This is a genomic window from Thioalkalivibrio sp. ALM2T, from assembly GCF_000381505.1.
Lineage (GTDB): Bacteria > Pseudomonadota > Gammaproteobacteria > Ectothiorhodospirales > Ectothiorhodospiraceae > Thioalkalivibrio > Thioalkalivibrio versutus.
On the sequence record NZ_KB906556.1, the window covers coordinates 344,189 to 388,512 of the forward strand.

The 44,324-nt window shown below is 65.7% G+C and carries 45 protein-coding genes, 4 tRNA genes and 1 other RNA gene (1 of these 50 cut by a window edge); 35 read left to right on the plus strand and 15 right to left on the minus strand.

The genetic code is table 11. The features are described 5' to 3' along the window. From F816_RS0101555 to hpnC, 7 genes are all read left to right on the plus strand, one after another. Positions 1-1,044, plus strand: the end of a protein-coding gene (locus F816_RS0101555) for an EAL domain-containing protein (RefSeq protein WP_019593245.1). It extends 1,749 nt beyond the left edge of the window; 1,044 of the gene's 2,793 nt are visible here — the last part of the coding sequence; its start codon lies beyond the left edge, outside the window; it ends in the stop codon at positions 1,042-1,044. A 108-nt stretch (positions 1,045-1,152) separates the two neighbouring features. Continuing rightward, a complete protein-coding gene (gene wrbA, locus F816_RS0101560) occupies positions 1,153-1,812 on the plus strand; it encodes an NAD(P)H:quinone oxidoreductase (RefSeq protein WP_019593246.1) in 660 nt (219 codons plus the stop codon). 93 nt (positions 1,813-1,905) lie between these two features. After that, entirely contained in the window at positions 1,906-2,298 is a 393-nt protein-coding gene (locus tag F816_RS0101565) for a DoxX family protein (protein ID WP_019593247.1), read from the plus strand. 82 nt (positions 2,299-2,380) lie between these two features. Continuing rightward, positions 2,381-3,715, plus strand: coding sequence for a TRZ/ATZ family hydrolase (locus tag F816_RS0101570; RefSeq protein WP_019593248.1), 1,335 nt, complete (start codon positions 2,381-2,383; stop codon positions 3,713-3,715). Positions 3,716-3,999: 284 nt separating this feature from the next. After that, complete coding sequence (ubiG, locus tag F816_RS0101575; RefSeq protein WP_019593249.1) at positions 4,000-4,746, plus strand: bifunctional 2-polyprenyl-6-hydroxyphenol methylase/3-demethylubiquinol 3-O-methyltransferase UbiG; 747 nt, start codon at positions 4,000-4,002, stop codon at positions 4,744-4,746. Then, positions 4,743-5,432 carry a phosphoglycolate phosphatase gene (gene gph, locus F816_RS0101580; RefSeq protein ID WP_019593250.1) on the plus strand — a complete coding sequence of 230 codons (690 nt, stop codon included), beginning with the start codon at positions 4,743-4,745 and terminating at the stop codon, positions 5,430-5,432. Before ubiG ends, gph begins: the two co-directional genes overlap by 4 nt. Before the next feature lie 49 nt (positions 5,433-5,481). Further along, complete coding sequence (gene hpnC / locus F816_RS0101585; protein WP_019593251.1) at positions 5,482-6,345, plus strand: squalene synthase HpnC; 864 nt, start codon at positions 5,482-5,484, stop codon at positions 6,343-6,345. Between the two features lie 48 nt (positions 6,346-6,393). Here the strand turns inward: hpnC and F816_RS0101590 are convergent, their stop codons facing one another. Beyond that, complete coding sequence (locus F816_RS0101590; protein ID WP_018145559.1) at positions 6,394-6,591, minus strand: DUF2283 domain-containing protein; 198 nt, start codon at positions 6,589-6,591, stop codon at positions 6,394-6,396. A 301-nt stretch (positions 6,592-6,892) separates the two neighbouring features. Beyond that, complete coding sequence (gene hemN, locus F816_RS0101595; protein WP_019593252.1) at positions 6,893-8,281, minus strand: oxygen-independent coproporphyrinogen III oxidase; 1,389 nt, start codon at positions 8,279-8,281, stop codon at positions 6,893-6,895. A gap of 177 nt (positions 8,282-8,458) precedes the next feature. Between hemN and hpnD the strand changes: the two genes are divergently transcribed. From hpnD to F816_RS0101610, 3 genes are read left to right on the plus strand one after another with little or no spacing between them, the layout of a single operon-like run. Further along, positions 8,459-9,319 (plus strand): presqualene diphosphate synthase HpnD, encoded by an 861-nt coding sequence (gene hpnD / locus F816_RS0101600; RefSeq protein WP_018169881.1) that lies wholly within the window; start codon positions 8,459-8,461, stop codon positions 9,317-9,319. A gap of 4 nt (positions 9,320-9,323) precedes the next feature. Next, positions 9,324-10,670: a hydroxysqualene dehydroxylase HpnE gene (gene hpnE, locus F816_RS0101605; RefSeq protein ID WP_019593253.1), complete on the plus strand. Its 1,347-nt coding sequence runs from the start codon at positions 9,324-9,326 to the stop codon at positions 10,668-10,670. Next, positions 10,667-11,455, plus strand: a complete 789-nt coding sequence (locus tag F816_RS0101610; RefSeq protein ID WP_019593254.1) for an SDR family NAD(P)-dependent oxidoreductase — start codon at positions 10,667-10,669, stop codon at positions 11,453-11,455. Before hpnE ends, F816_RS0101610 begins: the two co-directional genes overlap by 4 nt. 12 nt (positions 11,456-11,467) lie before the next feature. Here F816_RS0101610 and F816_RS0101615 read toward each other — a convergent pair whose 3' ends face one another. The 4 genes from F816_RS0101615 to F816_RS0101630 form a co-directional block, all read right to left on the minus strand. Beyond that, the gene (locus tag F816_RS0101615; RefSeq protein WP_019593255.1) at positions 11,468-13,777 is read right to left on the minus strand and encodes a YgiQ family radical SAM protein; all 2,310 of its coding nucleotides are present in this window, start codon (positions 13,775-13,777) and stop codon (positions 11,468-11,470) included. A 139-nt stretch (positions 13,778-13,916) separates the two neighbouring features. Then, positions 13,917-14,315 carry a globin gene (locus tag F816_RS0101620; RefSeq protein WP_019593256.1) on the minus strand — a complete coding sequence of 133 codons (399 nt, stop codon included), beginning with the start codon at positions 14,313-14,315 and terminating at the stop codon, positions 13,917-13,919. A gap of 113 nt (positions 14,316-14,428) precedes the next feature. Continuing rightward, positions 14,429-14,716: a globin gene (locus F816_RS13960; RefSeq protein ID WP_155998478.1), complete on the minus strand. Its 288-nt coding sequence runs from the start codon at positions 14,714-14,716 to the stop codon at positions 14,429-14,431. Between the two features lie 274 nt (positions 14,717-14,990). Continuing rightward, a complete protein-coding gene (locus F816_RS0101630) occupies positions 14,991-16,553 on the minus strand; it encodes a glutamate synthase-related protein (protein ID WP_019593258.1) in 1,563 nt (520 codons plus the stop codon). 120 nt (positions 16,554-16,673) lie between these two features. On the opposite strand from F816_RS0101630, the gene pdxH reads away from it, so the two are divergent. Both pdxH and F816_RS0101640 read left to right on the plus strand, forming a co-directional pair. Further along, the gene (gene pdxH, locus F816_RS0101635; protein WP_019593259.1) at positions 16,674-17,318 is read left to right on the plus strand and encodes a pyridoxamine 5'-phosphate oxidase; all 645 of its coding nucleotides are present in this window, start codon (positions 16,674-16,676) and stop codon (positions 17,316-17,318) included. Positions 17,319-17,423: 105 nt separating this feature from the next. Beyond that, positions 17,424-17,513, plus strand: a tRNA-Ser gene (locus F816_RS0101640). A 467-nt stretch (positions 17,514-17,980) separates the two neighbouring features. On the opposite strand, the gene F816_RS0101645 is transcribed toward F816_RS0101640, so the two are convergent. Continuing rightward, positions 17,981-18,055: transfer RNA gene (locus F816_RS0101645), tRNA-Val, on the minus strand. Between the two features lie 145 nt (positions 18,056-18,200). Here F816_RS0101645 and F816_RS14815 point away from each other — a divergent pair. From F816_RS14815 to F816_RS0101675, 8 genes are all read left to right on the plus strand, one after another. Then, positions 18,201-18,360 (plus strand) — tRNA-Ser (locus F816_RS14815). 68 nt (positions 18,361-18,428) lie between these two features. After that, positions 18,429-18,518, plus strand: a tRNA-Ser gene (locus F816_RS0101650). A 49-nt stretch (positions 18,519-18,567) separates the two neighbouring features. Further along, positions 18,568-18,698, plus strand: a non-coding RNA gene (locus F816_RS14275) — RtT sRNA. 304 nt (positions 18,699-19,002) lie between these two features. Further along, a complete protein-coding gene (locus tag F816_RS0101655; protein ID WP_019593260.1) occupies positions 19,003-21,075 on the plus strand; it encodes a SulP family inorganic anion transporter in 2,073 nt (690 codons plus the stop codon). Positions 21,076-21,197: 122 nt separating this feature from the next. After that, positions 21,198-21,887, plus strand: a complete 690-nt coding sequence (locus tag F816_RS0101660) for a Bax inhibitor-1/YccA family protein (protein WP_018145549.1) — start codon at positions 21,198-21,200, stop codon at positions 21,885-21,887. Positions 21,888-21,985: 98 nt separating this feature from the next. Further along, positions 21,986-22,957, plus strand: coding sequence for a D-2-hydroxyacid dehydrogenase (locus F816_RS0101665; RefSeq protein WP_019593261.1), 972 nt, complete (start codon positions 21,986-21,988; stop codon positions 22,955-22,957). Between the two features lie 5 nt (positions 22,958-22,962). Beyond that, entirely contained in the window at positions 22,963-23,181 is a 219-nt protein-coding gene (locus F816_RS0101670; RefSeq protein WP_019593262.1) for a SlyX family protein, read from the plus strand. Between the two features lie 5 nt (positions 23,182-23,186). After that, on the plus strand, positions 23,187-23,957 hold the full coding sequence (locus F816_RS0101675; RefSeq protein WP_019593263.1) for a class I SAM-dependent methyltransferase: 771 nt from the start codon (positions 23,187-23,189) through the stop codon (positions 23,955-23,957). Positions 23,958-24,086: 129 nt separating this feature from the next. Here the strand turns inward: F816_RS0101675 and F816_RS0101680 are convergent, their stop codons facing one another. Next, the gene (locus F816_RS0101680; RefSeq protein WP_019593264.1) at positions 24,087-24,647 is read right to left on the minus strand and encodes a hypothetical protein; all 561 of its coding nucleotides are present in this window, start codon (positions 24,645-24,647) and stop codon (positions 24,087-24,089) included. 370 nt (positions 24,648-25,017) lie between these two features. Between F816_RS0101680 and F816_RS0101685 the strand changes: the two genes are divergently transcribed. From F816_RS0101685 to cyaY, 3 genes are read left to right on the plus strand one after another with little or no spacing between them, the layout of a single operon-like run. After that, positions 25,018-25,353 carry a hypothetical protein gene (locus tag F816_RS0101685; protein ID WP_018145544.1) on the plus strand — a complete coding sequence of 112 codons (336 nt, stop codon included), beginning with the start codon at positions 25,018-25,020 and terminating at the stop codon, positions 25,351-25,353. Beyond that, the gene (locus tag F816_RS0101690) at positions 25,353-25,739 is read left to right on the plus strand and encodes a DUF423 domain-containing protein (protein WP_019593265.1); all 387 of its coding nucleotides are present in this window, start codon (positions 25,353-25,355) and stop codon (positions 25,737-25,739) included. Before F816_RS0101685 ends, F816_RS0101690 begins: the two co-directional genes overlap by 1 nt. A 53-nt stretch (positions 25,740-25,792) precedes the next feature. After that, a complete protein-coding gene (cyaY, locus tag F816_RS0101695; protein WP_019593266.1) occupies positions 25,793-26,116 on the plus strand; it encodes an iron donor protein CyaY in 324 nt (107 codons plus the stop codon). A 21-nt stretch (positions 26,117-26,137) separates the two neighbouring features. On the opposite strand, the gene F816_RS0101700 is transcribed toward cyaY, so the two are convergent. From F816_RS0101700 to crcB, 4 genes are all read right to left on the minus strand, one after another. Then, on the minus strand, positions 26,138-26,560 hold the full coding sequence (locus F816_RS0101700; protein ID WP_018169893.1) for a hypothetical protein: 423 nt from the start codon (positions 26,558-26,560) through the stop codon (positions 26,138-26,140). Positions 26,561-26,589: 29 nt separating this feature from the next. Beyond that, positions 26,590-27,594 (minus strand): thioredoxin fold domain-containing protein, encoded by a 1,005-nt coding sequence (locus F816_RS0101705; protein WP_019593267.1) that lies wholly within the window; start codon positions 27,592-27,594, stop codon positions 26,590-26,592. Positions 27,595-27,682: 88 nt separating this feature from the next. Then, positions 27,683-28,969, minus strand: a complete 1,287-nt coding sequence (gene serS, locus F816_RS0101710) for a serine--tRNA ligase (RefSeq protein WP_019593268.1) — start codon at positions 28,967-28,969, stop codon at positions 27,683-27,685. Between the two features lie 85 nt (positions 28,970-29,054). Next, a complete protein-coding gene (crcB, locus tag F816_RS0101715; RefSeq protein WP_019593269.1) occupies positions 29,055-29,465 on the minus strand; it encodes a fluoride efflux transporter CrcB in 411 nt (136 codons plus the stop codon). 81 nt (positions 29,466-29,546) lie between these two features. Here crcB and F816_RS0101720 point away from each other — a divergent pair, with 81 nt between their 5' ends. The 8 genes from F816_RS0101720 (at position 29,547) to F816_RS0101755 (ending at position 36,751) form a co-directional block, all read left to right on the plus strand. Beyond that, complete coding sequence (locus F816_RS0101720; RefSeq protein ID WP_019593270.1) at positions 29,547-31,043, plus strand: FAD-linked oxidase C-terminal domain-containing protein; 1,497 nt, start codon at positions 29,547-29,549, stop codon at positions 31,041-31,043. A 35-nt stretch (positions 31,044-31,078) separates the two neighbouring features. Next, complete coding sequence (locus tag F816_RS0101725; RefSeq protein ID WP_019593271.1) at positions 31,079-32,029, plus strand: GGDEF domain-containing protein; 951 nt, start codon at positions 31,079-31,081, stop codon at positions 32,027-32,029. A 55-nt stretch (positions 32,030-32,084) separates the two neighbouring features. Continuing rightward, positions 32,085-33,056: a sensor domain-containing diguanylate cyclase gene (locus tag F816_RS0101730; protein WP_019593272.1), complete on the plus strand. Its 972-nt coding sequence runs from the start codon at positions 32,085-32,087 to the stop codon at positions 33,054-33,056. 138 nt (positions 33,057-33,194) lie between these two features. Next, positions 33,195-34,499, plus strand: coding sequence for a citrate synthase (locus F816_RS0101735; RefSeq protein WP_019593273.1), 1,305 nt, complete (start codon positions 33,195-33,197; stop codon positions 34,497-34,499). 311 nt (positions 34,500-34,810) lie between these two features. Further along, complete coding sequence (locus F816_RS0101740; protein WP_018145533.1) at positions 34,811-35,014, plus strand: DUF2892 domain-containing protein; 204 nt, start codon at positions 34,811-34,813, stop codon at positions 35,012-35,014. A gap of 114 nt (positions 35,015-35,128) precedes the next feature. Then, on the plus strand, positions 35,129-35,332 hold the full coding sequence (locus tag F816_RS0101745; protein WP_018145532.1) for a DUF2892 domain-containing protein: 204 nt from the start codon (positions 35,129-35,131) through the stop codon (positions 35,330-35,332). 131 nt (positions 35,333-35,463) lie between these two features. Further along, complete coding sequence (locus F816_RS0101750; protein ID WP_019593274.1) at positions 35,464-36,120, plus strand: phosphoribosyltransferase; 657 nt, start codon at positions 35,464-35,466, stop codon at positions 36,118-36,120. After that, positions 36,104-36,751, plus strand: coding sequence for a dienelactone hydrolase family protein (locus F816_RS0101755; RefSeq protein WP_019593275.1), 648 nt, complete (start codon positions 36,104-36,106; stop codon positions 36,749-36,751). Before F816_RS0101750 ends, F816_RS0101755 begins: the two co-directional genes overlap by 17 nt. Here the strand turns inward: F816_RS0101755 and F816_RS0101760 are convergent. Then, positions 36,741-37,796 carry an NAD(P)-dependent alcohol dehydrogenase gene (locus F816_RS0101760; protein WP_019593276.1) on the minus strand — a complete coding sequence of 352 codons (1,056 nt, stop codon included), beginning with the start codon at positions 37,794-37,796 and terminating at the stop codon, positions 36,741-36,743. The two genes, F816_RS0101755 and F816_RS0101760, sit on opposite strands and share 11 nt — an antisense overlap. Before the next feature lie 154 nt (positions 37,797-37,950). Here F816_RS0101760 and F816_RS0101765 point away from each other — a divergent pair, with 154 nt between their 5' ends. Then, a complete protein-coding gene (locus F816_RS0101765) occupies positions 37,951-38,721 on the plus strand; it encodes a hypothetical protein (protein WP_019593277.1) in 771 nt (256 codons plus the stop codon). A 205-nt stretch (positions 38,722-38,926) separates the two neighbouring features. Continuing rightward, entirely contained in the window at positions 38,927-39,427 is a 501-nt protein-coding gene (locus tag F816_RS0101770; RefSeq protein WP_019593278.1) for a heme-binding protein, read from the plus strand. A gap of 68 nt (positions 39,428-39,495) precedes the next feature. Here F816_RS0101770 and F816_RS0101775 read toward each other — a convergent pair whose 3' ends face one another. After that, positions 39,496-40,128: a MarC family protein gene (locus tag F816_RS0101775; RefSeq protein WP_019593279.1), complete on the minus strand. Its 633-nt coding sequence runs from the start codon at positions 40,126-40,128 to the stop codon at positions 39,496-39,498. A gap of 144 nt (positions 40,129-40,272) precedes the next feature. Here F816_RS0101775 and F816_RS0101780 point away from each other — a divergent pair, with 144 nt between their 5' ends. Next, entirely contained in the window at positions 40,273-42,372 is a 2,100-nt protein-coding gene (locus F816_RS0101780; RefSeq protein ID WP_019593280.1) for a TonB-dependent siderophore receptor, read from the plus strand. 44 nt (positions 42,373-42,416) lie between these two features. Beyond that, the gene (locus F816_RS0101785; protein ID WP_019593281.1) at positions 42,417-43,496 is read left to right on the plus strand and encodes a lipoate--protein ligase; all 1,080 of its coding nucleotides are present in this window, start codon (positions 42,417-42,419) and stop codon (positions 43,494-43,496) included. A gap of 105 nt (positions 43,497-43,601) precedes the next feature. On the opposite strand, the gene F816_RS0101790 is transcribed toward F816_RS0101785, so the two are convergent. After that, entirely contained in the window at positions 43,602-43,955 is a 354-nt protein-coding gene (locus F816_RS0101790; protein ID WP_019593282.1) for a metalloregulator ArsR/SmtB family transcription factor, read from the minus strand. Positions 43,956-44,324: the final 369 nt, after the last annotated feature.

Consider the following 44,324-nt stretch of genomic DNA (forward strand, 5'->3'; position numbering starts at 1 on the left):
CAGGCACGCGCGGCGACCCAGGCCGAGGCCGTGGGTCGCAAGCTCATCGAGATTCTGCGCGATCCTTTCAAGCTGGCGGGACAGAGGCGGCACGTAACGCCCAGTATCGGTGCCACGCTGTTCAGCGGCCGCAATCTGAGCGTGGAGGAGATCCTCAAGCAGGCGGACCTCGCCATGTACCGGGCCAAGAACGCCGGGCGCAACACCGTGCGCTTCTACGACCCCGAGCTGCACCGCGCGGTCGAGGCCCGATTCGAGCTGGAGAGCGAGCTGCGCCACGCCCTGGATCAGGATGCCTTCAGCGTGCACTACCAGCCACAGGTGGACACGTCGGGCGCGGTCATCGGGGCCGAGATCCTGCTGCGCTGGAACCACGCCAGCCGCGGGATGATCTCGCCCGCCGAGTTCATCCCCGTGGCAGAACAGACCGGTCTGATTGTCCCGATTGGCCGCAAGGTGCTGCGCGCGGCCTGTGAGCAGCTGGCTGCCTGGAAACACCAGCCCACCTTTCGGGACCTCACCCTGTCGGTCAACGTCAGCGCGCGCCAATTCCGGCACAAGTACTTCGTGCGCGATCTCGCCCAGACGCTCGAGGCTACCGGCGCCCCGGGGCACCGCCTGAAGCTGGAGCTGACCGAGAGCATGCTGCTCGAAAACGTGGAGACCGTCATTGCCCACATCGAGGAACTGCGGACCTTCGGCATCGAGTTCTCTCTGGACGACTTCGGGACTGGCTACTCCTCTCTCGCCTACCTCAAGCGACTGCCCCTCGCTCAGCTGAAGATCGATCAATCCTTCGTACGTGACGTCCTGGATGATCCCAACGATGCCGCGATCGCCCAGATGGTGGTCAACCTGGCTCACACCCTCGACCTGGACGTCATCGCCGAAGGTGTGGAGAACGACCAGCAACGGGCCTTCCTGTTCGGCCTCGGCTGTCGCCACTTTCAGGGCTACCTGTATGGCCATCCCGACACGCTGGCAGAACTTGAGGCCCTGGTACTGCGCCAGAGCGGCAACGGAAACCCCGCAACCCACCTCTAACCGTTCGTATTATTCGAATACTTGGAGGCGTTTTTCGCCATTTTCATTCGTATAAATCGGATCTAAGGTGGCAGGAACTGCAACCTAGCCAACCGGAGGCGACTCGCCATGAGCACCAAGATCCTGATCCTGTACTACTCCACCTGGGGCCACATCGAACAGATGGCCGAAGCTGTGGCCCGCGGCGCCCGCGAGGTACCGGATACCGAAGTCACGATCAAGCGCGTCCCCGAACTGATGCCGGATGACGTGGCGCGCAATGCCGGCGCCAAGCTCGACCAGGCCGCCCCCATCGCCAGGCCCGAAGAACTGGCGGACTACGACGCGATCATCATCGGCACCCCCACCCGCTTCGGCCGGATGGCCGCGCAGATGGCCAACTTCCTCGATCAGACCGGTGCCCTGTGGTTCGGCGACAAGCTGGTCGGCAAGGTCGGGAGCGTGTTCAGCTCCACCGCCTCGCAGCACGGCGGCCAGGAGACCACCCTGATCTCGACCATCGTGAACCTGCTGCACTACGGCATGACCGTGGTTGGTCTACCCTACACCGAGAAGCGCCTGCTCGATGTCAGCGAGGTCTGCGGCGGTACACCCTACGGGGCGACCACGCTGGCCGACGGCGACGGCTCGCGCCAGCCGAGCGAGAACGAACTGGGAATGGCCGCCTCGCAGGGGCGTCACGTCGCAGAGGTCGCACGGGCCCAGCGTCTGGGGCGCGTCGCCGGCGGACCTGCCACAGGCACGTCCGAAAGGGGCCGCATGCCCTGACCGGATGTTGCCTGGGCACAAACCCGGTCGGGCACTGGCCCGACCGTACCGACTGGGGACATCGATCCACAGCATGACAAGGAGAGGATGGAAATGGATAACACGCTAGACGACAGTGGCAAGCTCGTACTCCGCCTGGCCCTCGGGATCATGATCCTGCTGCACGGCATCGCCAAACTGACTGGCGGGATCAGCGGCATCGAAGGCATGGTTACCAACGCGGGACTCCCGGCGATCCTCGCCTATGGCGTCTACATCGGCGAGATCCTCGCCCCGATCCTCGTCATCATCGGGCTGTATTCGCGCATTGGCGCGGTGATTATCGCCATCAACATGGTCTTCGCCATCGCGCTCGCCCACGCGCACGAGGTCTTCCTGCTCACCGGCACCGGCGGCTGGGCCCTCGAGCTGCAGGGGATGTTCCTGTTCGCGGCGATCGCCCTGGCCCTGACCGGTCCTGGCCGGTTCGCGATCAACCGACTGTAGTTCTCACGGCATCTTGGGGCGGCGCAATGCCGCCCCTTTCAGGTACCATGCGCGACCCTGATCCCCGCGCAGACCGTCCGCCATGAGTAATGCCCAGACGCTGATCCTCGCTGCCCCACAGATCCTCCCGGTAGTCCCCCGCGACACCCTTCTGCAAGACCACGCCCTGATCATCCGCGACGGCACGATCCACGCGATCGAACCACAAGCCACCGCGCGCGCAAACCATCCCGAGGCGGAATACCGCGATCACCCCGGCCAGATCCTGATCCCCGGCCTGGTGAACGCCCACACCCACTCCGGCATGAGCCTGCTGCGTGGCATCGGCAGCGACCGACCGCTGATGGAATGGCTCAAGGGCTACATCTGGCCGGCCGAGGGCAAGCTGCTTTCCCCCGAATTCGTACGCGCAGGCGCCCGCCTCTCCATAGCCGAGATGCTGCGCGGGGGCACGACATGCTTCAGTGACATGTACCTGTTCGTGGACGATGCGGCCCGGGTGGTCGACGAGACCGGCATCCGCGCCTCGCTGGGCCTCACCGTGTTCGACTTCCCCACGCCCTGGGCAAGCACGGCAGACGAATACTTCCAGCGCGGTGCGGACGTCGTCGCGAACTGGGGGCACCATGACCGGATCGCCTTCAATGTCGCCCCGCACGCGCCATACACCGTGGGGGATACAAGCCTGGCGCGCGTAGCGGCCCGTGCCCGCGAACTGAACGTGCCCATCCACATGCATGTCCACGAGACGGCCAGCGAGGTCGCCGACGCCGTGCGCGACCAGGGCGAACGGCCATTGGCCCGCCTCGCACGCCTTGGCATGCTGGACCAGCCCTTCATCGCGGTGCACATGACCCAGATCGACGATACCGACCTGGACCTGCTGCGCGAACGCCCGGTCTCCATCGCCCACTGTCCGGAATCCAATCTAAAACTGGCCTCCGGCTTCTGTCCGGTCACACGCTTGCAGGACGCTGGCATCAACATCGCCCTCGGGACCGACGGCACCGCCTCCAACAACGATCTCGACATGATCGGCGAGATGCGCACCGCCGCACTGCTGGCCAAGGGCGTCAGTGGCGATGCCGCCGCCCTGCCCGCCACCGCCGCGCTGGAAATGGCGACGCTGGGGAGTGCCAAAGCCCTGGGACTCGCGGATCGGATCGGCTCCCTGGAGCCCGGCAAGCAGGCCGACGTGGTCGCAGTAGACCTGCAGGCGCTGGAACTGCAACCGGCACACGACCCCAGTGCACAGATCGTTTACGCCGCCACCCGCGATGCCGTGCGCGATGTCTACGTGGCCGGACGCCCGTTGCTACGCGACCGCGAACTGCTTACGCTGAACTCGCAGGATCTCCACGCCGAAGCCGAGTACTGGCGCATCCGGGTGCTGGAAACCCAGCAGTCCACTGCCTGAGGGAAACACTGATCAATGTACACGCTCGCGTTGGTACCCCAGGTTTTCCAAGACAAGGCGCGGTGCGCAGCCGATAGTTGTTCTACCGGCAAGGGCCGCAACGCAGGATCGGGGAACCTGGGGTGCCAACCCCGAGGGGCTCGGCCGCTCTTGCGCGCGCACGGCGTTGCGGCTCCCTTGTGCAGAATGACTGCACGGCAGTCACCGCGCCTTGTTCGCACGCAAAAGCGACTCGAGCGCGAACGTGTACATTAATCAGTGTTTCCCTGAGCGAGACAGACGCCATGAGCCCCGAACCCCTCTCCCAAACTTCTGCGCACGCAAACGTCGATAGCGCCGAGATCCACAAATTCACCCATCGGGCCCACGAATGGTGGGATCCGCAGGGCCCCTTCGCCACGTTGCACGCGATCAACCCGTTGCGCCTCGAATGGATCGACGGCCAGGCCGATCTCGCCGGCAAGAAGGTGCTGGATGTAGGCTGCGGCGCCGGCATCCTCTCCGAGGCAATGGCGGTTCGCGGCGCTCAGGTCACCGCGCTGGACGCCGGCGCCGAACACCTGGAGGTGGCGCGCGAACACGCGGTGGAGGCAGGACTTGAGATTCACTACCTGCACACCACCGCCGAGGCGCACGCCGAACGTCACGCAGGCGACTACGACGTGGTGACCTGCCTGGAGATGCTGGAACACGTGCCCGATCCGGATGCCGTGATCGACGCCCTTGCAAAGCTCGTGCGCCCCGGCGGCTGGCTGTTCCTGTCCACCATCAACCGAACTCCGCGAGCCTTTGCCGAGGCCATCGTGGGGGCCGAATACGTGTTGCACATGCTGCCCACCGGCACCCATGAGTACGGCCGCTTCATCCGCCCCTCCGAACTGGGCACCGGCCTGCGCCGGCACGGGTTCGAGGTCACCGCGATGACCGGCCTGACCTATTCGCCCCTGAGCGGGCGTTATCGCCTGGTCGCCCGCACCGATGTGAACTACCTGATGGCCGCCCGCCGCGACGAAGCCGGCACCGACGAATGACCCGCGAACTCGGATCGGTCCTGTTCGACCTCGACGGGACCCTGCTGGACACCGCTCCCGACATGCATGCGGCCCTGGTCACCCTGATGGCCGAACACGACCGTGCGCCGCTGGCGTTCGAGGTCGTGCGTAACTTTGTCTCCCACGGGTCCCGGGCCCTGGTGGATCTCGCCTTCCCGGACGCCGATCCCGCCTTCGCCGAGCATCTCAAGAAGCGCTACCTGGAGATCTACGCCCGCGACCTGTGCCGGACCACCGCCCTGTTTCCCGGACTCGCAGAGCTGCTGGACGCCTGCGAGGCCCGCGGCTGGTCCGTCGGCGTGGTTACCAACAAGCCGGGCTGGCTGACCGATCCGCTGCTGGAGGCCCTCGGACTGCATTCGCGCATGGCAGCCGTCGTCAGCGGCGATACCCTGCCCCAGCGCAAACCCGCCCCGGAACCCATGTGGCTGGCCGCCCGGCAGACCGGCCTGCCGCCGGAACGCCACTGCTACTGGGGCGATGCAGAACGCGACATCGCGGCCGGACGGGCCGCCGGCATGCCCACCCTGATCGCCAACTGGGGCTACATCGACGCCAACCAGCGTCCGGATCAATGGGGCGCCGATGCCGCCCTGGAACAGCCGAACGACTTCTGGGCCTGGTACGCCGACGGAGCCGCCACGGAGCCCGGGCTTGCGAGCTGAATCCGCCCACCTCGGCGCCCCGCACGCCGGCAATAGGGGCTGAGCACCCATGTCGCCTCGTATCCGTTCGGCCTACCGCCACTGTCGCCAGCGTGCCAAGGCGCATTACGAGAACTTCCCCGTGGCCTCCTGGCTGCTGCCCAGCCGTCTGCGCGGCCCCGTGGCGGCGATCTACTGCTTCGCCCGCGACGCCGATGACCTGGCCGACGAGGACCCGCGTCCGATCGCGGAGCGGCGCCAGGCGCTGCTGACGATGCAGGAACGGGTGCAGATCCTGGAAGATCCCGCCGCCGAGCACGAACCCGAATGGATTGCCCTTGCCGACGCCCGTGCACGCTTCGACCTCCCGGCCGCGCCGTTCTCCGACCTGATTGACGCCTTCCTGCAGGATCTGGAACAGACCCGCTATGCGACCTTCGGCGAGGTCATGGACTACTGCCGCCGCTCGGCCAACCCGGTTGGCCGGCTGATGCTGCACCTGAACGGCAACCCGACCGACGAGATGCTGGGGTACTCAGACGCCATCTGCTCGGCGCTGCAGCTGATCAACTTCTATCAGGACCTGCAGCAGGACCTGCGCGAGAACAACCGCATCTACCTGCCGCAGGAAGAGATGGACCAGTACGGCGTGACCGAAGCGATGCTGGCTACCGGGCAAACGACCTTTCAGCTGCGCAACCTGATGCAGTTTCAATACGCCCGCGCTGACCGGCTGCTGCGCGCCGGGGCGCCGCTGGGCGGCCTGCTGCGCGGGCGCATGGGTCTGGAGATCCGGGCAATCATCAACGGCGGGGCACGCATCCTCTGGCGGCTGCGCCAGCAGGATGACGTCTTCGCCCGCCCGCGCCTGCGCAGCCGTGACGCCTGGATCATCCTGAGCCACAGCCTCCGCCCGCGCCGCCGAAGACCGTAGGGATCGAGCCGCCGAGAACCCCTGGTTAAGCTGAGGGCTTCAAAGGCATCAAGCGGCAATGCCCTCGACCGTAAGGTGCTGGAGGTCAGTTCGTTCGCTTGCGTGCTCAAAGGTAATGGCGCAAACACCACCACTGGCATCGACATCCAGGGTAGTGTTCTCGTCAAGCGAGCGGGTTTCGGCCACGCTATCGCCTCGGAATTCGATATAAAGCGTATCCGTATCCCCGAAGTACTGGAGTTTCATGGCTGGAACCCTCGATCGAAAAAGGCGTTGTGAACGGTTTCTCCATCCGGCAGCAGAACAACGCGAAGGTAGCGTCCTTCAGCCTCCTCGACACGAGCCCATCTGCGGATACGCCCATCGCCTTGGACTTCTTCGCACAACGGTTGGTCGATTGCACTACTGATCCAGTGATCCCGGATCATTCGCCGATCCGGCCTCTCGCGTACAGTCTCGAAGTAACGTGTCGTCTTCACCGGAACGTCCCTGTTACCGGTTGCTATTGTTCAAAGCTTCCGCCGAGAACGGATCGCCGTCAAGCCGCTCACACTACCTTGCTGTAGCGCTGCGCGCTCTCCGTCTTCAGGTAGGCGTCGAAGGCCATGGCGACGTTGCGCAGCAGCAGGCGCCCGCGCGGCAGGATCTCCAGGCGCTCCGCGCCAATCCGCACCAGGCCGTCGGCCTCCATGCCCCGCAGCCGCTCCAGCGCATCCCCAAAGACCTCGCCAAAAACGATCCCGTGGCGCGCCTCTATGGCGGCAAAATCGATGCGCGAATGGCACATCAGGTCGGTGATGACGTCCCGCCGCAGCCGATCGTCGGCACTCAGTTCGAGTCCGCGAAACACCGGCAGGCGCCCGGCATCCAGCCGCGCGTAATAGGCATCCAGTTCGCGCAGGTTCTGGCTGTAGGTGGCCCCGACCTTGCCGATGGCCGTCGGCCCCAGTGCCACCAGGTCGTACTCCGCCCGTGTGGAGTAGCCCTGGAAATTGCGCTGCAGCGTCCCGGCGCGCTGGGCCGTGGCCAGTTCGTCGTCCGGCAGGGCGAAGTGATCCATGCCGATGTAGACATAGCCGGCATCGGTCAGGCGAGCGATGGTGGTCTCGAGGATCGCCAGCTTCTCCGCGGCATCCGGCAGATCGGCCTCGCGGATCTGGCGCTGAGTCTTGAACATCTGCGGCAGGTGCGCGTAGTTGTAAATCGCCAGGCGCTCCGGGCGCAGCTCCAGCGCGCGTTCCAGAGTGGCGGTATAGCTCTCCACCGTCTGCAAGGGAAGGCCGTAGATCAGGTCCAGGTTGGTGGATTCGAAGCCGTTGGCCCGCGCCTGCTCCACCGCCCGCGCGGTCACCTCGAAAGGCTGGATGCGGTTCACCGCCCGCTGCACGTCCGGGTCGAAGTCCTGCACCCCGAGGCTGATCCGGTTAAAACCCAGCTCGCCCAGCAGCGGGATGGTCCCGGGCCGCACCGCGCGCGGATCAATCTCGATGGAGAACTCGCGCGCCTCACTTTCGTCCAGGCGGAAGTGCCTCCCCAGCGTCGCCATCACCCGGCGCAGGTCTTCATCACCAAGATAGGTCGGCGTGCCACCCCCGAAGTGCAGCTGCCCGACGGTTCGCTCCCGGTCGAACAGCTCGCCCTGCAGTTCAGCCTCGCGCTCCAGATACTGCAGGTAGCGTTGGGCGCGCTGGTAATTTCCAGTGATGACCTTGTTGCAGGCACAGTAGAAGCACACCGTGTCGCAGAACGGCACATGCACATACAGCGACAGCGGCCGCGCCGGGTCCGCCCCGTTGGTGGCCTGCGCCGCCTCGGCATAGGCGCGGTCGTCAAAGCCCTCGTGAAACTGTGGCGCGGTGGGATACGACGTGTACCGCGGCCCGCTCACGTCGTAGCGGCGCAAGATATCGGGGTCAAACACCAGGCGTTGTTCCATTGGCAGCTCCACAGCCGTCGCCGCGCACTCGCGACCTTGGTTCTGCAGACTACGGACGCACGCCGGGCCCGAGCTTGATACAGGTCAACAATCCGCCTTCAGGGCGCCCTCTCCCGCCCTCTGTGCTGACTGTGCTAGCCTTCTCCTCCCTGTTCGACACCCGCCACGCGAGAGCGCATGTCCCCCGACGAGTATTGCGAGGAGAAGGCCGCGCAAAGCGGCTCCAGCTTCTACTACGCGTTCCGCTTTCTGGAACCGGATCGCCGTCGCGCCATCACGGCGCTGTACGCCTTCTGCCGGGAAGTCGACGACATCGTCGACGAGGTCAGCGAGGAGAGCATTGCGCGCACCAAGCTCGACTGGTGGCGCCAGGAGATCGAACGCCTGTTCGCCGGCGAACCCCGCCACCCCATCACCCAGGCACTGCAGCCGCACATCGCCGCCTTCGACCTCGGGCGCGAGTACTTCGACGAAATCATCGACGGCATGCAGATGGACCTGGACTACGACAGCTACCCGGACTTCACCACGCTGTCGCTGTACTGCTACCGCGCGGCCAGCGTCGTGGGCATCCTGTCCGCTCACATCTTCGGCTACACCGATCGGCGCACTCTCAAGTACGCCCACGACCTCGGCATGGCGTTGCAGCTCACCAACATCCTGCGCGACGTGCACGAGGACGCCATGCGCGGCCGCGTGTACATCCCCATGGACGAGCTCAGCAAGCACGGGGTCAAGCCGGAGGAATTCCAGATCAACATCACCGACGACCGCCACCGCGCCCTGTTCGCGGAGCAGGCGGAACGGGCGCGACGCTACTACGAACGCGCCGAGGAACACCTCCCGGACGCCGACCGCTACGCCCAGCGCCCCGGCCTGATCATGGCGGCCATCTACCGCACCCTGCTCGACGAGATCGCGGACGATGGCTATCGCGTGCTGGAACACCGCGTACGCCTGACCCCGATCCGCAAGCTGTGGATCGCGTGGCGCACCGCGCGCCGCCTGAAGCGCGAACAACGCCGACGCGCAGCCTAATGCCATGACCTCCAGCTCCCCCCCGGCCCCGGCGGTCGTGGTCGGCGCGGGCTGGGCCGGCCTGACCGCTGCGCTGGCGCTTGCACGCGCCGGGCACCCCGTGCACCTGATCGAGGCCGGCAAGACCCCCGGTGGCCGTGCCCGCAACCTCGACCTGGACGCAACGCCGCTCGACAACGGTCAGCACATCCTGGTCGGGGCCTGCCAGCAGACCCTGCAGCAGATCCGTTCGGTCGGCATCGACCCCGAGCAGGCGTTCCATGCCCTGCCCTTCGGCCTGCGCATGTTCGAGCCCACCGGCCGTCCGCAGACCCCGGCGTTGCTACTGGAACCGCGCACGCCCCGGTTGCCCGCCCTGGCCGCCGCCCTTTACCGGGCGCTTGCGAAGCACTCCCTTGGTACACGCCTGCGTGCCCTGTCCGGCGCCGCCGCCATGTTGCACCGGCCCCTGCGCGACGATCTCCCCGTCCTCGACTGGCTACGCCAGCGCCGTCAACCCGACGCCCTCATCCGCAGCCTGTGGGACCCGTTGTGCCTGGCGGTGATGAACACCCCGACCCGAACCGCCTCGGCCCGCATCTTCCAGAACGTCCTGCGCCTGGCACTCAACCATGGCCCGGAAGCCGCGCGCCTTCTCGTCCCCGCGCGGCCCCTCGGCGAGCTGTTCCCGGAACCGGCCGTACAGGAACTCCGGGAGCGTGGCGCCAGAGTGGATCTCGGCCGCCGCATCACCGCCATTGAGCGCAGCACGACCCACGACGCCGCCCCCTACCGCCTGCGCGACCGCCAGGGCGTGGCGAGCCCGGCGCGCGGCGTGATCCTGGCCGCCCCTCCAGCCGCCGCCGCTGCCCTGCTGCCACACGAAACCGGCTGGGAGGCCACGCACCAGGGCCTGAATGGCATGGGCGCCCGCAGCATCTGCACCGTCTACCTGCGCTATGCGCGGCGCCTTGATGATCTTCCCCCACTACAGGGGCTGCTGGACCAGCATGGCCAATGGCTGATCGCGCGGCATGTCACCGGGGCGCCACACTGGCTGGCGGTCGTGATCTCCGCGGCCGACGACCTCGAACCGTTGACGGCGGATGCACGATGGCGCACCGTCGCCCGCTCCCTGTCCCAAACCTTCCCCGAACTGGGCGAACCTGAGACCGGCCACAGTATTTGCGAACGCCGCGCGACGCTGGACGCGCAAGCCGGTCTGGATGCACGTCGCCCGCCGGCCCGCACGCCCTGGCCGGGGTGTTATCTGGCCGGGGATTACCTGACGCCTGCACTGCCGTCCACGCTCGAAGCGGCCGTACAATCTGGACTAGAATCGGCGCACCTGTACCTGGAGGACCATCCTTGACCGATCTCGATATTCCCCGCCTGCTCGCCTACCGCCCCGAACCCGGCGCCTTCGATGAACGCGTGATCCTGGTCACCGGGGCCGCCGACGGCATCGGCCGCGCGGTTGCCGAGGCCTGTGCCGCGGCCGGCGCGATCGTGGTCCTGCTGGACAAGGACCTGAAGGGCCTCGAAGCGGTCTATGACCGGATCGAACAGGCCGGTCACCCGCAGCCCGCAATCTACCCACTGAATCTCGAAGGCGCGACGGTCAAGGACTATGGTGACCTGGCGGAGAACATCCGCGACTCCCTCGGCCGCCTCGACGGGCTGGTACTGAACGCGGGCTGGGCCGGCGCCCTGATGCCGATGAAGAACTACGACCCGGAGCTGTGGTTCAAGGTCATCAACAGTAACCTGCACGGCCCGTTCTTCCTCACGCAGGCCGTCCTGCCGCTGCTGGAGGCCAGCCCCACCGGAAGCCTGGTCGTGTCCACCCAGAACGCCCGCAAGGCCTTCTGGGGCGCCTTCGGCATGGCCAAGGCGGCCCAGGACGGCCTGATCGACATCCTGTCGCACGAGCATCGCAACGAACCACGCTTCCTGCACGTGAACGGTATCGACACCGGCCCCGTGCGCACCCGCTTCCGCGCCGGGCATTATCCGGGGGAAAACCCCGACCTCCTGCCCGAGCCCGAGGCCGTGGTCGGTCCCTACCTGTACTTCCTGGACCCCGGCGACCGCACCACCACCGGTCTGAACATCAGCCTGGAAGGCCAGGTCCCGGTCCCCGACCCGGCCTCCTGAACCACCGGGATGTCAGGCGCGCGGCCGTTTTCCAGCCGGGCGCCCTTTGCGTACCTTCCCGCCACCCGCGCGCGACTTGCCACCCTTGGGCGCGGCAGTACGTGCCCCGGCCTTGCCCGCTGGCGCTGGCTTGCCACCGGGGCGCGCGGCGGCCTCGACGCCGTTGTGCTGCGTCTGGAAGGTCTGGCCACGCTTTTTCAGCGCCTTGCCACCGCGGGTGATCCGACCCCCCGTAGACGGCCGTGCCATACCCTGACCGGTCCCGGCCGGCTGCCAGGTCGGCACCAGGTGATGCTTGCCATTGCCGATCAGGTCCGCACGCCCCATCCGTTGCAGGGCATCGCGCAGTAGCGGCCAGTTGTTCGGATCGTGATAACGCAGGAACGCCTTGTGCAGACGCCGCGCGCGCGACCCGCGAGGCACGGGGACGCGTTCGCTGGTCGTGCGCCGGATGCCGCGCAGCGGGTCACGCCCGGAATGCCACATGGCAGTGGCCAGGGCCATGGGACTCGGCAGAAACGCCTGCACCTGATCGGCGCGGAAGTCGTTGCGCTTCAGCCAGAGCGCAAGCTGCAGCATGTCCTGGTCGGTGGTGCCGGGATGCGCGGCGATGAAATACGGGATCAGGTACTGCTCCTTCCCGGCCGCCTTCGAGTATTTCTCGAACATGGCCTTGAACCGGTCATAGGTCCCCATGCCCGGCTTCATCATGCGGGAAAGTGGCCCTGTTTCCGTATGTTCCGGCGCAATTTTCAAGTAGCCACCCACATGGTGGGTCACCAGTTCTTTCACATACTCCGGTGACTCGATCGCCAAGTCGTAACGCAGCCCGGAGGCGATCAGGATCTTCTTGATGCCCGGCAGCGCTCGCGCCTTGCGGTACAGGCGGATAAGCGGCGCGTGGTCGGTATCCAGGTTGCTGCAAATGCCCGGGTACACGCAGGACAGTCGCCGACAGCTCTGCTCGATCTTCGGGTCCTTGCAGGCCAGGCGGTACATATTGGCGGTCGGGCCGCCCAGGTCCGAGATCACGCCGGTGAACCCATCCACCTTGTCGCGGATCTCCTCGATCTCGCGCAGGACGCTGTCCTCGGAGCGGCTCTGGATGATCCGCCCTTCGTGTTCGGTGATGGAACAGAACGTACAGCCGCCGAAGCAGCCGCGCATGATGTTCACCGAGAAGCGGATCATCTCCCAGGCCGGGATGCGCGCATCTCCATAGGACGGATGAGGAGCCCGCGCATAGGGCAGATCGAACACCGCGTCCATCTCGGGTGTCGACAGCGGGATCGGCGGCGGGTTGAGCCAGACCTCCTTGTCCCCGTGGCGCTGCACAATCGCACGGGCGTTGCCCGGGTTGGTCTCCAGGTGCAGCACCCGCGAGGCATGTGCATAGAGCACCGCGTCGCCCTTTACCTGCTCGAAGGCCGGAATACGGATGACCGTTTGGTCGCGCGGGGTGCCGCGCGGGATATCCCTGTGAAAACGCACGACCTTCGCACCCGCCTCCGCTTCTGCCCCCTGCGCATCCTGTGCCTCGGCATCGGCGCAGGTCTCGGGCGAGACCATGGCGTAGGGGTCGGGGTTGGCATCCACCGGTCCGGGGGTATCAACCTCGCTGGAATCCAGCTCGACGTAGCCGGCGGGCACGGCATCCCGCAGCAGGGCCGTCCCGCGCAGGTCCGTGATCTCGCGCGGGTGCTCGCCCGCCGCGACGCGATGGGCGAGTTCCACCAGGGCGCGCTCGGCATTGCCGAACAGCAGGATGTCGGCGCGCGAATCCAGCAAGACGGAACGGCGCACCTTGTCCTGCCAGTAGTCGTAGTGCGCAATCCGCCGCAGGCTGGCCTCGATCCCGCCGGCCACGACCGGCACATCCTTGTAGGCCTCACGGGCGCGCTGGGCGTAGACGATCACCGCCCGGTCCGGGCGCTTGCCGTGCACGTCGCCCGGGGTATAGGCATCGTTGGAGCGGATCTTCCGCTCCGCGGTGTAGTGGTTGACCATCGAGTCCATGTTCCCGGCGGTCACGCCGAAGAACAGGTTGGGTCGCCCCAGGGCCCGGAACGGCTCGGCCGAGGTCCAGTCCGGCTGGGCAAGGATCCCCACGCGAAACCCCTGCGCCTCCAGCAACCGGCCGATGATCGCCATGCCGAAGCTGGGGTGGTCCACGTAGGCATCGCCGGTCACAAGCACGATGTCGCAGCTGTCCCAGCCGAGGTCGTCCATCTCCTCGCGCGTGGTCGGCAAAAACGGCGCCGTGCCGAAGCGCTTGGCCCAGTAGGGCTTGCGGACAAACAGGGAATCGGGTGCTGCGGACATGACCAGGCTTCTTCCGGCGGACGCCGGCAACAGGAAATGCGCGCATTACACGCCGGGGGCGCCCCAAGATCAACAGGGCACGCCCGCGGGCGGGACTTCGCAGTGGTTGATCGGGGCGCCGGAAACGACCCGGCTCGCGTCAGTAGCGCTCGATAAACAGATCGATCGCCGGACTCAGCGCGCCGCGCCAGCGCTGCGCCAGGGACTCGTCCCAGCGCGGATCCACCTCGCGGGCCGTCTCCACCATGCAGTTCAGCCACACCCCGTACAGCTCCGGCGCGACCGGTACGCGCCCATGACGGCTATGCACCTCGGCCATCTTCTCCATGGTCGGTGCCACGAAGCTCTCGCCCTCGGCGTAACTGATCGCAGTGGAGACTGCCTGCCCGAGGGCCCGCTTCTGCTGTGACCAGTTGGTGGTCGTGAACGCCTGGGCCACCCGCTCGTCGGCGGCAAGAAAGCGTTCGTAGAAGCGATCCACGAAGTTGCCGGCCCGCCGACAACGCCCGTAGCTCTGATGGACATCGGAATAACTCATCACCATCCCTTCTGAAGATAAAAACCCAGGCTACCGGGATCGCTCCAACGACATGCTGATCCAGGTCAAACGGGGCATGTGTCCCGCGTGGTCCGCGCTGCCAGACATCGCCCTCAGGCGCTCAGGTACAGCTCCACGAACATGTCCACCGCCGGCATCAGCTGGGCTCGCCAGCGCCTCTCGAGGGCGTCGCTCCAGTGCGGATCGGTTTCGCGAACGGCCTGTATCACCGACTCCAGCCATACCGGGTACAGGGCCGGCGGAACCGGCACCCGCCCCTGCCGCCCGTGCACATGAATCATCTCGCTGACCCTCGATGCGCCCTGCGGGTCGCCAGAGGAAAAATCCAGTGCAGCCCGGATCGAGGCGTCCAGCATCACTTCCTGCTGTCGGGCACTCAACGGATCGAATCCTGCTGTCGGGCACTCAACGGATCGAAGATTCCGGAGACCTGCCCATCGGCTGCACGCAGTGCCAAGCGGAAACGTGCAAGAAACGACGCGTCGGCAGAACAACGTCGATAACTGCTTTCCACATTCGGGGGCGTCATTTCCTATCCGCGGCGAGAAACGGGCAGCAATCGTGTCATCAACCCGCCCGGCGCGTCGGAAAACCTAGCTGCCCGATATGACAATAACGGCTCGGGATCGAACAGGCGATTGGATCCGTGTTTCCCTAGCGGTCCTCCAGGACCCCAGCATATTGGAGCCCCGCAAGACGCGCCAGATCGCGGTCGAAGGTGGTCAGATCATTCGGCCCAAAGTCCTCAAGGTGCGCGTGTCCGCAGGCCCGCGCCAGGACCTGCATGAGTTCCGTTGAACCGCTCAGGAACCGCGCCAGGCGTTCGCTCCCCTCCTGCGGGTCCAGCCGGCTGCGCAGTTTCGGGTCCTGGGTCGCTACACCACTGGGGCACTGATTGGTGTGGCACATCCGCGCACTCACGCAGCCCACGGCCTGGATCGCCGAATTGGCGAGGGCAATACCATCCGCGCCGAGCGCCAGGGCCTTCACGAAGTCCGCGGGCGTACGCAGCCCACCGGTAACCAGCAGCGTCACCCGTCCAGTGGCGCCGTTGGCATCGAGAAAGCGCCGCGCCCGTGCCAGCGCCGGGATGGTAGGCACGCTGATGTGATCGCGCAGCAGGGCCGGGGCGGCGCCCGTACCACCACCTCGGCCATCCAGGATCAGGTAGTCGGCGCCAGCCTCCAGGGCAAAGGCCAGGTCCGCCTCAATGTGGTTGGCCGACAGCTTGAATCCGACCGGCACGCCACCGGTCTTCTCGCGCACCGCGTCGGCAAACCGGCGGAAATCGTCCGGACTTTGCAGATCGGCATTGGCAGCGGGTGAATGGGCATCCTGCCCCGCCTCGATCCCACGCACCCGCGCAATCTCGTCACTTACCTTGCTGCCCGGAAGAACCCCACCCACCCCGGTCTTCGCTGCTTGCCCGGCCTTGAAGTGAAACGCCTGAATCTTGTCCAGAACCTCGTCCGAATAGCCAAACCGCGCCGGTCCCAACTCGAACAGGTAGCGCGAATTCTCTGCCTGCTCGGCGTCCAGCATGCCCCCCTCGCCGGAGCAGATACCGGTCCCGGCCCGCTCGGCCCCGCGCGCCAGGGCGATCTTTGCCTCGCGCGAAAGCGCACCAAAGCTCATGTCCGACACCAGCAGCGGAATCGCCAGTTCCAGCGGGCGCTTCGCCTCGGGCCCGATCACCAGCGAGGTGCCCACGTCGGCATCTTCGTCGAGCGGGCGTGTGGCCAGTTGCGCCGCCAGGAGCTGCAGCCCGTCCCACGCGGGCAATCGATCGCGCGGGACACCCATGGCCACCGTTGTGCCATGGCGGCCCACACCCTCCAAGCCATCGCGGGCCAGGGCGTGAATCCACTCGACATGCGGTTCAACCGCGCTGTTACGGGGGCTCGGGGCCTGATCGCCCTGATCCGATGCCTCGGAATCCCCTTCCGCCGCGCTTGCTGGCTGCCCCACCGCGTCCTGATCGAACTGCGCATGCGTCCCGTCGCAGTACGGCAGATTGCCGGATTGCTTGCACTGACACAGGTACGCCTCGCCGTCCTCTTCCGCCGTGAAAACCAGCGGCTCGATGCCGGAACCCTCGTGCGACCCATCGCAGAAAGGCTGATCCTTCGAGCGCCCGCAGCGACAGAACGCATACTCCTCGCCCTTTTTCAGTTCCACTCCTCGGGGTTCCACTGCGGCGATAATCGGTTCAGCCATCGGATGCTCCTTGCGCTCGGTTTGAATCGTCCTCATCTGTGACAGCGAAAGTCGCACAAATTTCCGAATCCTCGCCGGCGCCGTATGATGACGTCATCGCATCCAGCCCCGGGGAACATCATGAGCACCGCCGACCACCGCCATACCCGCCGCGATTACACCCGCGCCGAACTTCGCCGCGGCGACCTGCACCAAAACCCGCTCAGCCTGCTGAATGACTGGCTCGAGGCCGCCCGCGAAGCCGGCAACCCGGACCCCACCGCCATGATCCTGGCCACCGCCGACGCCGACGGCCAGCCCTCCGCTCGCACCGTTCTGCTCAAGCACGTCGATCCCGAGGGCCTGGCCTGGTACACCGACTCGCGCAGCCGCAAGGGCCAGGACCTGAGTGAAAACCCGCGGGCCGCCCTGTTGTTCTACTGGCCCGAGACCGAGCGCCAGATCCGGGTCGAAGGCCCGGTCACCGCCCTCCCGGGCGACCTGGCCGATACCTACTTCCATCAGCGCCCGCGCGGAAGCCAGATTGCCGCGGCGGCCTCGACCCAGAGCCACCCAGTCGCAGACCGCGAGGAACTCGAGCAGCGCGTGCGCTCGCTGGAGCAGCAATACCCGGAAGGCGACATTCCGCGCGACGCCGCATGGATCGGCTATCGCCTGCACCCCGAACTGTTCGAATTCTGGCAGGGCCGCCCCAATCGGCTGCACGACCGGTTCCAATACCACCGCGCGGGCAGCGACTGGGAAATCACCCGCCTGATGCCTTAGAGAGACGCTGATCCGCGCTTCCCCGGCCCGGCTACCGCTCGGCCAACCGAATCTGCTAGGATTCGCTCCGTCGTGGCGGTTCGACCCCGCATGACAAGAAGATTCGGAGAGGTGCCGGAGTGGTCGAACGGGGCGGTCTCGAAAACCGTTGTACTCTCGCGAGTACCGAGGGTTCGAATCCCTCCCTCTCCGCCAGATTCAAGCAAGGGGGCCCCAGTGGCCCCTTTTGCACGTCTGGCCCCCAGGGTATCGGGATTCGAACCCGAGGAATCAGAACAGATGGTTCGACCGGTGGCGCGTAGCGGCACCGGAACGCCGCAGCGTAGCGAAGGCGGCCCGAAGGGCGAGGCACGCAGTGCCGAGTAATCCCTCCCTCTCCGCCAGATTCAAGCAAGGGGGCCCGAGCGGCCCCTTTCGCATGTCTGGCCTCTGCGGTTTCGGGGTTCGAATCCGAGGAATCAAAAACAATGGTTCAACTGGCAGTGCGCAGCGATACCAGCACGTCACCGCAGGCGACAACCCGAAGGGCGAGGCGCAACACGCCGAGTAATCGCTCCCGCTCCGCCAGATTCCGCAAGCGTCTCTCATGTCACATGCGACCGTCTCACAGACACAAAAAAAGCGGCCCGGTTTCCCGAGGCCGCTTTCTTGTTATCCAAAGCTGGTGGGCGGTACTAGGTTCGAACTAGTGACCCCTGCCGTGTGAAGGCAGTGCTCTACCGCTGAGCTAACCGCCCGGAGCGCGGACAAGATTAGGGTTCAAGCGAGCGAACGTCAAGCGTTGCATGCCGAATATCCCGCTCACATCGACCCCTTCGCCGGGCGAGCCGGCGCCGCCCCCGGTTGCCAGCCCGTCCCCCTTGCCAGACAATGCCCAGCCTCGGAGAGGTGGCAGAGTGGTCGATTGCACCGGTCTTGAAAACCGGCAGGGGTGAAAGCCCCTCGAGGGTTCGACAAAGCGGCGCAGCCGCCGCAGGACGTTGCCGCCAGGCAACGCCCGAAGGGTGAGGACCGCAGGTCCGAATCTATCCCTCCCTCTCGTGGCCGCGAGGCCACACGGGCCACCCCCGGTTGCCAGCCCGCCCCCCTTGCCAGACAATGCCCAGCCTCGGAGAGGTGGCAGAGTGGTCGATTGCACCGGTCTTGAAAACCGGCAGGGGTGAAAGCCCCTCGAGGGTTCGAATCCCTCCCTCTCCGCCAAAATAAGCAAAGGGCCGGGGAGCCCCATTCGCATATCTGGCCCCGAGGTATCGGGATTCGAACTCGAGGAATCAACAACGATGGTTTGACTGGCAGCGCGCAGCGATGCCAGAGCGTCACCGCAGGTGACGACCCGAAGGGCGAGGCGCAACGCGCCGAGTAATCCCTCCCTCTCCGCCATTTCCAGCCTCCGTGCCGCAGTCATCTCACAGCTCCGCCAGACGAATCCCCTTCGCAGCTTCCTCCCAATACATAGCCGATATGGTATGCGTCATATAGAACAAGTTAGATAGAAGAAAATGGACTGACCGCCTATAATCTGGCGCTACTTTCGCGACTGCGCCCGTGCATCCGACCGGGCCCAGCACCGGCTGCCAGTATTGTGACGACGGCCCTGGCAAGCCCCGGCCCGGACTGCCCTTGGGCCCATTGCATCGGTTCCGGCCGTCGTCAACCCTCACGAACTGGCCAAGCGAGCGACCCGATGAATTCGATTCTGCTGCGAGTGTTCCCCTTCCTCAGCTGGCGCCCGACGAAGCAAACCCTCAACGCGGACCTCATCGCCGGGATCTCGGTCGCCCTGGTCCTGATCCCGCAGTCCATGGCCTATGCCCAGCTGGCCGGGCTGCCGCCGGTGTACGGGCTTTACGCCTCCCTGCTGCCCGTCATGGTCGCCGCGCTGTGGGGTTCATCGAACCAGCTCGCCACCGGCCCGGTCGCCGTGGTCTCGCTACTTACCGCCTCGGCGCTGATACCGCTGGCCGCCGAAGGCTCTTCCGAATTTGTCATGCTGGCCATTGCCCTGGCATTCATCGTGGGCCTGGTCCAGTTGATGCTGGGGTTGTTCAAGCTTGGCGCGCTGGTCAGCTTTATCTCGCATCCGGTCATCGTCGGCTTCACCAATGCCGCGGCCATCATCATCGCCCTGTCGCAGCTGAACAAGATCCTCGGCGTCCCGATTGATACCAGCGGTCACTTCATGCTGGGCCTCTGGGGCGTGATGACGGAATTGGGTAGCGTCCACTGGCCCACGCTGGCGTTCGGCGTCGGCGCCATTGGCCTGATGGTGCTGATGAAACGGTTCGTGCCGAAGATCCCGGGGGTACTGGTCGCCGTGGTCGTGGCGATCCTGGTGAGCTGGGCAATCGGCTACGAGCAGAAGGCCGAGACGGCCCTTCAGCAGATCGCCCCGGCCCAGGTTCTTACTCTCGCGCAGTCCATCGAGAGCGATGGCAGGCGCCTCGCCGATCTCGACGAGCAGATCCGCCGGCTGGAAGCAGAGCTTCAGGAACAGGAGGGCGCCGAGGCCGTGCGCCTGCGTCACGAGGCCGACCAGCTGCGTCTGCAGCGCGATGAACTGCGCCCCGAACTTGCCGGCATGCGCGAGGAGATCCGCGACATCACGCTGCGTCGCGTCCCCGGTGAGAACGACCAGCCTGCGCGGTTCATTGCAGACGATCACCTGACCGATGCCGAACGTGCACGCGCCGATCGCGCCGCATGGCGTATCGAACGGGTCGGTGAAGATACCGTGCATCTGAATGGCGGTGGCGCCGTGGTGGGCAATGTGCCCCAGGGCCTCCCCGGGTTCTCGATCCCGGATATCACCTTTGGCACCTTCACCACGCTGCTAACCACCGCCTTCGTCATCGCGCTGGTGGGCTTCACCGAGGCCATCGCGATCGCCAAGGCCATGGCGGCACGGACCGGCCAGCGCCTGGACCCCAGCAAGGAGTTGATGGGTCAGGGTCTGGCGAACATCGCCGGCGGCTTCACCCAGGGCTACCCGGTCAGCGGCTCGTTCTCGCGATCAGCGGTCAACCTGAATTCGGGCGCCAAGACCGGCCTCTCTTCGGTCTTTACTGCGGTACTCATCGGCCTGGCCCTGCTGTTCCTGACGCCGCTGATCTATCACCTGCCGCAGGCGGTCCTCGCTGCCATCATCATGATGGCGGTTGCCGGGCTCGTGAACTTCAAGGCCATCAAGCACGCCTGGGTGGCCAACAAGCACGATGGCGCTGCCGCGATCGTGACCTTCGTTGCGACCCTCGCAATGGCTCCGAACCTGGACTACGGCATCCTCACCGGTGCCGGTCTGGCCATCGTGCTGTATCTGTACCGGACCATGAAGCCGCGTGTCTCGGAACTGGCACGCTACGAGGACGGTACCCTGCGCGAGGCCCAGCGCTACGGCCTGGAGACCAACGAGAAGGTCGGCATCATGCGCTTCGATGGGTCGTTGTACTTCGCCAACGTGCCCTACTTCGAAGATGCCGTACTGGACCTGCTGGCCCGCCACCCACAATCCAAATATCTGATCGTCGTCGGCAAGGGCATCAATGAGATCGACGCCTCCGGCGAAGAGGTCATCCATCAACTGGTCCACCGCCTCAAGGCGCGCGGCATCACGCTCGTGTTCGCCGGCGTCAAGGCCCAGATCATGGAGGTCATGCAGCGCACGGGGCTGGACGACATCATCGGCAAGGACAACATCTTCAAGTCCACCGACCATGCGGTGAAGACCATCTCGGAAAAGGTCGGCGAGCCGATCAAGTAACCCGCGCCGGGCCGATCACCGCGTGATCGGCCCGCATGCCCTGAAACCGCAAGGGAAACGCTGCAACCGGGAACGCTTGTCGCTACACTGTGCTTGTTTCGAATCCAATGAGGAGTTGACCCGTGTCCCGAGACCAGATCGTCCGCTCGAGTCGCAATCCGTCCAGCACTGGTTCCATCAGCGAGACCATCTCCACCAACAAGGTGATCCGGCAGACCTACATGCTGCTGTCGCTCACCCTGGCGTTCAGCGCGATCACCGCGTTCATCGCCATGGCGGTCAACGCACCGCCGGTGCACTGGATCATCATGCTGGGGGTGCTGATCGGCGGCCCGTTCGCCATCCATGCCGCGCGCAACTCGGCGCTGGGTATTGTGCTGACCTTCGCCTTCACCGGCGTGCTGGGCTTCTTCCTCGGCCCGATCCTGAGCATGTACCTGGGTCTGCCGAACGGGCCACAGATCGTCGGCAACGCCTTCGCCGCCACTGCGGTCGCGTTTGTCACGCTGTCCGGCTACGCCCTGGCCACCAAGAAGGACTTCAGCTTCCTCGGCGGCTTCCTGGTCGTCGGCCTGATCGTCGCGCTGCTGGCCATCGTCGCCAACCTGTTCCTGGCGATCCCGGCCCTGTCGCTGGCCATCTCGGCCGCGGTTGTCCTGCTGCTGTCGGCAGCCATCCTGTTCGACACCAGCCGGATGATTCACGACCCCGAGGCCAACTACATCGTGATGACGGTCTCGCTGTACGCGAACCTCTATGTGATGTTCCTGCACCTGCTGAACCTGTTCCACGCCTTCATGGGCGACAACTAGGGTTCCGCGCTGCACAGCAGGAATGCGTTCCAGGGCCCCGCACAGCGGGGCCCTTTTCATTGGACACCCTCTTCATTGAATACGGATACACGCCGATCATGAGCCACCTTCAACGCGGCGTCTTTCTCGATCTCGCCACGGTCGACCGCGACGATCTTGACCTGACCGAACTCCGGGCCAGCCTTCCCGAGTGGTCCTTCCACGAGCACACCGAGGCAGATCAGCGGCTGGGCCGGATCGGCGATGCCGAGGTGATCGTCACCAACAAGGTCGAGCTGGATGCAGAGGTACTGGCCGCCGCACCCCGCCTGCGACTCGTCTGCGCCGCCGCCACCGGAACCAACAATATCGACGTGGAGGCGGCCCGTCGCCTGGGTATCGTCGTCAGCAATGCGCGCGACTACGCCACCGACTCCGTGGTGCAGCACGTCTTCGCCCTGCTGCTGACGCTGGTCACCCAACTGGACGCCTACCGCGCGGACATTCGTGCCGGTCGCTGGAGCGCCTCCGATCAGTTCTGTCTCCTCGACCACCCCATCGGCACGGTGGCCGGAATGCGCCTCGGCATCATCGGCTGGGGCGTACTGGGCCGGGCCACCGCGCGCGTCGCCGAGGCCTTTGGCATGGAGGTGCTGGTCGCCGAGAGCCTGAAAACGGACCGCGCAGCACAAGAGGATCGCGTGCCGCTGGAACGGTTGCTGGGACAATGCGACGTCATCAGCCTGCACTGCCCCCTGACCGCGACGACCCGGCACCTCATCGATGATGCCGCCCTGCGCCAGATACGTCCGGGGGGCCTGCTGCTGAACACGGCCCGGGGTGGCCTGGTCGATCCCGAGGCCCTGGCCAGGCACCTGCGCAGCGGACATCTCGGCGGCGCCGGCATCGACGTACTGGAACCGGAACCCCCACCGGCGGATCACCCCCTGCTGGCCGACGATATCCCCAACCTCGTCCTCACGCCCCACACCGCCTGGGCCGCGCGAACCGCCCGGCAGCGGGTGATCGACGAGGTCACGGCCAATATCCACGGCTACGCGAGTGACCAGCCGCGCAACCTGGTGGAGTAACCCACATGGATTCGGAAGCCCTGCAAAAGCGCATCGAGGATCTGGAGATCCGCCTGGCCCATCAGGAATACACCCAGGAGGAGCAGGCCCGCGTACAACTGGAGCTGCAACAGACCAACGCCGAGCTGCGTCAGCAGGTCCAGTGGCTGCGCGATCGCATGCGCGACCTCGAGGAGCACGGCGGCGGGCCGGAGGGCGCCGAACCACCGCCGCCGCACTACTGACGCCCATGCCACTCACCGTACGCGCGGCCCCCGGCCACGAAGCCGCCGCCAACGCACTGCGCCAGGCCTTGGCGGCGCGCGGCTATGCACATGCCGGGGACGCCGAGCTAGTGCTGGAGACGGGAGACCGCGGGCTCGAACTGATCCGCGAGGACGTACACCCGCCGCTGCGACTCCAGCTGGACTTTGCCGCCGGGCGCCAGGGCTATCGCCTCGCCCATGCCGGGCACCAGCGCGAGGGCCTGATCCGCGCCTTGGGCAGGCTCCCGCGTGACGGTCATGTGCTGGATGCCTCCGCCGGTCTGGGCCGCGACACCCTCCTGCTAGCCGCGCACGGCTTCCGGGTCACGGCCTGGGAACGGCATCCCGTGGTGTACCACCTGCTCGCCGACGCGCTGGAACGCGCGGCGGCCAGCCCGGAACTCGCGCCCATCATCGGCCGCATCACCCTGCACGAGGGGAAGGCCGATCCAGCGCATCTCGCCGTCCCGGCAATGGCCGCGGTCTTCGATCCCATGTTCCCGGAACGGGCCAAGCGGGCCGCGGTGAAAAAGGACATGCAGCTGATGCAGGCGCTGATGCCCGAGGCGGCCGACCCCGACGCAGAGCAAACCCTGGCCACCCTGCGCCAGAACGTGGAACGTCGCGTCATCGTCAAGCGCCCGCTGCATGCCCCCGCCCTCGGTCCCGACTCGCCCCAGGCGAGCATCAAGGGCAAGAGCGTGCGCTTTGACCTCTACCCTGCCATCACCCTCGCGAAGATGGAGGACGGCTGAATCAGACCGTCCAGGCCGGACGCGGTTTTCCGCGTCCGCAGAGACACCCGCATACCGAGTTGGCGCCTCCCGGAACCACGCCACCTCTGGGGCCCTGTGAAAGAGCCGGGGCCGCTTGGGAGGTGACCTTCACGGCCTGCCCAGGATCAGTTGGTCATCCCCGGCGAAGCGATAGTCGGGGATGGGCAGGTTGCGCCGGGCCGATTGATCCGCATATACGCGGCCGGCGCCGTCGTAACGTCCGCCCCGGCAGCGGTCGACAAAGCCACCGCTCCAGCCGTCGGCCTCGTCCGGGTGGACCAGGTCCAGCTCGCAACCCAGATCCGCACTTTCGCCGATCACCACCAGCCACTCGGGCCGGAAGCTGCGCAATGGCCGATCCAGCCCGTCCGGTTGCTGGCCGCGGCGGGCCTCCGGGTCGACCAGCTCGTCATCACCTGCCAGGGCGGCCTGCCACGCGGCATCGCGATGGACCACAAGCACGTGGCGGCTACCGTGAATCACACGCAGGGCCTCGCCCGGGGCAATCTCGGCAAGATCCACCCGCAGCGTCTCGCCACGGGTATCGCCCGGTCCGGAAAAGGCGTACCGGAGCATCACCCCAACCAGCAGCAGGGCGGCCCCGAGAACCATCAATTTGATCAGGGCGCGGATGCGTACCCGAGTCAGCGAGTCGTTTGCTGCGTGCACCTGGTATCCCTGTTCACGTCCGGAAGCCCCCGGACCACTCGTCGAAATCGCTTTGCCTGAGACGGACGCACGCCGAGGGAAATACTGATGAATGTACACCCTCGCGCGCGAGTCGCTTTTGCGTGCGAACAAGGCGCGGTGAGCGAAGTGTAGCCGAGCTACATAAGCGAGCCGCAACACTGGGCGCACGCAAAAGCCGCCGAGCCCCTGCATTCAATGGTTTACGGGGATGACACCCCGGGTTCCCCGATCCTGCGCTGCGCCCCTTGCGGGTAGAGCCACTACCCGCAAGGGGCGCGCCTTGTCTCGGAGAACCTGGGCTGCCAACGCGAGTGTGTACATTCATCAGTATTTCCCTAGACTATGCAGCATGAATGAACCCAAACGCTCCAGTCGCACCTACGTCGGCCTGTACAACGACATGTACGCCGGCATGACCCCCATCGGCAATTTCATCCGCGATGCCTGGGTATTCGGCATCCTCCCGGAGGACGAAACCTGCGATGGCTGGGATGTCTCGCGCATCCAGATGCTGCATGACCAGGTCAACGCCGAGTGGGACAAATACAGCCTGCGCATCAGCAACCTCCCGCCCGAGCTGCGCGAGCGCCATGAGCGCATCCATAACGAAGCCATCGAGCGCGCCCGCGAGCACGGCTGGGTCGCCGGCCAGGACATCGACAGCGAGATGGGCGACGACGCCTGATGGGGGCCAGCGAACCGCTGATTCGCCCCCTTGTTATCATCGCTGCGCTGCTGGCAGGGATTGCCGTCGTCCTCGGCGCCTTCGGCGCCCACGCCCTGCAGGAACGCCTGACGGAACAGGCCCTCGCGACCTGGCATACCGGCGTCCAATATCACTTCATCCATGCCCTGGCCCTGCTGCTGGTCGCGGCGTTGTGGGCCCACCTGGCCAACGGCTGGGCCGCTGCCAGTGCTGTGGCGTTCGTGATCGGCATCCTGCTGTTCTCTGGGAGCCTGTATGCCCTGGCACTCGGCGCACCCCGTATCCTCGGCGCGATTGCACCGCTGGGCGGCACCGCGTTTATCCTCGGCTGGGCCGGGTTGGCCATTGCCGCCTGGCGCGGCTGACCTATAATCGCGGCGCAGCCAACCCTACTCTTCCCGACCGTATCGAGATCCCCATGAGCCAGACCTCCTTCGCCGTATTCGCCGAAAACACCCTGGACGACATCCAGACCCGCCTCACCGAGCAAAGCGCGCTGGACGACCTGGACATTGACCTGATCGACGGCGTGATGACGATCGAATTCGACGATGGCGCCCAGTTGATCCTGAACCGCCAGGAGGCCGCACAGCAGATCTGGCTCTCCTCGCCCGAAGGACCGGCCCATTTCGGCTATTCCGACGAGGAAGGCACCTGGATCGACGATCGCAACGGTGAAGAGCTGCACGCGACCCTGGTGCGGGTCATCGAGCAGAAACTAGGCGTACCCGTCGAGCTCTGATCCGGCGACCAGAGGTCGCTGTCAGTCGCCCTTGCCGGCACCCTTCTTCGAATCGTCTGGGCCCGCGGCCTCGCGTTCCTCCTGCGTTGCGGGCGCCTCTTCCAGCGCCCGCAGATGCGCCTCGACCTCGGCCAGTACCGGGTGGGGCTTGTCCTGTTCCAGCGCCATATCGATCGCCTTGAGCGCCTCCACCGCCTCCGCATCGCCGCGCAGCGGCATGCGCGCGACTCCCAGCGCCAGCATGCGGAACTGGCGGAACACCAGGTAGCTGAGCGTCGCCACCACCAGGGCGGCCCACACGTTGTCCTGGAACCAAAGCCATACCGCCGCCCCGTAGCCCCCGAAGGTCAGCGCGAAGATTCCCAGCGCCACGCGGTGGGAACGAGCAACGATGCCTTCCAGCACTTCACGGTTGCGGATTACGAAGTCACGGTCGAAATGCAAAGGGATGATTCCTTGAGTCAGCGGCGTGGTCAGGGGCGCGGCGGCTGCTGGGCACGCCAGCGTTCAAAGGTCGGATAATCCTCGTAGCCACGGGTCAGGACAAAGTCCAGCACGTTGCGCAGCCGATTCTGGTGGACGACCGAATCGATGCGGATAATCTCTTCGCCTCGCTCGTCGAAGAAAATGAGCGTGGGCGCCCAGTGCACACCCAGTTCCGCGGCCCAGTCTTTCGCGTTAGTGCGGTCGCCACCCGGCGTCAGCACCGGCGTATCGGCATCGTCGGCATCCAGCTGCACCGCATCCATCAGGGCGATGCGCTCCAGCACTTCGTCCTGCTGCAGCGGCTCGGAGTGCATGATATCGCAGGCATGGCAGGCCTCGCGCTCAAAGAACACCACCAGTGGGCGTTCAGCGGGGATCCGGCTCCGATCCAGCGCATACGGCTGGTTGATGAAGAACTCCCGCTGGTTGATGTCGTCGAGATCGAACTTTGGCGGTGGGTCGGCACGCTCCAGATAGTCGCGAAAACTCTCCTCGCGGTCATGCCGGTCAATCACGTATTCCAGCAGCGCGCGGAACCGGTATGGCGGGTAGTAACCGCGCATCTGATGGATGCGCTCGCCGTCCTCGTCGTAAAAGGCAATCGAGGGCGTAAAATTCAGCCGTTGTTCGGCGGCGTAGCGCCGTTCAAGCCAGGTCTCGCCGTCCATGTCCGTGACTTCACGCGTGCCCAGCGCGTCGATGGCCACCACGTTGAAGTGTGACGCCAGGTACTCGCGGATATCGTCCTGTGCGAAGTTCTTGTCGAACAGCGCCTCGCAATAGGGGCAGTCATCCATGCCGAAGTAGATGGCCAGCCCCATCTTTCCCTGCTCCACCGCGTCTTCCAGGTCCTCGCGCAGGTCGAGGAAGCTCAGCTCGAACCAGTCGGGCGTATGCAGCCCAATCGGGCGCGGGGTGTCATCGAACACGATCCCCTCGTCGGATTCGACGGATTCGTCCGCCACAGAGGCGGTTGCGAACAACACCACCATGCCAACCAGCGAGACGCTCGCCAGCCAACCAAACCAACTCTTCCTGCCAAGGGCGTTATTCACGTCGAGAAGACTCCCGGTGGATCTCCTATTCGGACGGTGGCTCCATCACCGAGGTTCCCCCGAGATACGGGCGCAGTTTTTCCGGGATGCGGATCGAGCCGTCCGCCTGCTGGTGATTCTCCAGCAATGCGACCAGGGCCCGACCGACCGCAACCCCGGAGCCGTTGATGGTATGCACCAGCTCCGGGCGTTCGCCCGCCTTCGGTCGGAAGCGCGCCTGCATGCGGCGCGCCTGGAAGGCCTGGAAGTTGGAGCACGAGGAGATCTCGCGGTAGGCATCCTGGGCCGGCAGCCAGACTTCCAGGTCATAGGTGCGCGCCGCGGCAAAGCCCATGTCCCCGGCGCTCAAGAGCATCACGCGGTACGGCAGTTCCAGCGCCTGCAAGACCCGCTCGGCATGCCCCAGGAGTTCCTCCAGCGCGGCATCCGAGCTCTCCGGCTGCACGATCTGCACCAGCTCCACCTTCTCGAACTGGTGCTGCCGGATCAGGCCGCGCACGTCGCGCCCATAGCTGCCCGCCTCGGAACGAAAACACGGGGTGTGGGCCACCATCTTCAGCGGCAAGGCCTCGGCATCGAGGATCTGCTCGCGCACCAGGTTGGTCAGGGTGACCTCGGCGGTGGGGATCAGACGGTAGCGCTGGTCACAGTCGACCGAGAACAAGTCATCGTCGAACTTCGGCAACTGCCCCGTCCCTTCCAGCGACTCGGGATTGGCCAGGTAGGGGACGTAGGTCTCCTGGTAACCATGCTCGCCAGTGTGCAGATCCAGCATGAACTGGGTCAGTGCCCGGTGCAGGCGCGCCATCTGACCGCGCATCACCACGAAACGCGAACCGGCCACCCGCACCGCGGCCTCGAAGTCCAGCCAGCCACCGGGCAGGCCCAGGTCCACGTGATCGCGCGGCGTGAAATCGAAGGTCCGCGGGATCCCCTCGCGGCGGACCTCGACGTTGTCTTTTTCGTCCAGTCCGTCGGGCACGTCCGCCTGCGGCAGATTCGGGAGCTGCATCAGCATCGCATCCAGCTCCTGCTGGACCCCGTGCAGATCGGTCTCGCACTGCTTGAGCTCGTCGCCCAGACGCCCGACCTCGGCCTTCAGCGGCTCGATGTCCTCGCCCCGCGCCTTCGCCTGCCCGATACCCTTGGAGCGGGTGTTGCGGTCGGCCTGCAGCTCCTGGGTGCGCATCTGCAACGCCTTGCGCCGGGCCTCCAGGGCCTTGAAGCGTTCGCGGTCCAGGGTATAGCCACGGCGTTCCAGAGCGGTGGCAGTCGCATCCAGGTCCTGGCGCAGGCTGTGGATATCAAGCATGACGGATTTCCGGCAAGGGGTGGAAAGAACGACGGGGAAGTCTACGGTTGCCGCCCCGTGGCGTCCACGGTCGCGGCCAATACCCTCACGAGGCGACCGGCCCGACCCCCAGCAGGAATCGAGTTCCGTGGAGCCCGGCTGCCGCAGCCAGCACGCAGACCATCAGGCTCGCGAGCATGTAGCCCAGTGCACGCGCCCAGGCGCCTACATCCACCATGTGAACGACTTCCAGGGAGAAGGTGGAGAACGTCGTAAAGCCACCCAGCACCCCGACGACCAGCAACAAGCGCCAGGCAGGGTGCAGTTCCAGGCGCTCCACCAGCACCACAGCCAGCACACCGATCAGGAACGAGCCGAGGATGTTGATACTCAAAGTGCCCCAGGGGAAGGCACGCCCGAAGTGCGCCACCATCCACTCCTGCATCCCCAGCCGCAGTGCCGAGCCCAGCGCACCGCCTGCCGCCACTGCCAGATACGACCCCAGCCCAATGCCCATCATCACGTCCCGCTTGCGGAAAAGACCCACAGTTTATGCGATCACCTCGCACGGACCCAGCAGACCCCTACCATCGAGGCCATGAGCGCCCATCCCTCCACACCGCCGACCGCGGCCGCCGCACAGGCGCTGGCCGCGGTCATTGAGGCTCTGACCACCGAGCTGCCCTCGGACGCCCTGGTGGTCGAGGCCGCGGAACGCCGAGCCTACGAGTGCGACGGCCTCTCCGCCTACCGCCAGATCCCCGGGGCCGTGGCCCTGCCACGGACCCACGAGGAACTGCTGACCTGCCTGCGGCTGTGCCGCGAGCACGGGGTCCCGATTGTGCCGCGCGGGGCTGGCACCGGGCTGTCCGGCGGCGCCCTGCCCAGCGAGACTGGGCTGCTGCTGTCCCTGGCGCGCTTCAATCGCATCCTGGAGATCGATGCCGACAACCGCTGCGCGGTCGTCCAGCCCGGCGTGCGCAATCTCGCGATCTCCGAGGCGGCAGCCCCGCAAGGACTCTACTATGCGCCCGACCCCTCCTCGCAGATCGCCTGCTCCATCGGCGGCAACGTTGCCGAGAACGCGGGAGGCGTCCATTGCCTGAAGTACGGACTTACCGTGCACAACGTGATCGGGCTGGAACTGGTCACCCTGGAGGGTGAGATCATCCGCCTCGGCGGCAAGACGCTGGATAGTGCCGGACTGGACCTGCTCGCCTTCATGGTTGGCTCGGAGGGCATGCTGGGCATCGTCACCGAAGTCACCGTGCGCCTGCTGCCCCGCCCCGAGCGCACCCAGGTCCTGCTGGCCAGCTTTGACCAGGCCGAGGCCGCCGGACGCGCAGTGGCAGGCATCATCGCCGCCGGACTGATTCCCGCCGGGCTGGAAATGATGGACAACGCTGCCATCCGCGCTGCGGAGGACTTCGTCCACGCCGGCTACCCGGTAGAGGCGGCCGCGATCCTCTTGTGCGAGCTCGACGGCACCAACGCCGAGGTCTCCGAGGACATCATGGTGGTACGCCAGAAGCTCCTGGATCTGGGCGCCACCGAGGTGCACACCGCCCGCGACGACGCCGAACGCGCATTGTTCTGGGCCGGGCGCAAGGCCGCGTTCCCTGCCGCCGGGCGCATCTCGCCAGACTACTACTGCATGGACGGGACCATCCCGCGCCACCAGATCGGGACGGTGCTGGAACGGATCAACACCCTGTCGCGCGAGGTTGGCCTCGGCGTATGCAACGTGTTCCACGCCGGTGACGGCAATCTGCATCCCCTGATCCTCTACGACGCCAACCAGCCCGGGCAACTGGAAACCGCGGAGGCCTTCGGCCAGCAGATCCTCGAACTCTGTGTCGAGGTGGGTGGCACCGTCACCGGGGAACACGGCGTAGGCGTGGAAAAACTGGACGGCATGTGCGTGCAGTTCGCCGCGCCGGAACTGGAGCAGTTTCACCACCTACGCCGCGCGTTCGACCCGCTGGGGCTACTCAACCCCGGCAAGGCCATCCCCACGCTCGCCCGCTGCGCCGAGTTCGGGCGCCAGCACGTCCACGGTGGGCAGCTGTCGCACCCGGAACTCCCGCGCCTGTAGGATGACAGGCTCGACCAAACCGAGCTGAGCCTCCGATGCCCAGGGCCACCCTTGCTACCGCACTGGCCGACGACTTCTCCGGAGCCGTCGATGCCACGCTGAGCGCCCTGCAGGCGTTGATCCCACTGGACATGTGGATGCTCACGCGGGTCGAGTCCGACGACTGGGTGGTATTGCACACCCACGGCCACGCGCCGCGCATCCGCCCCGGGGCCGCATTCAGCTGGCAGCACTCCTACTGCGTGCACATGAACGCCGGAGACGGACCGAACATCGCCGCGGACGCACGCACGGTTCCAGCCTACGCCAGTGCCCCGATCAATGACGTCGCAACGATTGGCTGCTACATCGGGTTCCCGCTATACGATGCCGATGGCGAACTCTTCGGCACGCTTTGCGGGTTGCATCCTGACCCCATGGACTCCGCCATCGAACACCATGAGCCGGTCGTTCGTGCCCTGGCAGGATCGCTGGGGCACCTGCTGCGCCTCAGCCAGCGCGCCGAGGGGCTGGACCGGCTGCGGCAGCACGCTGCCCTGGCCGCCCACGGTGATCCCCTGACCGGCGTGCTCAACCGCCACGGCTGGGAGCTCGCGCTGGACGCGGAGGAGACCCGCTGCCAGCAGAGCGGCCAACCCGCCGGCATCATCCTGTTCGATCTCTTCCCCGGGGACTCGAGCGTGGACAGCACTGGCATTCAGGATGACACCGAACTGGTTCGCGCGATTCTCGCCCTGCAGGGACTGGCAGGCCCCACCGATCTGATCGGTCGACTCGGTGGCACCCGCTTCGGCCTGCTCGCGATCGACCTGAGGGCGCAACCCCTGGCGGCGCGGGCGCGACACATCCGCCAGGCCCTGTCCGCAAAGGCCATCCCCGCGGCCATTGGCCACGCCATGCGCGAACCCGGTGCTGGAAGCCTGGAACACGCCCTCAAGCGCGCGGAACGCGAACTGCGACCGGCAGCGCGACCCGCGATCTCCTAGACTTTTCCCATCCTGCGCGGCGAACCGCCGTCCCACCGTCTCGACGGAATGTCCCATGGCCCGAATCTTCGACCTCCCCGATACCGCGCCCTCGCCGTTCAACCTCGGGGTCGATCACGTCCTGAAACTGCTCCACCGGATCGCCCCCCTGGACGTCTGGATGCTGACCCGCATCGAGGACAACGAGCAGATCGTCGTGCGCGCCGACGACCACGGCTACGGCATTCAGGCCGGCACGGCCTTTGACTGGAGCAACTCCTTCTGCATCCGCATGCTCGCCGAACGCGGCCCGCGAATCACGCCGGACGTACAACAGGTTCCCGCCTACCAGGAAGCCCTCGCCGCACAACCCGATCCCCCCGCCATCGGCAGCTACATCGGGTTTCCGGTACAGGACCACGAATACGAGATGTATGGCGTACTTTGCGCGATGAATCCGGAGCCCATATCGGCCGACATCGAAGCGCAATCCGACCAGATCCAGGCCGCCGTCACCGTCATCGAGTCACTGATCCGCCAGCGCCGCCAGATCGACGAACTTGAACGCGAGCGCGAGGCCCTGCGACTGGAGGCCTACAACGACGCCCTTACCGGCACCTACAACCGGCGCGGCTGGCTACTCGCGTTGAGCGCCGAGGAACAGCGCTGCCAGGATCACAGCCTCCCGGCGGGTCTCGTCGCCATCGACCTCGACAACCTGAAGATCGTCAACGACCAGGAAGGCCATGACGCCGGCGACCGATTGATCAAGGCGGCTGGCCAGGCCCTGCGGGATGCCAGTCGCGAAATCGACATCGTGGCCCGCCTGGGTGGAGACGAGTTTGGCGTGCTGCTGCCGGAGACTCCGGCCGACCACCTCCCCGAGATCGCGCACCGGCTGCGTGCGGCGCTGCAGGAGGCCGGTGTGTCGGCCTCCATCGGTTACGCCTGCCGCACCGTCAGCGGGTCCCTGCCCGAGGCCCAGACCAGCGCCGATGCCGCGATGTACGCCGACAAGCGCCAGCGCCGCAGAACCCCCGGGCCCTGACGCCCTCGCGCGGCCAGCGCGATCGCCCTTTTCCTCCGGGCTCAACACACTTCACGGACCCCTCTGCCGCGGGCCGGTCGATGGTTTACCATTCACCTAATCCGCATCCGGACGTCCCCTTCGCTACGAGGCCGTTTCATGACCAAAACCGTCACGCTGACCGACAACACCACCGGCAAGAGCATCGAACTGCCGATCCAGGAGGGCTCGCACGGCCCGAACTGCCTGGATGTCCGCACCCTGTACAAGGAGCTCGGCTACTTCACCTATGACCCGGGGTTCATGTCCACGGCCAGCTGTCGTTCGGACGTCACTTTCATCGACGGCGACGAGGGCACCCTGCTCTACCGCGGCTACCCGATTGAACAGTTGGCGGAAGAAAGCACCTATCTCGAGGTCTGCTATCTGCTGCTGAACGGCGACCTGCCTGCCGCCGACGACCTGCACGACTTCTCGCGCATCATCAAGGAGCACTCGATGCTGCACGAGGCCGTGCGCCGCTTCTTCGACGGCTTCCGCCACGACGCGCATCCAATGGCGATCATGGTCGGTGTGGTCGGCGCGCTGTCGGCCTTCTATCACGACAACGTGGACGTGCATAACCCGGAACATCGGCGCATTGCCGCGCACCGGCTGATCTCCAAGATGCCCACCATCGCCGCCTGGTCGTACAAGTACGCCAACGGTCAGCCGTTCATGTACCCGGACAACAACCTGTCCTACACCGCCAACTTCCTGGCGATGATGTTCGGCGTGCCCAGCGAGCCCTACCAGCCGAACCCGGTGTTCGTGCGCGCGCTCGACCTGATCCTGATCCTGCACGCCGACCACGAGCAGAACGCCTCGACCTCCACCGTGCGCCTGTCCGGCTCCTCCGAGGCCAACCCGTTCGCGGCGATCTCCGCCGGCATCGCCTCGCTTTGGGGTCCACTGCATGGAGGTGCGAACGAGAAGGTCATCCGCATGCTCGAGGAGATCGTGCACTCCGACAAGAGCGTGGAGGACTTCGTGGCCCGCGCGAAGGACAAGAACGACTCCTTCCGCCTGATGGGCTTCGGCCACCGCGTGTACAAGAACTACGATCCGCGCGCCAAGATCATCCGCAAGATGTGCCACGACCTGCTGGCGGAGATGGGCGACATGGGCGCCGATAACCAGCCCCTGTTCGACGTCGCCATGGAGCTGGAACGTATCGCGATGGAGGACGACTACTTCATCGAGCGCAAGCTCTACCCCAACGTGGACTTCTACTCCGGCATCATCCTGCGCGCGATGGGCATCCCGTTGAACATGTTCACGGTGATCTTCGCCCTCGCCCGTACCGTCGGCTGGATCTCGCACTGGAACGAAATGATGCAGGATCCCGAATCCCGCATCGGCCGCCCGCGCCAGCTCTACACCGGCTACCGCTCGCGCGACTACACCTCCATCGAGGACCGCTAGAGAGACACGGATCCACGCGTACGTCCGCGTTGGCACCCCATGTTTTCCGCGACCCGATACGGCACATCGACTGGTAGGCGCGCTACCGGCCGGTGTCCTCTCATTGGAGGTCGCAACGCAGATCGGGGAGCGTGGAGTACCCACCCCACGACCGATGATACGCCGGGGCTTGGCCGCTTCTCCCCGCGACAGTGTTGCCACGCAAACGCGTGCATTGATCCGCATGCACCCCAGGCGGGCATCCGGTCCGATGCTTGCCGAACCCCTGCGCCGGTGCTATCTACTGGGTAGTAACAAGGGAGGGAGTCCTCATGTCCACCGACCGTTTTTTCATTTTGTTTGCCGGTATTGTCGTCCTGGTCAGCGTACTGCTCACCTGGCTGGCCAGCCCCTGGTGGCTGCTACTCGCCGTCTTCATGGGCATCCACCTGATTCAGGCCTCGTTTACCGGGTTCTGCCCGCTGGTGATGATCCTGAAATCCATGGGCCTCAAGCCCGGCGAAATCTTCCCCTGAACCCGGCCCGCGCGGTGGATGGCGAGGGAACCCCGTCGACTGCGCGCCCCTTGTGTTCGTGAGCGTCAGACTGCATATTAGACTTCGCTAATACTTAACCAGGAGACACCATCCATGAGCATTGACCGCATTGTCCTCGCCTTTGCCGGCACCGTCGTGATCATCAGCGCCATCCTCGGGTGGGTCTTCACCCCGATGTGGCTGATCCTGACCCTGTTCGTCGGCGCCAACCTGTTGCAGTCCGCCTTCACCGGCTTCTGCCCGCTGGCGATGATCCTGAAAGCGATGGGCGTGAAGCCCGGGGAAGCCTTCAACTAAAACCAAGGGGTCCCCACCCCTACCAAGGCCCGGGCACCGCTGGTCCCGGGCCTTTTTGTTTGCGCCGCCCGCGAGTGATCAACGCCCGTCTACACTTCAGGTGATACCCACTCACGCAGAACGCAGGCCCGATGCGATTTCGAGACCGAAAGGAAGCCGGCGAGCAACTCGCACATGCCCTGGACCGCTATCGCGGCCAACCCGGCGTCGTGTATGCCTTGCCGCGCGGCGGAGTCCCCCTGGGGATCGCCGTCGCCCGGCACCTGGGCATGCCCCTGGATCTCCTGATCCCACGCAAAATCGGCCACCCGTTCCATCCCGAGTACGCGATCTGTGCCGTGCCCGAGCAGGGGGAACCGGTCTGCAATCCACGCGAGGCGGAACGCGTCGATCCAGGCTGGCTGGACCAGGCCGAGGCACGCGAACGCGCCGAAGCCCGGCGCAGGCGCCAACTGTACTGCACGACGCCTTCCCCGGACGTTGGCGGCAAGCTGGCGATCATTGTCGACGACGGGATCGCCACCGGACTCACCATGCGCGCCGCGATCCGCGACGCACGTCAGCGCCGGCCTCGCCATCTGGTCGTGGCGATCCCCGTGGCACCAGAGGAGACCGCGGCGCTCCTGGAAAACGACGTCGATGAACTGGTCACCCTGGACATCCCCGAGTACTACCGAGGCTCGGTGGGGGCGTACTACGAGGATTTCGAACAAGTCTCCGACGACGAGGTCATCGCGATGATGGCCTCCGTCCACCGAGCGGAAAACCCCGATGCCTCGCGCGAATGAACAGTCCGTCGACCTGGCCCTGGACGGCCAGGTCCACCAGGGGATTCTCGGCGTACCCGAGACACCCATTGGGCTCGTCGTTTTCGCGCACGGCAGCGGTAGCAGCCGCCTGAGCCCGCGCAATCATCAAGTGGCGCGGACACTGCAGGCCAGCCGCATCGCCACCCTGATGTTCGATCTTCTCACCGAAGAGGAAGATCGCACCTACGCCAACCGCTTCGATATCGAACTCCTCGGCCGGCGGCTGGTGCAGGCCTGCCAATGGGCGGCCGCCCAGCCTCGCCTGGCACCCCTGCCGTTCGGGCTGTTTGGCGCCAGCACCGGCGCCGCGGCAGCGTTGCAGGCCGCCGCCGCAGCGCCGGAGACCATCCGGGCCGTTGTCTCGCGCGGCGGGCGCCCGGACCTGGCGGGTACAGCCCTGCCCCGAGTCAAGAGCCCCACCCTCCTGATTGTGGGCGGTGACGACACCATGGTGATTCAACTGAATCGCCAGGCGCAGGCGCTCATGCACGCACGCTGCGAGCTCCAGATCGTACCCGGCGCCAGCCACCTGTTCGAGGAACCGGGCACGCTGGAACAGGCAGCCGAACTCGCGGCCGCCTGGTTCAGCAAGTGCTTGCCTACGGCGTAATGGCGACCTTCAGCACGCCGTCGCGTTGATGCGAGAACAGTTCGTAGGCCGTCTCGATATCCGCGAGCTTGTAACGGTGCGTCACCATCGGCGTCAGGTCCACGCGCCCCGAGGCAACGACCTCCATCAACCGCCGCATGCGTTCTTTCCCGCCGGGGCACAAGGTGGTCACGATGGTGTGATCGCCCAGCCCCGCTGCAATCGCATCCAGCGGCATGGACAGCTTGCCCGAATAAACCCCGAGACTGGAAAGCGTCCCGCCCGGTTTCAGGATGCGCAGACAAGCCTCGAAGGTCTGCTGCTGCCCCAGGGCCTCGATGGCCACATCGACCCCGCGCCCGCCAGTCAGCTCCATGATCGTCTCGACCGGGTCCTGCTCGCGGAAGTTGATCGCCACGTCCGCGCCCAGCTTGCGGGCGGTCTCCAGGCGCTCCGGGACCCCGTCCACCACGATAATCCGCGTGGCTCCCATGAGCTTGGCACCCGCCGTGGCACAAAGGCCGATGGGGCCCTGGGCGAACACGGCCACCGTATCGCCGATGTGGATGTGCCCATGCTCGGCGCCGCCGAAACCGGTGCTCATGATGTCCGGACACATCAGTACCTGTTCGTCGCTCAGGCCGTCCGGCACCGGGGTCAGATTCGCCTGCGCATTGGGGATGCGCACGTACTCCGCCTGACAGCCATCGATCGTGTTTCCCAGCTGCCAGCCACCCATGGCCTTGCCACCACACTGGCTGGAGATGCCCTCCAGGCAGGAATGGCATTGCCCGCAGGGTGTGATCGCGCCCGCGATGACCCGCTGGCCGACCTCATAGCCGGTCACTGCGTCCCCAAGGCGTTCGATCACCCCAACCGGTTCGTGCCCCACGATGCGACCCGCCTCCACCGGGTATTCGCCCTTGAGGATATGTACATCGGTCCCACAGATCGTCGTGGTCGTCACCCGCAGCAGGGCGTCCGTCGGTCCGATCTCCGGGATCGGACGCTCCTGTAGTTCGATCCGTCCGGGTTCGACGAAAACCGCCGCCTTCATCATCTTCATGCTGATCTCCTTTGATGCAGCGACCGGCACGCCGTGCCGGCATTCGGCCCTTATTCAACAAACATAGCAGGCCAACCGACCGGCAACAGCGCCCATCGCGACGGCCTGCTCGCCTGCCTTACAATGAGCCTACGTCCGCCGTTCAGGATCGCATGTGATCTCGCTCATTCCCCGCCTGTTTCAACGCGCCCCGGCCCTCGATCCCGAAAGCCGGGCCTGGATCCACGCCATCTTCGATTGGGCCGGGAACGAACCACACCTGGGATCGATGCTGCGCAAGGCTCACCTCGTTCTGCCCACGGCTGAGCATTTCCCCGGGCAAGCCGACAATCGCCAGGCCATGGCTCAACTGGTGTTCGATCGTGTGCTGGAACATGCCGGGCTCGCAGACAGTCCGTTCCGGCTCGTGCACCCTGGAAACCTGATGGACGATCCCATCCCCTGGGATGCGATGAATACGGCCCGACCGAGTCACAACCCGGGGGAGCCGCAGTCGGGGGGCGTCGGCATCCCCTACGACCCGGAACTCGTCGCCCATTCCCAGGCACTGATTGCCCACTTCGCGCGCGAGATCGCCTTGCGCCTGCTCGCCACGGCTGGCGATCCCCCGCCCGCCCTGGAGGGTAACGAGGCCCATATCGCGGAACTCCTCGCCACCCAGATGGGCTTCGGGGTCATGCTGGCCAATACTGCCTTCCAGGTCCGCGTGAATCAGTGCGGTGCCTGCAAGGGGCCGAGCGCCGAACGCGAAACCGCACTCTCGCGCGACGACCTTGCCTACGCTCTGGGGCTGTTCTGCCGGCGGCACGCCATCCCGCCGTCCCGCGCGAGGGCTCACCTGAATACCCCGTTACGCCCGGCCCTGCGCCACGCGCTGCGCGATCTCGCCCGTCGCGAGCGTGAAGCCGCGAGCGGCGCCACCTGAACCCCCCGCGCCCCCCCTGCGCCACAGCCACGCGCAGCGTTATCTAATCCGTTTTATGAACAAGCAACAGTAACTTGCGGCACCTTCGAGCAGATCGTCGGACGCTACTCGATCACCCTTTCGCGCGGGGTACAGACGCATTGAACAGCAGAGCCTGGGCATCTAGTTATCAGAATGCGAAACCACAGCTTTCTGGAGGCTCGTCATGACCACCCTGCGTTACTTCCTTGCTGCCCCGATCTTCTTTGCGTTTGCCGCAGCGCCGCTCCACGCCAGCGAGGGTACCTTCGACACCCCGACGCTAATCCCCGAGCTTGCGGTCAAGGCCGCCGAGGCCGCGGTCGAGGCCTGCCGCGAACGCGACACCCAGATCACTGCGGCCGTGGTCGACCGACATGGCACCCCCCAGGCCCTGAAGCGCGACCGCTTTGCCGGCCCGCACACGGTGGATACGGCCATCCGCAAGGCCTGGACTGCCGTCAGCTTCCGCACCGACACCCTGGATCTTCGCGAGATGACGGAACCGGGAGCGGCCGGCTATGGCATCCAGCACCTGCCGGGCGTCAGCACCCTGGGCGGCGGCAAGCAGATCACCACTGGTGGACGGATTGTCGGCGGCATTGGCGTCTCCGGCGCCCCCAGCGGACAGGTCGATGACGAATGCGCGGCAGCCGGCATCGACGCCATCACCGAAGACCTGCTCTGACCCCACCATCTGCCGGGGCCTTCCCGCGCGAGCGGGGGCCCCGTTCATCGCATGACCACGCGACCGTTTCAGGCGCCCAGCAAGCCGCTTCGCTGAAGCCCGTCGAAGATAAACTGCATCGCCAGCGCGCTCAGCAGCACGCCCAGAATGCGGGTGAGCACATGCGCGCCCGTCACACCCAGCCAGTGCTGCAGACGTGACGCCACCAGCAAGCACACCAGCGCGAGCACCATTACGGCCACCAATGCGCCCAGCACCACCGCCTGGGCCGCCCAGTCGCCCTCGGCCCGGCTCATCATCAGGATCGCGGCCCCCATCGCACCGGGGCCGGCCAGCAAGGGCGTGGCCAACGGAAAGATCGACAAGTCCTTGCGGGTACGCGCCTCCTGCGTCTCGGCCGCCGTTGCCGACACCCCGCCCGAACTGCGCGCGAACACCATGTCGATACCGATCAGCAGCAGCAGGATCCCGCCCGCGGTATAAAGCGCCGCCAGCGAGATCCCCAGCAGCGACAGCAGCGCCTCCCCGACCAGCGCGAACAGCAACAGGATGCCGCCCGCGACCGCTGCCCCACGAATGGCCATGGCACGGCGCTGGGCTGGGTCCACGCCCCGACTGAGGACCGCGAACACCACCGCAACATCCACCGGCCCGATGGTCACGAAAAACGTGGCCAGCGCGACAATGCCCAGTTCCAGCATGGCGGAGCCCTCCTCTGGCGGCTGTTCTCCAACGGCCAAGACACGCCCGGAATGGGCCTGGCCATCCGGGGTTTAAGTTGCCCTTCGTGATCGACGCACCTACTTTAGCGCGTTCTGAAACGCTTATTGGGGAGCCATCGAGTCATGAAACGTCGTGTTGTCGGTCATCTGACGCTGGCCAGTCTGCTTGCATCACCCGCCCTCGCCCATGCCCAGGAGGCCGCTCAGACTCTGGGCACCGTATCGGTTACGGCCACCGGATACGAGACGCTGATCGACGAGACGCCGTCCTCTGTCACCGTGATCGAGGCCAGCGAAATCCGCAACCGCGAGGCCCGCACCCTCGGCGACCTGCTGCGCGGCCAGCCGGGTGTCGCCACGGCCGTGGACGGATCGGTGGGCTCCGATCCGATCATCCGCGGCCTGAAGCGCGACCAGGTGCTGGTTCTGGTGGACGGCGTGCGCATCAATGCGATGCAGCCGCCGGCCCGCGGCTCGCTGGCTTCCTATGTCAACGTAGACCTGATCGAGCGCATCGAGATCGTACGCGGCCCGGGCTCCGTGCTCTACGGCGCCGGTGCCATGGGCGGCGTGATCAACATCATCACCCGCGGCGGCGATTTCACCGAAGAACCCGAGACCCGCGGCTTCTCCCGCCTGGGCGTCACCTCGGTGGATGAAGGCATCCGCGGCGCGGTCGGCGTGACCGTCTCCAACGACCGCAACGTGCTGGACCTCTCCACCGCGTACCTGAACACCGACGACTACAAAAACGGCGACGGCGACCGTCTGCGCGACTCCGGCACCGAACAGAACGCCTACCACCTGCGCTACCGCAGCAAACTGGCACCGGGTCACGAGGTCCAGTTCCGCGCCCAGCGCGACGAACGCAAGGACGTCTGGTACCTCGCCTCGCGCACATTCACCCCCAGCGATGGGCAGCGTCCTGAGGGTGTGAACACGCACTACACCCCACGGCAAACCCGCGACCTGTTGGAATTGCGCTATGAAGGAGAATTGACAGGTTCCTGGGCGCCCCGCATCGAAGCTTCTGTCTACCGTCAGGAACTCTCCCGCGGAAACTACGACTGGAGCGACCGCCTGCAGAAAGATTACCGGACCTCGGATACCGATTTCACGACGGACGGGCTTCGTGTGCAGGCGGAACTGGTCCCCACCGACGACCAGATCCTGCTGGTCGGGGCCGAGGCCTGGCGCCTGCAAGCCAGCCCTGTTTCCTTTGTAGGTGCTCCCCCCGATTACGATCCCGTGATCCGGATGCCACTCGTCGAGAACGGCAAGATCGAGTCCGCCGGCGTGTTCATCCAGCATGAGACCTACCTCGACTGGGCCACCGTCAATATGGGAGCCCGTTACGACGAGGTGCGCGGGAGTGCTGACGCCGCCATGGGCGTTACCGGGCCGCTGGACAACACCGATCGTAACCTCAGCTGGTCGGCCGGGCTCACCTGGCACCTGGACGAGGCCTTCAGCCCCTACTTCAGCCTGTCCGAGGGCTATCGCTCTGCGAGCTTGCTGGAACGCTACCTGACCTACCCCTACAGCGACGGGTTCACCTGGCAGAGCAACCCGCAGCTGGACCCGGAGCGCAACCGCACCTTCGAAGTGGGCGCCCGCGGCCAGATCGGCGCGACGTCCTATACCGTTTCCGCCTACGAAAGCCGCATCCGCAACTACATCGGCGGACGCGTGGTTGAAGGGGCCCCACGGCCGACCAAGGAGACGATCAACCTCGACGAGGCCCGTATCCATGGCATCGAAGCCCTGGTGGAGCACGCGTTTACCGCTGCGATCACCGGCTACGCGAACGGCACGTGGATTCGCGGTGAGAACCGCGACCGCCGCTTTGACGAGCCGCTAACCCAGATGCCGCCGCCTGAAGCCAGTATCGGGCTCAACCATTCGGTCGCGCAGGGCTGGCAGTGGGATGCCCGAATCCGGGCCGTCGCGAGCCAGAGCCGGACGGCCGACACCTTCACGGACAACAGCGAACGCAACACCTCCGGTTTCGCCACCGCCGATCTCGCCGTCGGCTACCGCTTCGGGCCCAGCGCCGGCTTTCGTTCCAACGAGATCACCTTTAGCGTGACCAACATCGCGAACAAGGCCTACCGCGAGCACATCAACGAAATGACCGAGGCGCGCCTGGACCCGGCCAATGGCGTACAGGACATCTGGGCCCCCGGCCGCAGCTTCGGGCTGACCTGGAACGCCGAGTTCTAGACCGGCCGAAGACTTCGCCCCCAAGACAAGACAAGGACAACACCATGCGTTTACGCGTAATCGATTTCGGCCAGCAGCCCGCCGTGCGTTCCCAGGCGGTCTACCACGGCATTGCCGAGGCCATGGGCAAGGACGACGATCCGGTGCTCACCCTGGTCAACCCCGACGACCCGTACGTCTGCGTCGGGTTGCACCAGGAGATCGCCCTGGAGGCCGACGAAGACTTCTGCAAGGAACAGAACCTGCCGATCATCCGCCGTCATGTCGGCGGCGGTGCCGTATATCTGGACCACAACCAGATGTTCTTCCACTTCATTTATCCATCATCCAAGGCGCCGCGGATCGTCTCCGACATCTACAAGAAATTCATCGATCCGGTGATCAACACCTATCAGGACCTCGGCGTGAACGCGACCTTCCGCCCGGTGAACGACATCCACGTGGACGGCCGCAAGATCGGCGGCACGGGCGCCGCCAGCATTGGCCATGCCACCGTGATGGTCGGCAGCTTCATGTTCGACTTCGACACCGCCACCATGGCGCGTTGCCTCAAGGTCCCGTCGGAGAAGTTCCGCGACAAGCTGCGCGCCGGCATGGAGGACTACATCACCACCCTGTCGCGCGAACTGGGCGCGATGCCGGCCCGCGAGACCGTGCGCGATGCCTTCCTGAAGCGGGTCGCCAGTGACCTCGCCGTCGAGGTCGAGATGAGCGAACCCACCGCCGAGGAAAATACGGCCATCGAGGAACAGGTGGCCGAACTGACCGACCCCGAATGGACCTACCGCAAGGGCCGTAAATTCGTCGAGATGGGCGTCAAGATCGCCGCCGGCACCCACCTGACCGAAGGCGCCCACAAGGCCCCCGGCGGGCTCATTCGGGCCCAGCTGATGGAAAAGGACGACCACATCGCCGATCTCCTGCTCTCCGGCGATTTCACCGTCTTCCCGGAAGACGGCATGGACCGCATCGCCGATGCCCTGCACGGCCAGCCACTGGAAGAAGAAGCCCTGCGAAACGCCGCGGCCGCCTGCATGCAGGCGATTGGTCTGGACGCCCCGGGCATCGAAGCCAACGACATCGCGACGGCGATCCTCGCCTGCGTCCACCGCGAGCCGCATTGATCGGTCACGCGCCGGGCTTCGCATCCAAACAGAAACGGCCGGACTACCCTCTTGGTGGTCCGGCCGTTTTGACGTTATTGCGGCTGCTTCTGCACCCGACGCCCCTCAGGCCGAATCCAGGCACTCCGCACGACTGGGCGCGGTGTTGAGTCGCCCGCGATCCTTGGTATATGGCTCGGTTCGGGAGGCGGCACGATCCGCAGTCTTCAGGATCTCCGCAGCCCATTCAGGAAGCTCCGGCGAGAGCCGATAATAGATCCAGTTGCTCTCGCGCCGGGTCCGCACCACCTGATAATGGCGCAGAGCGGCCAGGTGACGCGATACTTTCGGCTGGGACATCTCCAGAGCGTGGGTCAGCTCGCAGACACACAGCTCCCCTTCCGCCTGCATCAGCAAGAGCGAGCGAAGCCGTGTCTCGTCTGCAAGGAGATTGAACAGATCGGTTGGGTTAAGCGACATATCGTATCCAGCTAAAATCCTTTTGCGAACTATATCCCGGGTACCAGGCCGCGACAACGAAGCGGCCATCGCGACAACCTGCGGTGACCCTGTGGCTCCAAGGGAGGAGACAAGCCCCGAACCACCACCCTGAAAACCCCGAGACGTCTTCACCCCCACGAACGGAAATACGCATTTCATTGGCAGACGCCCGGGCCTGTGTCGTCATTCCGTCGATCACCCGGAGCGGCGTTGAAAGAATCAGCGCCTCCCTAGGGAAACACTGATCAATGAACGCGTTCGCGCTCGAGTCGCTTTTGCGTGCGAACAAGGCGCGGTGACTGCCGTGCAGTCATTCTGCACAAGGGAGCCGCAACGCTGTGCGCGCGC

Bases quoted from the DNA above. Each gene is read 5' to 3' on its own strand.
- F816_RS0101590 (WP_018145559.1), bottom strand. From the start codon at position 6,591: ATGAAACTCCAGTACTTCGGGGATACGGATACGCTTTATATCGAATTC.
- F816_RS0101790 (WP_019593282.1), bottom strand. From the start codon at position 43,955: ATGTCGCTTAACCCAACCGATCTGTTCAATCTCCTTGCAGACGAGACA.
- hpnD (WP_018169881.1), top strand. From the start codon at position 8,459: ATGTCCCCCGACGAGTATTGCGAGGAGAAGGCCGCGCAAAGCGGCTCC.
- hpnE (WP_019593253.1), top strand. From the start codon at position 9,324: ATGACCTCCAGCTCCCCCCCGGCCCCGGCGGTCGTGGTCGGCGCGGGC.
- F816_RS0101675 (WP_019593263.1), top strand. From the start codon at position 23,187: ATGCCACTCACCGTACGCGCGGCCCCCGGCCACGAAGCCGCCGCCAAC.
- F816_RS0101785 (WP_019593281.1), top strand. From the start codon at position 42,417: ATGCGTTTACGCGTAATCGATTTCGGCCAGCAGCCCGCCGTGCGTTCC.
- serS (WP_019593268.1), bottom strand. From the start codon at position 28,969: ATGCTTGATATCCACAGCCTGCGCCAGGACCTGGATGCGACTGCCACC.
- F816_RS0101665 (WP_019593261.1), top strand. From the start codon at position 21,986: ATGAGCCACCTTCAACGCGGCGTCTTTCTCGATCTCGCCACGGTCGAC.
- F816_RS0101670 (WP_019593262.1), top strand. From the start codon at position 22,963: ATGGATTCGGAAGCCCTGCAAAAGCGCATCGAGGATCTGGAGATCCGC.
- wrbA (WP_019593246.1), top strand. From the start codon at position 1,153: ATGAGCACCAAGATCCTGATCCTGTACTACTCCACCTGGGGCCACATC.
- F816_RS0101690 (WP_019593265.1), top strand. From the start codon at position 25,353: ATGGGGGCCAGCGAACCGCTGATTCGCCCCCTTGTTATCATCGCTGCG.
- F816_RS0101620 (WP_019593256.1), bottom strand. From the start codon at position 14,315: ATGAGTTATTCCGATGTCCATCAGAGCTACGGGCGTTGTCGGCGGGCC.
- gph (WP_019593250.1), top strand. From the start codon at position 4,743: ATGACCCGCGAACTCGGATCGGTCCTGTTCGACCTCGACGGGACCCTG.
- hemN (WP_019593252.1), bottom strand. From the start codon at position 8,281: ATGGAACAACGCCTGGTGTTTGACCCCGATATCTTGCGCCGCTACGAC.
- F816_RS0101730 (WP_019593272.1), top strand. From the start codon at position 32,085: ATGGCCCGAATCTTCGACCTCCCCGATACCGCGCCCTCGCCGTTCAAC.
- crcB (WP_019593269.1), bottom strand. From the start codon at position 29,465: ATGGGCATTGGGCTGGGGTCGTATCTGGCAGTGGCGGCAGGCGGTGCG.
- F816_RS0101745 (WP_018145532.1), top strand. From the start codon at position 35,129: ATGAGCATTGACCGCATTGTCCTCGCCTTTGCCGGCACCGTCGTGATC.
- F816_RS0101655 (WP_019593260.1), top strand. From the start codon at position 19,003: ATGAATTCGATTCTGCTGCGAGTGTTCCCCTTCCTCAGCTGGCGCCCG.
- F816_RS0101760 (WP_019593276.1), bottom strand. From the start codon at position 37,796: ATGAAGATGATGAAGGCGGCGGTTTTCGTCGAACCCGGACGGATCGAA.
- F816_RS0101565 (WP_019593247.1), top strand. From the start codon at position 1,906: ATGGATAACACGCTAGACGACAGTGGCAAGCTCGTACTCCGCCTGGCC.
- F816_RS0101775 (WP_019593279.1), bottom strand. From the start codon at position 40,128: ATGCTGGAACTGGGCATTGTCGCGCTGGCCACGTTTTTCGTGACCATC.
- F816_RS0101755 (WP_019593275.1), top strand. From the start codon at position 36,104: ATGCCTCGCGCGAATGAACAGTCCGTCGACCTGGCCCTGGACGGCCAG.
- F816_RS0101630 (WP_019593258.1), bottom strand. From the start codon at position 16,553: ATGGCTGAACCGATTATCGCCGCAGTGGAACCCCGAGGAGTGGAACTG.
- F816_RS0101705 (WP_019593267.1), bottom strand. From the start codon at position 27,594: ATGGTGGTGTTGTTCGCAACCGCCTCTGTGGCGGACGAATCCGTCGAA.
- F816_RS0101735 (WP_019593273.1), top strand. From the start codon at position 33,195: ATGACCAAAACCGTCACGCTGACCGACAACACCACCGGCAAGAGCATC.
- hpnC (WP_019593251.1), top strand. From the start codon at position 5,482: ATGTCGCCTCGTATCCGTTCGGCCTACCGCCACTGTCGCCAGCGTGCC.
- pdxH (WP_019593259.1), top strand. From the start codon at position 16,674: ATGAGCACCGCCGACCACCGCCATACCCGCCGCGATTACACCCGCGCC.
- ubiG (WP_019593249.1), top strand. From the start codon at position 4,000: ATGAGCCCCGAACCCCTCTCCCAAACTTCTGCGCACGCAAACGTCGAT.
- F816_RS0101740 (WP_018145533.1), top strand. From the start codon at position 34,811: ATGTCCACCGACCGTTTTTTCATTTTGTTTGCCGGTATTGTCGTCCTG.
- F816_RS0101770 (WP_019593278.1), top strand. From the start codon at position 38,927: ATGACCACCCTGCGTTACTTCCTTGCTGCCCCGATCTTCTTTGCGTTT.
- F816_RS0101720 (WP_019593270.1), top strand. From the start codon at position 29,547: ATGAGCGCCCATCCCTCCACACCGCCGACCGCGGCCGCCGCACAGGCG.
- F816_RS0101780 (WP_019593280.1), top strand. From the start codon at position 40,273: ATGAAACGTCGTGTTGTCGGTCATCTGACGCTGGCCAGTCTGCTTGCA.
- F816_RS0101615 (WP_019593255.1), bottom strand. From the start codon at position 13,777: ATGTCCGCAGCACCCGATTCCCTGTTTGTCCGCAAGCCCTACTGGGCC.
- F816_RS0101570 (WP_019593248.1), top strand. From the start codon at position 2,381: ATGAGTAATGCCCAGACGCTGATCCTCGCTGCCCCACAGATCCTCCCG.
- F816_RS0101750 (WP_019593274.1), top strand. From the start codon at position 35,464: ATGCGATTTCGAGACCGAAAGGAAGCCGGCGAGCAACTCGCACATGCC.
- cyaY (WP_019593266.1), top strand. From the start codon at position 25,793: ATGAGCCAGACCTCCTTCGCCGTATTCGCCGAAAACACCCTGGACGAC.
- F816_RS0101685 (WP_018145544.1), top strand. From the start codon at position 25,018: ATGAATGAACCCAAACGCTCCAGTCGCACCTACGTCGGCCTGTACAAC.
- F816_RS0101725 (WP_019593271.1), top strand. From the start codon at position 31,079: ATGCCCAGGGCCACCCTTGCTACCGCACTGGCCGACGACTTCTCCGGA.